The organism is Enterobacter cloacae complex sp. I1M (assembly GCF_014982425.1).
Lineage (GTDB): Bacteria > Pseudomonadota > Gammaproteobacteria > Enterobacterales > Enterobacteriaceae > Enterobacter > Enterobacter intestinihominis.
The window spans coordinates 49,847-99,367 of record NZ_JADCLG010000031.1; the positions used below are offsets into that span (position 1 = coordinate 49,847).

The 49,521-nt window shown below is 58.0% G+C and carries 40 protein-coding genes and 1 pseudogene; 24 read left to right on the top strand and 17 right to left on the bottom strand.

Annotation, left to right across the window (positions count from 1 at the left end; translation table 11 throughout):
• The 5 genes from INF86_RS18410 to nudI all read left to right on the top strand — a co-directional run.
• Positions 1 to 10,470: BapA/Bap/LapF family large adhesin (locus INF86_RS18410; RefSeq protein WP_227414819.1), on the top strand; the 10,470-nt coding region annotated here is incomplete at its 5' end.
• Between the two features lie 82 nt (positions 10,471 to 10,552).
• Positions 10,553 to 11,956 carry a TolC family outer membrane protein gene (locus INF86_RS18415; protein WP_022649108.1) on the top strand — a complete coding sequence of 468 codons (1,404 nt, stop codon included), beginning with the start codon at positions 10,553 to 10,555 and terminating at the stop codon, positions 11,954 to 11,956.
• Positions 11,953 to 14,145, top strand: a complete 2,193-nt coding sequence (locus INF86_RS18420) for a type I secretion system permease/ATPase (RefSeq protein WP_058646218.1) — start codon at positions 11,953 to 11,955, stop codon at positions 14,143 to 14,145. Before INF86_RS18415 ends, INF86_RS18420 begins: the two co-directional genes overlap by 4 nt.
• Complete coding sequence (locus tag INF86_RS18425; protein ID WP_022649110.1) at positions 14,126 to 15,325, top strand: HlyD family efflux transporter periplasmic adaptor subunit; 1,200 nt, start codon at positions 14,126 to 14,128, stop codon at positions 15,323 to 15,325. The genes INF86_RS18420 and INF86_RS18425 overlap by 20 nt, the downstream gene beginning before the upstream one ends.
• Before the next feature lie 133 nt (positions 15,326 to 15,458).
• The gene (gene nudI / locus INF86_RS18430; RefSeq protein WP_063148626.1) at positions 15,459 to 15,884 is read left to right on the top strand and encodes a nucleoside triphosphatase NudI; all 426 of its coding nucleotides are present in this window, start codon (positions 15,459 to 15,461) and stop codon (positions 15,882 to 15,884) included.
• Here nudI and INF86_RS18435 read toward each other — a convergent pair.
• The gene (locus INF86_RS18435; RefSeq protein WP_063148627.1) at positions 15,856 to 16,587 is read right to left on the bottom strand and encodes an AraC family transcriptional regulator; all 732 of its coding nucleotides are present in this window, start codon (positions 16,585 to 16,587) and stop codon (positions 15,856 to 15,858) included. The two genes, nudI and INF86_RS18435, sit on opposite strands and share 29 nt — an antisense overlap.
• Positions 16,588 to 16,682: 95 nt before the next feature.
• Here INF86_RS18435 and INF86_RS18440 point away from each other — a divergent pair, with 95 nt between their 5' ends.
• Positions 16,683 to 17,102: a nuclear transport factor 2 family protein gene (locus tag INF86_RS18440; RefSeq protein ID WP_023298434.1), complete on the top strand. Its 420-nt coding sequence runs from the start codon at positions 16,683 to 16,685 to the stop codon at positions 17,100 to 17,102.
• A gap of 54 nt (positions 17,103 to 17,156) precedes the next feature.
• Here the strand turns inward: INF86_RS18440 and INF86_RS18445 are convergent, their stop codons facing one another.
• The gene (locus INF86_RS18445) at positions 17,157 to 18,338 is read right to left on the bottom strand and encodes a PLP-dependent aminotransferase family protein (RefSeq protein ID WP_094948230.1); all 1,182 of its coding nucleotides are present in this window, start codon (positions 18,336 to 18,338) and stop codon (positions 17,157 to 17,159) included.
• A 20-nt stretch (positions 18,339 to 18,358) separates the two neighbouring features.
• Positions 18,359 to 19,246 carry a LysR substrate-binding domain-containing protein gene (locus tag INF86_RS18450; protein ID WP_022649115.1) on the bottom strand — a complete coding sequence of 296 codons (888 nt, stop codon included), beginning with the start codon at positions 19,244 to 19,246 and terminating at the stop codon, positions 18,359 to 18,361.
• Between the two features lie 97 nt (positions 19,247 to 19,343).
• Between INF86_RS18450 and INF86_RS18455 the strand changes: the two genes are divergently transcribed.
• Positions 19,344 to 19,946 (top strand): short chain dehydrogenase, encoded by a 603-nt coding sequence (locus INF86_RS18455; protein WP_193543787.1) that lies wholly within the window; start codon positions 19,344 to 19,346, stop codon positions 19,944 to 19,946.
• Here the strand turns inward: INF86_RS18455 and INF86_RS18460 are convergent.
• The 7 genes from INF86_RS18460 to INF86_RS18490 form a co-directional block, all read right to left on the bottom strand.
• Entirely contained in the window at positions 19,943 to 20,674 is a 732-nt protein-coding gene (locus INF86_RS18460) for a bifunctional 2-polyprenyl-6-hydroxyphenol methylase/3-demethylubiquinol 3-O-methyltransferase UbiG (protein WP_126315111.1), read from the bottom strand. The genes INF86_RS18455 and INF86_RS18460 overlap by 4 nt on opposite strands.
• A 125-nt stretch (positions 20,675 to 20,799) precedes the next feature.
• Complete coding sequence (locus tag INF86_RS18465) at positions 20,800 to 22,179, bottom strand: amidohydrolase family protein (RefSeq protein ID WP_193543788.1); 1,380 nt, start codon at positions 22,177 to 22,179, stop codon at positions 20,800 to 20,802.
• A gap of 1 nt (position 22,180) precedes the next feature.
• Positions 22,181 to 23,137: a carbamate kinase family protein gene (locus tag INF86_RS18470; RefSeq protein WP_023298439.1), complete on the bottom strand. Its 957-nt coding sequence runs from the start codon at positions 23,135 to 23,137 to the stop codon at positions 22,181 to 22,183.
• Complete coding sequence (locus INF86_RS18475; protein WP_126315113.1) at positions 23,134 to 24,714, bottom strand: xanthine permease; 1,581 nt, start codon at positions 24,712 to 24,714, stop codon at positions 23,134 to 23,136. Before INF86_RS18475 ends, INF86_RS18470 begins: the two co-directional genes overlap by 4 nt.
• 11 nt (positions 24,715 to 24,725) lie before the next feature.
• Positions 24,726 to 26,141: a DUF1116 domain-containing protein gene (locus INF86_RS18480; protein ID WP_193543789.1), complete on the bottom strand. Its 1,416-nt coding sequence runs from the start codon at positions 26,139 to 26,141 to the stop codon at positions 24,726 to 24,728.
• Complete coding sequence (gene fdrA, locus INF86_RS18485; protein ID WP_023306799.1) at positions 26,141 to 27,682, bottom strand: acyl-CoA synthetase FdrA; 1,542 nt, start codon at positions 27,680 to 27,682, stop codon at positions 26,141 to 26,143. Before fdrA ends, INF86_RS18480 begins: the two co-directional genes overlap by 1 nt.
• Before the next feature lie 108 nt (positions 27,683 to 27,790).
• The gene (locus INF86_RS18490; protein WP_032625916.1) at positions 27,791 to 28,396 is read right to left on the bottom strand and encodes an ankyrin repeat domain-containing protein; all 606 of its coding nucleotides are present in this window, start codon (positions 28,394 to 28,396) and stop codon (positions 27,791 to 27,793) included.
• Between the two features lie 320 nt (positions 28,397 to 28,716).
• Between INF86_RS18490 and INF86_RS18495 the strand changes: the two genes are divergently transcribed.
• On the top strand, positions 28,717 to 29,646 hold the full coding sequence (locus tag INF86_RS18495; protein ID WP_022649124.1) for a LysR substrate-binding domain-containing protein: 930 nt from the start codon (positions 28,717 to 28,719) through the stop codon (positions 29,644 to 29,646).
• Here the strand turns inward: INF86_RS18495 and INF86_RS18500 are convergent.
• Entirely contained in the window at positions 29,643 to 29,801 is a 159-nt protein-coding gene (locus INF86_RS18500) for a YqaE/Pmp3 family membrane protein (RefSeq protein WP_003862203.1), read from the bottom strand. The two genes, INF86_RS18495 and INF86_RS18500, sit on opposite strands and share 4 nt — an antisense overlap.
• Positions 29,802 to 29,980: 179 nt before the next feature.
• On the opposite strand from INF86_RS18500, the gene INF86_RS18505 reads away from it, so the two are divergent.
• A complete protein-coding gene (locus INF86_RS18505) occupies positions 29,981 to 30,499 on the top strand; it encodes a rhodanese family protein (RefSeq protein WP_022649125.1) in 519 nt (172 codons plus the stop codon).
• An 82-nt stretch (positions 30,500 to 30,581) separates the two neighbouring features.
• On the top strand, positions 30,582 to 30,761 hold the full coding sequence (locus INF86_RS18510; protein WP_006811690.1) for a hypothetical protein: 180 nt from the start codon (positions 30,582 to 30,584) through the stop codon (positions 30,759 to 30,761).
• A 37-nt stretch (positions 30,762 to 30,798) separates the two neighbouring features.
• Here the strand turns inward: INF86_RS18510 and stpA are convergent, their stop codons facing one another.
• Positions 30,799 to 31,203 (bottom strand): DNA-binding protein StpA, encoded by a 405-nt coding sequence (stpA, locus tag INF86_RS18515; protein WP_022649126.1) that lies wholly within the window; start codon positions 31,201 to 31,203, stop codon positions 30,799 to 30,801.
• Between the two features lie 497 nt (positions 31,204 to 31,700).
• Here stpA and alaE point away from each other — a divergent pair, with 497 nt between their 5' ends.
• Entirely contained in the window at positions 31,701 to 32,150 is a 450-nt protein-coding gene (gene alaE, locus INF86_RS18520) for an L-alanine exporter AlaE (protein WP_022649127.1), read from the top strand.
• Between the two features lie 32 nt (positions 32,151 to 32,182).
• Here the strand turns inward: alaE and INF86_RS18525 are convergent, their stop codons facing one another.
• Complete coding sequence (locus tag INF86_RS18525) at positions 32,183 to 32,527, bottom strand: DUF2002 family protein (protein ID WP_006811693.1); 345 nt, start codon at positions 32,525 to 32,527, stop codon at positions 32,183 to 32,185.
• A gap of 158 nt (positions 32,528 to 32,685) precedes the next feature.
• Here INF86_RS18525 and INF86_RS18530 point away from each other — a divergent pair, with 158 nt between their 5' ends.
• The 13 genes and pseudogenes from INF86_RS18530 to INF86_RS22540 form a co-directional block, all read left to right on the top strand.
• Positions 32,686 to 33,012 (top strand): DUF883 domain-containing protein, encoded by a 327-nt coding sequence (locus tag INF86_RS18530; RefSeq protein WP_017382769.1) that lies wholly within the window; start codon positions 32,686 to 32,688, stop codon positions 33,010 to 33,012.
• 243 nt (positions 33,013 to 33,255) lie between these two features.
• A complete protein-coding gene (gene nrdH, locus INF86_RS18535; protein ID WP_227414820.1) occupies positions 33,256 to 33,495 on the top strand; it encodes a glutaredoxin-like protein NrdH in 240 nt (79 codons plus the stop codon).
• The gene (gene nrdI, locus INF86_RS18540) at positions 33,492 to 33,902 is read left to right on the top strand and encodes a class Ib ribonucleoside-diphosphate reductase assembly flavoprotein NrdI (RefSeq protein ID WP_022649128.1); all 411 of its coding nucleotides are present in this window, start codon (positions 33,492 to 33,494) and stop codon (positions 33,900 to 33,902) included. The genes nrdH and nrdI overlap by 4 nt, the downstream gene beginning before the upstream one ends.
• The gene (nrdE, locus tag INF86_RS18545) at positions 33,875 to 36,019 is read left to right on the top strand and encodes a class 1b ribonucleoside-diphosphate reductase subunit alpha (protein WP_045308451.1); all 2,145 of its coding nucleotides are present in this window, start codon (positions 33,875 to 33,877) and stop codon (positions 36,017 to 36,019) included. The genes nrdI and nrdE overlap by 28 nt, the downstream gene beginning before the upstream one ends.
• Before the next feature lie 9 nt (positions 36,020 to 36,028).
• Positions 36,029 to 36,988: a class 1b ribonucleoside-diphosphate reductase subunit beta gene (gene nrdF / locus INF86_RS18550; protein ID WP_022649130.1), complete on the top strand. Its 960-nt coding sequence runs from the start codon at positions 36,029 to 36,031 to the stop codon at positions 36,986 to 36,988.
• A 333-nt stretch (positions 36,989 to 37,321) separates the two neighbouring features.
• A complete protein-coding gene (gene proV, locus INF86_RS18555; protein WP_022649131.1) occupies positions 37,322 to 38,524 on the top strand; it encodes a glycine betaine/L-proline ABC transporter ATP-binding protein ProV in 1,203 nt (400 codons plus the stop codon).
• The gene (gene proW, locus INF86_RS18560; protein ID WP_022649132.1) at positions 38,517 to 39,581 is read left to right on the top strand and encodes a glycine betaine/L-proline ABC transporter permease ProW; all 1,065 of its coding nucleotides are present in this window, start codon (positions 38,517 to 38,519) and stop codon (positions 39,579 to 39,581) included. The genes proV and proW overlap by 8 nt, the downstream gene beginning before the upstream one ends.
• Before the next feature lie 9 nt (positions 39,582 to 39,590).
• A complete protein-coding gene (gene proX / locus INF86_RS18565; RefSeq protein WP_017382774.1) occupies positions 39,591 to 40,586 on the top strand; it encodes a glycine betaine/L-proline ABC transporter substrate-binding protein ProX in 996 nt (331 codons plus the stop codon).
• A gap of 175 nt (positions 40,587 to 40,761) precedes the next feature.
• Complete coding sequence (locus INF86_RS18570; RefSeq protein WP_038416574.1) at positions 40,762 to 41,946, top strand: MFS transporter; 1,185 nt, start codon at positions 40,762 to 40,764, stop codon at positions 41,944 to 41,946.
• Between the two features lie 314 nt (positions 41,947 to 42,260).
• Positions 42,261 to 42,791 (top strand): multidrug efflux transporter EmrAB transcriptional repressor EmrR, encoded by a 531-nt coding sequence (gene emrR / locus INF86_RS18575; RefSeq protein WP_017694792.1) that lies wholly within the window; start codon positions 42,261 to 42,263, stop codon positions 42,789 to 42,791.
• A 128-nt stretch (positions 42,792 to 42,919) separates the two neighbouring features.
• Positions 42,920 to 44,092 carry a multidrug efflux MFS transporter periplasmic adaptor subunit EmrA gene (gene emrA, locus INF86_RS18580; RefSeq protein WP_022649133.1) on the top strand — a complete coding sequence of 391 codons (1,173 nt, stop codon included), beginning with the start codon at positions 42,920 to 42,922 and terminating at the stop codon, positions 44,090 to 44,092.
• A gap of 16 nt (positions 44,093 to 44,108) precedes the next feature.
• A complete protein-coding gene (gene emrB, locus INF86_RS18585) occupies positions 44,109 to 45,656 on the top strand; it encodes a multidrug efflux MFS transporter permease subunit EmrB (RefSeq protein ID WP_022649134.1) in 1,548 nt (515 codons plus the stop codon).
• 229 nt (positions 45,657 to 45,885) lie between these two features.
• Positions 45,886 to 46,029, top strand: a pseudogene (locus tag INF86_RS22540) (hypothetical protein); the annotation flags it as partial.
• A 61-nt stretch (positions 46,030 to 46,090) separates the two neighbouring features.
• Here INF86_RS22540 and luxS read toward each other — a convergent pair.
• From luxS to yqaB, 4 genes are all read right to left on the bottom strand, one after another.
• A complete protein-coding gene (luxS, locus tag INF86_RS18595; protein WP_003862180.1) occupies positions 46,091 to 46,606 on the bottom strand; it encodes an S-ribosylhomocysteine lyase in 516 nt (171 codons plus the stop codon).
• Between the two features lie 152 nt (positions 46,607 to 46,758).
• The gene (gshA, locus tag INF86_RS18600) at positions 46,759 to 48,303 is read right to left on the bottom strand and encodes a glutamate--cysteine ligase (RefSeq protein WP_038416576.1); all 1,545 of its coding nucleotides are present in this window, start codon (positions 48,301 to 48,303) and stop codon (positions 46,759 to 46,761) included.
• An 83-nt stretch (positions 48,304 to 48,386) separates the two neighbouring features.
• Positions 48,387 to 48,815, bottom strand: coding sequence for a YqaA family protein (locus INF86_RS18605; RefSeq protein ID WP_017692791.1), 429 nt, complete (start codon positions 48,813 to 48,815; stop codon positions 48,387 to 48,389).
• Complete coding sequence (yqaB, locus tag INF86_RS18610; RefSeq protein WP_023306805.1) at positions 48,812 to 49,378, bottom strand: fructose-1-phosphate/6-phosphogluconate phosphatase; 567 nt, start codon at positions 49,376 to 49,378, stop codon at positions 48,812 to 48,814. The genes INF86_RS18605 and yqaB overlap by 4 nt, the downstream gene beginning before the upstream one ends.
• Positions 49,379 to 49,521: the final 143 nt, after the last annotated feature.

Consider the following 49,521-nt stretch of genomic DNA (forward strand, 5'->3'; position numbering starts at 1 on the left):
CCGTCCGGCAATACCAGCCCGGGCGTTCAGGTCACGGCACCGGATTCAACCGCGCCGGCTGCCCCCGAGATTGTCACCGTCAATGATAACGTGGGCACCGAAGCGGGCCCGCTGAGCAACGGACAACGCACGGACGATGCACGCCCGACGTTCAGCGGCATCAGTGAAGCTGGCACCGTTATTACCTTCTATGACAACGGCAAGCCGATCGGCACCGCCACGGCCGATGCTACCGGGAAATGGAGCTTTACCCCGTCGACCAACCTGTCTGAAGGAAACCACGCCATTACCACCACCGCGACCGATGCGGCAGGCAATACCAGCCCGGCGTCCACGGCCGTGACCTTCGTGGTGGATACGGTCGCACCAGGCGCCCCGGCCATCACCGGCATGACCGACGACGTTGCGCCCAATACCGGCGTGCTCGGAAGCGGAAGCACCACTAACGATCCGCGCCCGCAGCTCACCGGCACGGCGGAAGCGGGCTCTACGGTCACCATCTATGATAACGGCATTGCCATTGGCACAGCGGTTGTAGGCAGCAACGGAAGCTGGAGCTTTACGCCGTCAGTTAACCTGAGCGAAGGCAGCCACCAGCTTACCGTACGCGCCACCGACATCGCCGGTAACACCGGTCCGGCCTCGCCGGCCTTTACCGTAACGGTGGATGTCACCACCCCGCCGGTGCCGACAGGATTTATCGTTAACGATGACACCGGAGGGCTGAAAGGCACGATTACCGCCGGGCAGTTTACCGACGAGTCGCAGCCCCGCCTGACGGGCCGAGGAGAACCAGGCAGCACGATTACGGTTTACGATAACGGCGTTGCGATTGGCAGCACAACGGTTCTGCCGAACGGTACCTGGAGCATCACGCCGACAACGCCGCTGGCAGAGGGTGCACATTCGATTACCCTGCGCGAAACCGATGCGGCAGGCAACCAGAGCGGCATGTCTCAGCCGATCAACTTTACCGTCGATCTTACGCCGCCAGACATGCCGGAGGCGACGCTCAATTCGACAGGCACGCAAATCACCGGTACTGCCGAGCCGGGCAGCAAAATTGTCATCACCAACAACGCCGGGGTGCAAATCGGGACCGCCACTGCCGACAGCAACGGCAACTACATCGCCAACCTGAACCCTGCACAAGTGAACGGCGAGATCATCTCCGTGGTCGCCTCCGATGCCGCAGGCAACCAGAGTTCCCCGGCGCTGGTTAACGCAGCGGACATCACCGCGCCTGCCGCACCGGGTAACCTGGTGGTGGCGGAAGACGGGGCAAGCGTCAGCGGAACCGCCGAGCCAAACAGCACGATTATTATTAAAGCGCCGGACGGTACGATCATCGGCCAGGCCACCGCCGGTCCGGACGGCACCTTTACCATCCCGATTTCGCCAGCCCAGACCAACGGCGAAGCCCTTGAAGTGACGGCCACCGACGGCAGCGGCAACACCAGTCCGTCCGGCTTTGCCGACGCGCCAGACAGCACGCCACCGCTGGCACCGGAAAACGTGGTTATCTCTGCCGACGGCACCACGGTAACCGGTACAGCCGAGCCGGGCAGCACCGTCACCATTCGTGAAAATGGCGTTAAGGTCGGGGAAGCGGTCGCCGACGATCAGGGTAATTTCAGCGTTGATCTGATCCCGCCGAAAGCCAACGGCGAAGCCCTGACCGCAGATGCCACCGATACCGCCGGAAACACCGGCCCGACCGCGCCGTTTGACGCGCCGGACATCACCGCGGCACAAACCCCGGTCATCACAGGCGTGGAGGATGATGCGCTCGACGTCACCGGTCCTGTCAGCCAGAACGGTCTCACCAACGACAAAACCCCGACCATCAACGGAACGGGCGAGCCCGGCACAACGATCACCCTCTACAGCGGCACCACTGAAATCGGCACCGCAGTGGTTGGGCCTGACGGCCAGTGGTCCATCACGCTGGAAACGGATCTTCCCGACGGCGGGCACGTGCTGACGGCGACGGCGGTTGACGCCAACAATAACCTCAGCGGGACATCGAACACCTGGAGCATCACGGTGGATACCGCCGCGCCGGGCGCTCCAGCCATTACGCAGGTCATTGATGACGTACCGGGCCGCACGGGGCCGCTCGACAACAACCAAATCACCAACGACACGCTCCCGACGCTGAACGGTACCGGCGAGCCGGGCTCCACCGTGACGATCCGCCTGGACGGACAGGATATTGGTACTGCCATTGTGAATAACGGTGGCGCATGGACCTTCACGCCCACTACCGCATTAGGGAACGGGCAGCATACGTTCACCGTCGTCGCGAGCGATGCGGCCGGCAACACCAGCGCATCATCACCCGGCTTTACCTTTACCGTCGATACCACTCCGCCACCGGCAGCTACCCTTGACACCGTCTCCGATAACATCGGCACTGTGCAGGTTCCGCTTAACAGCGGGGATACTACCGATGACACGCTGCCGCAGCTGCAGGGAACCGCACCGGAAGGCACCACCATCACTATCTATGACGGGACCACCCTGCTCGGCACGGCCGTGCTTGACGGCAGCGGAGGCTGGAGCTTTACGCCAACCACGCCGCTGACGGACGGCCCGCATTCGCTGACGGTCCACGCGACGGATGAGGCGGGTAATACCACCATCTCGCCACCGTTTGAGCTGGCGATCGACACGACCGCGCCTGCAACGCCGGATATTCCTGAGATCACCGTGAACCCGGACGGCGCCACACCGGGGACGGCTCTGAATCCTGGGGAGACCACCCGCGATACCACACCAACCCTGAGCGGCTCGGGCACGCCGGGAGATACCGTAAGCATTTACGATGGCGCAACCAAAATAGGTGAAGCCGAGATCGATGGCGACGGTAACTGGAGCTGGACACCGGAAGATCCGCTCCCTGACGGCACCTACGATCTCTCCCTGACGGTGACCAATCAGGACAGCGCCGGGAACGAAAGCGCACCGTCCACGCCGGTGACCATTACCATTGATACCGACGCGCCGGGCCAGCCGGGGATCCCGACGGTGACAGACAGCGTAAGCCAGATCACCGGGCCAGTGGACAACGGCGGAACCACCAACGATCCGCGCCCGGTACTGAGCGGCACCGGTACGCCGAATGACGTCATTACCATCTATGACCAGGTGGGTACAGGCGAGCCGCAGGCCGTGGGCAGCGTCACGGTGGACGGTAGCGGTAACTGGAGCTGGCGTCCTGATAGCAACATTGGCGAAGGGACGCACCAATACACGGCGACCGCCACCGATGAAGCCGGCAATGAATCTCTGCCATCAACCGGTATCACGATAACGGTCGACACCCTCGCCCCGGATACCCCGCTCATCGGTTCCATTGGCGGCGCTCAGAATGGAGGCTCAACCAACGATAACACACCTGTCATTGGCGGAGGCGGCACGACCGGCGAAACGGTGATTATCTACAACAACGGCGTGGAAGTGGATCGCGTTGAAATCGCCAATGGCGAGTGGTCATACACCCTGCCGACACAAACCGATGGCCCGCTGAATATCACCGTCGCCGCGGTGGACGACGCGGGTAACCTGAGCCCGGTCAGCCCGGTCTTTAGCGTGACGGTCGATACGCAGGCACCGACCGTGCCGCAAATTGACGCCGTCTCTGACAGCCAACTGACTAACAGCGTGCTTTACACCCGCGACGGTACCCCAACCCTCACCGGGATTGGCGAGCCGGGTTCGAGCGTAACCGTTTCTGTTGATGGCACGCCGTCTCCGGTGGTCGTGGTGGTTCAGCCGAACGGGACATGGTCCTGGACAGCCGACCCCGCGCTTGCGGAAGGGCCGCACACCTTCTCGGTTGCCGCAAGTGACGCGGCGGGGAATACCTCCGCCAGCTCCGGCGATCTCAGCGTGACGGTGGATACGCTGCTTCCTGCAACGCCAACCAATATCACCATTGCCGCAGAGGGCACGCCGCTGACCGGTACGGCAGATGACGGAACCACGGTGACGGTGCGTGACGCCGGCGGCAATATCATCGGGACCGGGGTCGCGACGGGAGGCACCTTCTCCATCGCCCTCTCCCCGGCCCAACTGGATCCCGCGACGCTGACGCTGTTCGCCACGGACGCCGCAGGTAATGCAAGCCCGACAACCACCTTTGATGTACCGGACTCCCCGCTTATTCTGCCAGCGGTGCCGGTGATTACGGCAATCAACGATGACGCCGATCCCGTCACTGGCGATGTGAAAGATAAAACCACCAATGACACCACGCCTACCCTTACCGGCACCGCCGATCCGGGTAGCGTCATCACCATTTATCTGGATGGGGCGCTGGTTCCGCTGACCGAAATTGTTGCGGATACAGACGGCAACTGGAGCTACACGCCGCTACTGCCGCTCGCGGAAGGGCCGCACACCTTCGCCGTCACCGCCACAAACACCACCACCGGCGCGACCAGCGGGCAGTCGCCGATCGCGACTGTCACCGTCGACCTCACCGATCCGACCGCACCAGCCATCGGTGCGGTGACCGATGACGTAGGCCCGGTCACCGGCCCAATCGCTGACGGGCAGAGCACCAACGACAACCGTCCTACCCTGACCGGAACAGGCACGGCCGGGGACACCATTACGGTGTACGATGACGGCGACCCGCTGGGCACCGTTGTTGTCGGTCCGACCGGCACCTGGAGCTACACGCCGCCTGCGCTGGACGACGGCAGCCACACCCTGACCGTGACCGCCACCGACCCGGCAGGCAATGAGAGCGCTCCGTCGGCCGGGATCACCATTGTTGTCGACACCGTTTCCACCACGCCGGTAATTACCAGCGTGACGGATAACGCAGGGAATGCGGCAACGCCTGTCCCAAGCGGCGATCCAACCAACGACACTACGCCAACCCTGACCGGTAGCGCCGAGCCGAACAGCGTCGTCGCCATTTTTGATGGCGCTACGCAAATTGGTACGGTGGCAGCAGACGGCACCGGTGCCTGGACATTTACTCCTGAAACCGCCCTCGGCGAAGGGACGCATGACTTTACTGTCAGAGCGACGGATCCGCAGGGCAACGTCAGCCAGCCGTCCAACGCCTGGAGCGTCGAAATCGATCTGACTGCGCCACAGGTGCCGACGATCGTTACGGTCAGCGACAATGCCCCGGGAGGCACAACCGGCCCGCTTACCGCCGGGCAGGTGACCAATGACACCACGCCAACCCTCAGCGGCTCCGGCCAGGCGGGTACCATCATTCACGTGCTGAATAACGGCGTGGAGATTGGCACCACCACGGTCGACGGCAGCGGCAACTGGACCTTTACGCCGGATCCGGTACTGACGGACGGGACGTATAACCTGCGCGTTAACGCCAGCGATGATGTCGGAAACGTCTCCGCCAACTCGCCAGTGTTCGCCTTTACGGTGGATACCGCCGGGCCTGCGGCCCCGGTGGTTACCACGGTAATAGACGATGTCAGCCCGGGGACGGGAACCCTCGCCAGCGACGGCTCCACGAACGACACCCGTCCAACCTTCAACGGTACGGGGGAAGTGGGCGCAACGGTACACGTTATTGTCGATGATGTGGAAATCGGCACGGCGGTCGTCAACGCCCAGGGTAACTGGACCTTCACGCCGACCACTGAACTGGGCGAAGGGCCGCACGTTATTACCTTCAACGCCACCGATGCCGCAGGCAATACCGGGGTCACCTCACCACCGTTCAACCTGACGGTGGATACCTCGGTGCCTGAGGCACCGGTCTTTACCCCGGCCACTGACGATGCTGGTACCGTGCTGGGCCCGGTCGCCTCGGGACAAAGCACAGACGACACCACGCCAACACTGAACGGCACCGCGGCGGCCAACGCGACCATCACCATTTATGAAAGTGGCCGTGAAGTGGGTACCGCCGTGGCGGACGCAAACGGCGTATGGAGCTTTACCACCGGTACGCTGGCAAACGGCAGCCACACCTGGACCGCCACGGTAACCGATGCCGCGGGCAACGTCAGCCCTGCCTCACCAGGCTTTACGCTGGTGGTAGATACGGCTGCGCCTGTCGCGCCGGTTATCACCCAGGCGATTGACGACGTTGGCACCATCACCGGGGCAATAGGTTCCGGCCAGACCACCAACGATCCTCTCCCGCGTCTGGTGGGGACCAGCGAGCCGCTGGCCACCGTGAATATTTATGAGGGCACCACGCTGGTGGGCACCGGTACTGCCGATGCCGATGGCAACTGGACCGTCGATATCACCGTGCCGCTGGACAGTGGGTCACACACCTTTACCGCAGAAGCAACGGATCAGGCGGGTAACACCAGCACGTCGTCCGCCGACTTCAGCCTGACCATTGACACCACGCCGCCAGCGCTGCCGGTGCTGACCAGCATCACCGACGATGTCGGTAACGCCGCTGCGCCTGTCGCCAACGGCGGGTTAACCAACGACGCGCGGCCAACGATCACCGGTACGGCAGAAGCCGGCGCGACGGTCACCATCTTTGATAATGGGGTACAGATTGGCACCGCAGTCGCCACCGGCGGCGCGTGGAGCTTTACGCCTTCCACCCCGCTGGCTGACGGGCCGCATAATCTGACCTTCTCCGCCACCGACGCGGTGGGCAACGCCAGCGCGCAGACCGGCGGTTACACCATTAATGTGGATGCCACCGCCCCTGTCGCACCGGCAATCACCTCGATTGAGGATGATGTGGGGACCGTCACCGGACCTGTTACTGGCACCAACCCAACCAACGATACCCGTCCGACCTTAAACGGTACGGCAGAAGCCAATACCACCGTACGTATTTACGACGGCACGACGCTGGTGGGGACCGTCACTGCCGATGCCAACGGCAACTGGACGCTGCCGCAAACCAGCACCACGCTGACGGAAGGCGCGCATAACTTCACCGCAACCGCCACCGATGCCGCGGGCAATACCAGCGTGGCTTCACCGATTATCACGATTAACGTTGACCTGACGCCGCCACCAGCCCCAACCGGGCTGGCGGTGATCACCAACGGGACGCAGGTCACCGGTACAGCAGAAGCGGGAAGCACCGTCACCATCACCAGCAGCACCGGAACCGTGCTTGGAACGGCCGTCGCGGACGGTAGCGGAAGCTTCAGCGCCACCATCACCCCTGCACAGACCGCCGGTGAATCCCTGATCGTCTTTGCTACCGATAAGGCCGGTAACGCGGGTATCACCACCTCCGTGATTGCCCCGATCACCACAATCCCGAACGCGCCTGTTATCGCCAATATTGACGATAACGTTGGCACGGTGACGGGCAACCTGACCAACGGGAATACCACCGATGACACCACGCCAACCCTGAGCGGCACGGCGCAGCCGAACACGACCATCACCCTCTATAACAACGGGGTGCTGATGGGCACGGTCACCGCGAATGCCAGCGGCAACTGGAGCTTCACCACGCCGGTGCTGAGTGAAGGCCCGCATGCCTTCACCGCCACGGCGAGCAACGGCTCGGGCACCAGCCCGATTTCCACGTCGACCACCGTCATTGTCGATCTCACTGCGCCAACGGCTCCAACCGGGACCTTCAACGCAGACGGCAGCGTACTGACCGGTAGCGCTGAAGCGGGCAGCACCGTCACCATCCGCCTGGCGGATAATTCAACGGTCACCGCCACGGCGGACAGCAACGGTTCCTGGAGCTACACCTTCCTCAATAAACAGACGGAAGGTCAGACGCTGCAAATCACCGCCACCGATGCGGCAGGCAACGTTTCGCTGCCCGGCTCAGCCCTTGCGCCGGTGGTGCCGCTCTCTGCCAGCACCAACGCTGAAGAACTGGCGCTGACGACCACCGCCACGGTGACCAACTCGCAGTACAGCGACTATGGTTTCCTGCTGGTAGGCGCCTTAGGTAACGTGCTGACGCTGCTCGGCAACGACACCGCGCAGGTAGGTTTCACCGTCGGCAGCGGCGGCAGTGCGGATATTGCCGTGAACGCCAACGCCACGGGTGCCGTTCTTTCCCTGCTCAATACCCTTGAACTGGTGGTACAGCGCTTTGACGCCGCCAACAACACCTGGACCACCGTGGTCGATACCGGACAGCCGCAGTTCGCTGACCTGTTGACCCTCGGCGCGACGGGGGTGTCGCTGAACCTGACCGGGCTGGCGAATGGTCAGTATCGCGTCCTGAGCTACAACACTAACCTGCTGGCAACCGGCTCTTACACCAGCCTCGATGTGGCGGTGAAAGAGACCAGCGCAGGCACCGTGTCCGGCGAGACCAGCGTTGTCGGGAACGTCATCACTGACGTGGATCCAACCGCAGGCAGCGACAACGCCCCGGCGGGCACCACCGTCACTACGGTCACCAACGCCCAGGGCACCACCACCAGCGTTACGGCTGACGGCACGGTGATTCAGGGGCAATACGGCACGCTGACCATCAACCTGGACGGCAGCTATACCTATAACCTGACCAACACCAGCGCCGCCGTCATTGGCCGCACGGAGAACTTTACCTACACCATCACCCATAACGGCACCAGCGCCTCGGCAAATCTGGTTCTGTCGCTGGGCGAAGGCACTACCAGCAGCGGGATCGTGGCCGTGGACGATACCGCCTCGCTGACCTTCGACACCACCGTGGAGGCGATCAACAACGGCACCTCGTCGCAGGGCGGCTTTACCCTGGTGGGGATCAACCTTGGCAATACCCTGGGGCTGAACCTGCTGGACGATCTGGCCAACCCGATCATCTATAACGTGGAAGAAGGCACCACCCGCACCATGACCGTTCAGGCGTCCGTGGGCGGCGTCGCGCTGGCCTCGGTGTTCGACCTCTACATCTATAAGTTCAACAATGCGACGCAGACCTTCGAGCAGATGCGCGTTGAACCCGGCTGGCTGCGCGCGCCGCTGCTGGGCGGCACTTCCCCGCAGCTGACGTTGAACCTGCCCGCTGGCGAGTACCTGTTCCTGCTCAATACGGCGGCGGGGATCACCGCGCTGACGGCCTACACGCTGAACGTCTTGCAGGATCATGTCTACAGCGTGGCAAGCGTGAGCGAGAGCACGACCGGGGATGTGCTGGCGGATGATATTGCGCCAGCAGGTACCGTGGTCTCCGACGTTAACGGCGTGGCGGTGAACAGCAGCGGCCTGACGGAGATCACCGGAGAGTACGGTACGCTGCGGATCAACGCAGCCGGGGAGTACACTTACACCCTGGACAGCGGAGTCGGCGCTGACAGCATCAGCACCCCAGATACCTTCGTCTACACCATCACCGCGCCGAACGGCTCGAAAGACACGGCATCGCTGAACATCAACCCGACCGCGCAGCCAATGGACGCGGTGAACGATGTCAGCACGGCGATGGACGTGAACTCGGTGCACCGCACCGCCGCATACTCGGATACCACCGTCGGGTCGGCGAGCTGGAACGCCGCGCTGCTTGCCTCAACCCAGGGCAGCGGAAGCGGGACCTTCGTGGTGGATCCTAATACTGCACTGCATAACGTGGTTCTGTCGTTTAACGTCGCCTCGCTGCTGACCCTTACCGGGTTAACGGTCGACTGGACGCTGACCAACGGCACCACCACCCTCAGATCCGGCTCATTTAACGGCGGGCTGCTGCTGGGCGGCAGGGCGACGATCAACCTGACGGGCCTCGATCTGGAAGCGGGAACCTATACGCTGAACTATACCGGCAGAATGGGACCGCTGGGGGTGGGAAATATCACCGTTACCCCAAGCGTCACCGGGACCAGCTACTCCCTGTCGCAGTTTGACGCCACGGGCACCCACACCGTTGACGGCAATATCTTCGACGGCACCGGCTCCGCGGGCGCGATGGACCAGCTGCACTCGGTGGATACCCGTCTCAGCATTACCGGCTACGACGGCGTAACCAGCACGCTGGATCCTTACACCGGCAGCACGCAGGTAAACATCACGGGTCACTACGGCACGCTGGCGATTGCCGCAGACGGCAGTTACACCTACACACTCAACCCGGGGATATCGTTCTCTACCATCACCAGCAAGGAGGTCTTTAACTACACCCTGACCGACGCCAACGGCACCCGGGATACCGCCTCGCTGACCATCAATATGGCACCGAAATTTGTCAGTTCGGAACATAACGATGTGATTAGCGGCACGGCCTACGGCGACACGCTGATTTATCAGGTGTTGAACACTACGGCGGGTAACGCCACCGCAGGTAACAGCACGGGTGACCACTGGACGAACTTCTCCCTGTCGCAGGGAGACAAGATCGACATTGGCGATCTGCTGGTGGGCTGGAACGGTAGCGCGTCGACGCTGGGGAACTATGTCTCTGTTTCACAAAGCGGTAACAATACTGTGATCTCCATCGACCGTGACGGCACGGGAGCCGCCTACACTAAATCTACGCTCGTTACGCTGGACAACGTTCAGACCACCTACGACGAGCTTGTAAACCAGCAACACATCATTACCTGATAGCACCTGCAAGAAATGACCCGGGCGCGCACAGCGCCCGGGCATAAACAAAAAAGCAGTACTTTTTTATTAGGGACAAGACATGGGAAAGAAGATGCCTTACTGGTGGCTCTCGTGCTGCCTGATATCTGTGCCCGCTATCGCGGCAAACCCTGCGGCGATGATTAATACCGGACAATTAAGCGAAACGCAGGAACTCCCCTCTTTAAATGGCCGCGTGGCGCCCGTAGCCAGCAAAGCCGCCCCCGGCACGCTACAGCTGGATGAAGCCGTAAACCGCGCCGTGACCTGGCATCCGGCCATCAGTGAAGCCGTCGGCAAACTTTATCAGCAGAGCGAAAATGTGGACGTCGCCAAATCGAAATATTATCCGCAAATTAACGCCGGCATGGATAACGGCTATAGCCACGACGGCGACGATAATGGCTTTACCCCCTCGCTGGTGCTTTCGCTTTCGCAAATGCTTTACGACTTCGGCAAAGTCGCAAGCCAGGTGCGCGCCGAAAACGCGGGCGTCGCCCAGCAGCAGGCCAACGTGCTGGTGAGCATCGACACTATCGCCCACGATACCGCCATCGCTATGGTGCAGGTGCAGACCTGGCAGCAGATGGTCGAGACCGCTAAAGAACAGCTGGACGCCCTGACCTCCATCGGCACACTGACGAAGCTGCGTAATGACGAAGGCGCCACGTCGCTCTCTGACGTGGTGCAGACCGATGCCCGTATCGAAGGCGCGCGAGCGCAGCTGATGCAGTATCAGGCCAGCCTCGACAGCTCACGCGCCACGCTGATGAGCATGCTGGGCTGGGACGGCCTGAACGCGGTCAGCAACGAATTTCCGCAAAGTCTGGCCCGCAGCTGCGATATTGCCGAGCCGGACGATCGCCTGGTACCCTCGGTTTTAGCGGCCTGGGCGCAGGCCAACGTCGCGCAGGCCAATCTCGACTATGCCAACGCGCAGATGACCCCTACCGTCTCGCTGGAGCCGGAAGTCCGCCACTATCTTAACGACCGCTACTCAGGCAACGAAACGCGGGACCGCACCCAGTACTCCGCGTGGGTAAAAGTGCAGATGCCGCTCTATCAGGGCGGCGGCCTCACCGCCCGGCGTAACGCCGCCGGACACGCGGTGGAATCGGCCCAGTCCACCATTCAGCGCACCCGTCTTGAGGTGCGGCAAAAACTGCTGGAAGCGCGCAGCCAGGTGATGAGCCTGATGAGCACGCTTCAGATCCAGGGCCGCCAGGAAGCGCTCAGCGCCCGTACCCGCGAGCTGTATCAGCAGCAGTATCTCGATCTTGGTTCCCGCCCGCTGCTCGACGTGCTCAACGCCGAGCAGGAGGTGTATCAGGCGCGCTTTACCCAGCAGCAAACCGCCGGACAGCTCCGCCAGCTTCAGCTGAACTGTCTCTACCAAACCGGGCGCATACGTCAGGCGTTCGATCTTGAAAACCGCACCATCCAGACCGTGGAGATCCAGCCATGAAGCAACGCGATATTCCGCAGGGTGAAAACATGACGGATGAGGCGCTGGAGCAGTGGGCGCAGGCGTTTGGCTATGTGGCGACGCGCTATCGCGTTGCCTGCTCGCCAGGCTCGCTGATCGCGGGCGCGCCGTGGCTGAAAGGCAAACCGATGGTGCCCGCGCTGACGCAGCTCGCCCGTGAAGCCGGGCTGACGTTCCAGCTGCTGACGGCCGATCAGCAGTCCATTAACAGCTGGCGTCTGCCGGTGGTGGTAGAGCTAAACGACGGTAAAATCGGCGTGATCGATAATTTCGACGGCGAGGATACGCTTGAAGTCAGCTTTTTCGACGACAGCACGCACACCAACCGCCTGTCGATGAGCGCGATGCTGCCTGCCATCCGCCACGTCATCGCCCTGCGTCCGCTGGCGGCGCTGAAGGACAGCCGCGTGGACGCCTATATCTCAAAATACCGCCCGGACTGGCTCTACCGGCTGGTGATGCGCGACCTTCGCCCTTACAGCTGGGTGATGCTGGCGGCGCTGTTTATCAACGTGCTCTCCCTCTCCGGCATTGTCTTTTCCATGCAGGTGTATGACCGGGTGATCCCCGCCCAGTCCTACCCGACGCTCTACGTACTGACCATTGGGGTACTGATCGCCACGCTGTTTGGTTTTGTGCTGCGCGTGGCGCGCGGGCACATTATGGATCTGCTGGGCAAACGCTCGGATATGCGCGTCTCGGATCGGGTCTTCGGCCACGCGCTGCGGCTACGCCACAGCGCCATTCCGCGCTCCACCGGCAGCTTTATCTCCCAGTTGCGCGAGCTGGAGCAGATCCGCGAGATGGTCACCTCCTCCACCATTTCCACCATCGTCGATCTGCCGTTCTTTATCCTGTTTGTGATTGTGCTGGCGATCATCGCCCCGCAGCTGGCGTGGATCGCCCCGGTGGCGGCGGTGATCATGGTCCTGCCTGGCCTGCTGCTGCAAAAGAAGCTGGCGGAGCTGGCGAAGCAGTCGGCGCATGAATCTACCCTGCGCAACGCGGTGCTGGTGGAGAGCGTGCAGGGGCTGGAGGACATCAAGCTGATGCAGGCGGAGAACCGCTTTTTGCAGCAGTGGAACAGCTATATCCAGATCACCGCCGAATCCGGCCTGCGCACCCGCGAACTGACGCAGAACCTGATCAGCTGGGGGATGACCATTCAGAGCCTGGTCTATGCCGGGGTGATCGTGGTGGGCGCGCCGATGGTGATCGACGGCACCTTAACCACCGGTTCGGTGGTGGCCGCCTCGATGCTCGCCTCACGGATGATCGCCCCGATGGCGACGCTGTGCGGCGTGCTGGCCCGCTGGCAGCAGGTGAAGGCGGCCAAAGAGGGGCTGGACAGCATTATGCAGCTGCCGACCGAGAACCAGCGCGAAGAGACGCCGATCCGCCAGGACGTGCTGCGCGGCCACTATCTTTTCGAGCAGGCGCAGTTCCGCTATCACCCGGAAGATCCCCGCATGGCGCTGCGCATTAACCGCCTGGAGATCAAAGCGGGCGAAAAAGTGGCGATCCTCGGGCGCAACGGCGCGGGCAAATCAACCCTGTTGCAGGCGATGGCGGGCGGGATGGATCTGGCGGGCGGTGAACTGCGGCTCGACAACCTCAGCCTGCCGCATCTGGACGTGGCTGACGTGCGGAGAAACGTCGGCTTTATGACCCAAAACGCCCGGCTGTTTTACGGCACCCTGCGCGAGAACATCACGCTCGGCATGCCGCGCGCCACCGATGAAGAGATCTTCGAGGTGCTGGAGATGTGCGGCGCGGCCAGCTTTGTGCAGAAGCTGCCAAAGGGGCTGGATTACCCGATTATGGAAAATGGCGTCGGGCTGTCCGGCGGGCAGCGGCAGTCTATTCTGCTGGCGCGGATGCTGCTGCGCGACCCGAATATCGTGCTGATGGATGAACCGACCGCCTCCCTTGATGAACATACCGAGCGGGAATTTATTCAACGACTCGGGGCGTGGCTCGGCAACCGCACGCTGGTTGTCGCGACCCACCGCGTGCCGGTACTGGAGCTGGTGGAGCGCGTGGTGGTACTCAAAGATGGCATGCTGGTGATGGACGCGCCAAAAGCGCAGGCGCTGAACAACAGCCGTATGCAGCAACAGCAGCAGGCAACCGGACGGGAGTGGAACAATGAAAATCAATCAGCGTGACGTTGCCGCAGTAGAAGATCTGGATAACGCGCTCGACTCCGAAAGCGGTTATACCGGTGCCCGGCGCATCGTTTTCTTCTCCCTGCTGATGTTTGTGGTGCTCGGCGTCTGGGCGTGGTTCGGGGTGCTGGATGAAGTCTCAACCGGCACCGGAAAAGTGATCCCCAGTTCACGCGAGCAGGTATTGCAGTCGCTGGATGGGGGGATCCTCACTGAGCTGAACGTACACGAAGGGGATCAGGTGCAGGCCGGACAGGTGCTGGCGCGGCTGGATCCTACCCGCTCGGAATCTAACGTCGGCGAAAGCGCGGCGCGTTACCGCGCGTCGCTGGCCTCCAGCGTGCGCCTGTACGCCGAGGTGAACGATCTCCCGCTGAAATTCCCGCCTTCCCTGGCGAAATGGACCGACCTGACCGCCGCAGAAACGCGGCTTTACAACTCTCGCCGCGCCCAGCTGGAGGATACGCAGCGTGAACTTCGCTCCGCGTTAGCGCTCGCCAATAAAGAACTGGCGATCACTCAACGGCTGGTGAAAACCGGTGCCGCCAGCCACGTGGAAGTGCTGCGCCTGCAACGGCAGAAAAGCGACCTGGAGCTGAAGCTCACCGACGTGCGTTCCCAGTATTACGTGCAGGCCCGTGAAGCGCTGTCGAAGGCCAACGCCGAGGTGGATATGGTGTCAGCGATCCTGAAAGGCCGCGAGGATTCCGTTACCCGCCTGACGGTGAAGTCGCCGGTGCGCGGGATCGTGAAAAACATCAAGGTGACCACCATCGGCGGCGTCATACCGCCCAACGGCGAGTTAATGGAGATTGTGCCGGTGGACGATCACCTGCTGATTGAAACCCGCCTCTCGCCCCGGGATATCGCCTTTATCCATCCTAATCAGGAGGCGCTGGTGAAAATCACCGCCTACGATTACGCGATTTACGGCGGGCTGCACGGGGTGGTGGAGACCATTTCGCCGGACACCATTCAGGACGAAGCGAAGCCGGAGGTGTTCTACTACCGTGTATTCATTCGCACCAGCCAAGATTATCTGGTGAACAAGGCGGGCAGGCACTTTTCGATTGTGCCGGGGATGATTGCGACGGTGGATATTAAGACCGGGGAGAAAACGGTGCTGGATTATCTGATTAAGCCGTTTAACCGGGCGAAGGAGGCGCTGAGGGAGCGGTAGTCAAACGCCGGGTGGCGGCTTCGCCTTACCCGGCCTACACCGCTGTTCCGAGTGATTAGGATCCAACACACCTAACATGATCTCCATCACCAATCTGCTATAGTAGCCCAAATTCATTTTTCAGGAAGAAATCATGCGCCAACGAACCATTGTCTGCCCCATCATCCAGAATGACGGAGCCTACCTGCTATGTAAAATGGCCGACGATCGCGGTGTATTCCCCGGTCAGTGGGCACTCTCCGGTGGTGGAATGGAACCAGGCGAAACCATGGAACAGGCGCTGCGCCGTGAAGTCCGTGAGGAGCTGGGCGACGCGCTGGACATTATCGACGTCAAGCCCTGGGCTTTTCGCGATGACATCAGGGTCAAAACTTACGCCGAGGGTACCACCGAGGAAATTTATATGATTTATCTGATCTTCGACTGCATCAGCGCCAATCGGGATGTTACGTTTAACGACGAGTTTCAGGAGATCGCCTGGGTTTATCCGGAATCGTTAAGAGAGCTGGATCTCAACGAGGCCACGCGCATTACCTTTGCGCAAAAGGGCCTTCTTTAATCGCCCACTGCCCCGGCGTTTTACCGGTCCACGTTCTGAAAACTTCAATAAATGCGCTGACGCTGCTGTATCCGCACGAGAGCGCAATCCACCCCACCGGCTTCCCCGCCGCCAGCCACTCCATCGCCTGCATGACGCGCGCCAGCTGGCGCCAGTTGACGAAGTTCATCCCCGTCTCCGCGCTAAACCGCCGGTTGAATGTACGTACGCTCATCCCGGCACGGCTGGCATGGCTTTCCACCGTCTGATTATCATCGACGGATTGCAGCAGTTTCCTGACCACATTTTTCAGCCGGGGATCGGTCGGTACGGGCAGATAAAAGCGGACCTGAGACGCCAGAGCCAACTCCTCCAGCAGCAAGATGAGCTTTCGGGGATCGTATTCACTCCCGGCAACGCTTAAACGGGAAAACAGTGCATCGGTAAAATCGTCAGACTCGAAAAGCGTGGCCTCTTCCGGAAGCCCTTCACAATCGGCAGGGTCAAGATAGACAGCGCAACCTTCAATCGCGCTTTCCGAAAAGGCAGCGTGCTGCTGACCAGGCGGGATCCAGCCGATATGTTTTGCGGGTACCACCGAACGCCCCAGCGGCGTCTCAATCACCAGCAGCCCCGCAGCAATGCGCCAGAGCTGGCCGGCATGATGGCTGTGCCACGGTGTGTGATAGCCGCCGGGATGAACAAGCCTCTCAGTTGTCAGCATGAATTTGACCGAAAATCGTTATTCTTCGACTTATTACAGAAACTACGCCTTATGCTGTCAAGGATAATAGCGGCTCAACATCACGAGGAGCTAACATGACCATCATTACATCCCTAATAAACCAGCCCGACAACACCGCGCAGCGCGAGCAAATGGCCTGTCTGTTAACCCGCTTATTCAATGGCAATGTAGATCCGGCAGAGGTGTTTACGCCCGACTACCAGCAGGTTACGGACGGTCACATGCTTGATTATCAGGGATTTATGAAACACCTGAACCATGTGCGTGCGCAGATCCGCGAGATTACGTTTACCGTGGAAGCGTTATGTTGCCATAACGAATGTGTGGCAGACCGGCACAGAGTGGCCGTGACATATCCGGATGGTCGCCAGGCAGAATTAGAGGTGTATATGTTTGCCACGCTGCGCGAGGGGAAAATTTGTCGGATCCATGAAGTCACACAGGCGCCAGACGGCGATGCATTTGACCGCACCCTCGCCCACGCCACGCAATAACCTTACCCTACACGGGAACAGCGCATAACGGCATCTGCCATTATGCGCATCCGCTTACAGGGAAATTTTCAGACGTCGAACCGCTTCTTTAAGCTGCTCATCCGTTGGGGTAACGAAAGACATGCGCAGCGTGGTGTGGTCCGGCTCGTTGCAGTAGAAGAACTCACCCGGCACAAACACGACGCCGTTGCTCAACGTTTTTTCCAGCCATTTCGTCGTATTGATGCCGTTATTCATTTTCGCCCACAGGAACATGCCGCCCTTTGGCTTGTGGAACGACATCACATCGCCCAGCTCCGCTTCCAGTTCACTGGCAAAGGTCTGGTATTTCTGGCGATAGGCTTCGCGGATCATTTTAATCTGATTCTCCAGACGACCGGTTTTCAGATATTCGTACGTCATCAGCTGCGACAGCGTGCTGGTGTGCAGATCGGTGGTTTGCTTGAGGTTCACCACCGCACGCTTCAGCCACTCCGGCACCAGCACCCAGCCCACGCGGGTGCCCGGCGCGAGGATTTTAGAGAAGGTGGAGGTGTACACCACGTTATCCTCATTGCCGATATCTTTGGCATGAGCAATCAGCGGGCGGAACGCTTCCTCGGTATAGTTGATTTCGCTGTACGGATCGTCTTCGATAATCACGAAGTCATAGCGCTTCGATAATTCCACCAGCTGTTTACGACGCGCCTCGGAGAGCGTCACGCCGCCCGGGTTACCAAAGGTTGGCACGATATAAACCGCTTTGATGGTTTTGGTTGCCACCAGCGCTTCAAGTTCATCTACTTTCATGCCGTCGCCGTCGGTGCCGACGGATTCAAAATTCGCCTGTGCCAGGCCAAAGACCTGCAACGCGGCGAGGTAGGTCGGACGCTCAACGACGACCGTATCGCCCGGGTTAATTAACGCACGTGCCAGCACGTCAAGCGACTGTTGAGAGCCGGATGTAATGACCACGTCATCGGCTTTACAGGCGATGCCGCGACCTTCACAGATGCGTTGGATCTCTTCGCGCAGCCCCGGGACGCCTTCCGTCAGGCCGTACTGGAACGCTTCGCCAAAATGCTGAGACAGCACGGCATCAGCGGCAATTTTTAAACCTTCATGATCGAACAGATCCGGGTTTGGAATACCGCCCCCCAGCGAAATCACGCCTGCCATTTTGCTATGTTTTAATAATTCACGGATGGCAGAGGATTGCAGGCCCTGCGCGCTGCTGGCGAGTTTGTTTGCAGACATTCTTTACTTACCTTCTTTTTTTATATTGTGCCCAATCTTAGCAGAATATGGGCAATAAATTCCGTTAGCTTAGGCAGCGGACGCAAATCCTGGCGCCACAATAAATGCACCGGCCTCGGCGCGGGCGTAAACGCTTCCAGAACCCGAACCAGCCTGCCGTTTGCCAGCTCTTCAGCCACCAGCACTTCCGGTTGCAGCAATAGTCCTGCCCCGGCTCGCGCCGCCATGCGTAAGCCGTAGCCGTCATTGCATCGTAAGACGGCATCACGCTTCCAGCGCACCTCGCCTTCCACACCGGGCAGCCGCCACTCGTTACGCGCCGTCCATACCGTGTGCGACAGACACAGGTGATCCACCAGATCGGCTGGCGTTTGCGGCGTACCGTGACGCGCCAGATATTCCGGCGCGGCGCAGATCGTCATGTTGTAGGGACACAGGTATTTCGCCACCAGATCCTCATTTCGGATCTCCCCGATGCGAATGGCCAGATCGACCCCTTCCTCCACCAGATCCACCATTCGGTTGGTGAGATCCAGTTCGATGCGCACTTGCGGGTAGCGCTGTAAAAACGTGGCCGTCAGAGGCGCGATAACGCAGCCGCCAAACGAGGTGGGTGCCGTCACGCGCAGGGTGCCGGCGGGCGTGGCTCGCAGACGTTCAACTGCGTTTTCAGCAATCGAGACCTGCTCCAGCACGCGCCTGGCCTCTTCGAAATAAACGCGTCCGGCGTCGGTCAGGCTCTGGCGTCGGGTGTTGCGTTCCAGTAGCCGCGTGCCGAGCTGCGATTCCAGCAACGCAATATACTTCCCGACCATCACCGCCGACATCTCCAGCCGGGCCGCCGCGCCGGTGAAGCTGCCGCTTTCCACCACCGCGATGAACGTCTCCATCCCGCGAAGCTTATCCATATTCCAAACCTCTGGTTAGTAATCTTCTAACGTTAGCCCAGTTTATCTGAGTTTTTATTTATTAAAGAATGAAGACTCACAACATAAGGAGTCTGCTATGAAAATCGTCATTATTGGTGCCAGCGGTACGGTCGGTCGTGCAGTCACAGAAGAGTTAAGCCAACGCCACGAGACGATCCGCGTGGGTCGCACGCAGGGCGAGCATCAGGTGGATATCACCTCGCAGGCGAGCGTACAGGCGCTGTTCGAAAAGATCGGCCCGGTGGATGCGATTGTCTCCGCCAGCGGTGGGGTACACTTCGGCCCGCTCGCAACCATGACCGACGACGAGTTCAACCGGGGCTTGCAGGATAAGCTACTGGGGCAGGTTCGTCTGGCGCTGACCGGCCAGCACTTCCTGAACGAAGGCGGCTCGATCACGCTGATAAGCGGGATTGTGGCGCACGAACCGATTGCTCAGGGCGTCAATGCCACCACCGTAAACGCGGCGCTGGAAGGGTTTGTGCGCGCCGCGGCCTGTGAACTGCCGCGCGGGATCCGCATTAACCTGATCAGCCCAACGGTGCTGACGGAATCCGTCGAAGCATATGATGGCTTCTTCCCGGGCTTTGAAAGCGTTCCCGCTGCGACCGTTGCGCAGGCCTACCGCCGCAGCGTGGAAGGGGTACAGAGCGGGCGGGTATATAAAGTCGGCTATTAAGCCTTACGGGCGGCGATCAGCACCAGCATCGGGCGTTCCGCCTCTTCGGCCAGCGCGGGCCAGGCGTCAACCTGCGCCTGCGTTGGTCCCCACTCATTGACTTCACTTATCGTCAATCCGGCCTTGATCAGCGCGTTAAGCGTGGTACCCAGCGTGCGGTGGTATTTGATTACCCCCTCTGCCAGCCAGTTGCTGACGCGCTTGCCTTCGTCCTGATAATGGTTCACGCCCCAGAACCGCTCACCGTTGTCGTCGGTGAGCCAGCCCTGACGGGTGGCGCAGGTATAAATCGGGTGCTCCATCGAGAAAACCAGGCTGCCGCCGGGTTTAAGCGCACGCTGCACCCTGGCGAATAACGCATCCAGTTTCGGCAGATAGTGCAGCGCCAGCGAGCTGTAGACCAGATCGAGACTGTTTTCGCGAAGCTGAAGAGATTCCAGATCGCTACGCTGATAGTGGATCTGCGTGTCATCCGTCAGTTCTGCCGCGCGGGCGAGCATCTTTTCAGAGATATCGACGCCCGTGACGTCACAAGCGCCCAGCTCGCGCGCCACGCGGCAGAACCAGCCGTAGCCGCACCCAAGATCGATAACCGATGTGCCGGTTAAATCCGGCAGCATCGCCTTAAGCGCAGGCCACTCCGGCGCGCCGTCCAGCCCCTGAACCGAGCGCGGAAGCTGGGCGTAGCCTTCGAAAAACGCCGGATTGTCGTAGATGTTTTGTGCCATGGCAGATCCCTCTTTAAGAATGTGCATAGCAGTATACTGCATTGTCGGGTGGCGGCTTCGCCTTACCCGACCTACAAAATCTCCGAACCGTAGGCCGGGTAAGCGCAGCGCCACCCGACACCACATTAGCCCACAGAGCCCCAGACCAGATTCCCCTTATGGAACGTCGCGGTACGCGGAGAGATACGCGCCACGGCCTCGGCGGAACAGGAGGCATCCACCAGCACGAAGCTGGCGTCGTCCTGCGCTTTAGGCCACACGCGCTCACCTTTGTCGTTCAGCGGCAGCACGTCGCCGGTGGCGATGCCCAGCGCCCGCGAAAGCGTCTGTTCGTTCGGGCGAATATAGAGCTGGGCGTAGAGGTTGGCTTTCTCCAGCATGTCCCCCAGACCGTACGGGGACCAGTGGTCAATCACGCTGTCGGTACCGGTCATGACAAACACGCCTTTATCACGCAGCTGCTTCAGCGGCATGTGCAGGGTGCCAATCGGCACGGTGGAGGCGATGGTCACCTCCTGCGCCGCCATGCGGGTGGCGATCTCATCCACCTGCTGTTCGTTAAGCGTCGCCAGCGCGAAGGCGTGGCTGATGGTCAGCTTCCCCTTCAGCTCCGGCGTTTTCTCCACGGTTTCTACCATGTAGTTCACCGCCGCCACGCCCGCCGGGCTGGTTTCGTGCAGATGGATATCCACCCCTTTGTCATAATCCAGCGCAATCTGGAACATGGTGTCGAGGGATTTCTCCATCGCGCCGTCGACGCTGGTTGGGTCCAGCCCGCCCACATAATGCGCCCCCGCCTGCATCGCCTCGCGCATCAGCTTTTCAGAGTTGGAGAGCAGCAGACCGTGCTGCGGGAAGGCAACGATTTCACAGTCAAAACCTGGGCTTCGGCGCGCCAGTACCGCCTGCAAATTTTCCAGGTTTTTCAGGCCGGAAACCGGCTCTATGTTGCAGTGGCTGCGGGCGATGGTGGACCCTTTGGACTGGATCAGGTCGATCAGCTTTTCGGCGCGTTCTTGCGTGTAAGGCTGTAATTCCGGCAGCAGCTTCTGCTCCAGGCGGATCATGTCCTGAATGGTGGTACCCGCCGGACGGTTCAGGGAGCGCCACGGGCCGCCATAGAAGGTTTTGTCCAGATGGATGTGCATGTCGCGCATCGCCGGGAGCATCAGCTTTTTGCCCGCATCGAAGTGCGGCAGGGCCGCGTCGGCGTGGCTGTTGTTATCGCGCAGGGCGACGATTTTCCCGTCTTTGATCTCAAGCGTTTTCAGCTCGGTGCGGGTGCTTGTCGCCACGCTGCCGTCGAAGTTAAACCCGGCTTCCAGCAGCACGTTGTCGAGATAGTAATGTTTTGCGGTGATGTTCATCGGTTTACCCGTCACGCAGGTTGCCTTAGCAGAATCGGCAGCATACGCGACGGAACCCGTGGCGCCAAACAGCGCGCAGGCGGTAACCATTTTACCGCTCTGGCTAATAAACTCGCGGCGGCTTTTATTCTCACTCATCTTATCTTCCTTCGTTAACAATGTGGGTACCCGTTTCACCGCGCAGCGCTGCGGGCAGGCAGTCCGGCGAGGTGATGATCACGCGCCTGCCGCCGTGGCGTAAAAATTCCAGCGAAGCGACGATTTTTGGCAACATGCTGCCCGCCGGGAAGTGGCCTTCATCCCTGTAGCGCGTCATCTGCGCCACGTTGACTGTATCCAGCGCCTGCTGGTTCGGCTTGCCGAAGTTCACGCACACTTTCTCCACGCCGGTGGTGATCACCAGCACGTCGGCGCCGATCTCGCGCGCCAGCAGCGCGGTGGAGAGATCTTTATCTATCACCGCGTCCACGCTCTGATAATCGCCCTGGTCACTGCGCACCACAGGAATGCCTCCGCCGCCTGCGCCGATCACCACAAATCCTTTCTGCGTCAGCGCCTTGATGGCATCCGCCTCGACAATGCGCCGCGGCTGCGGTGAAGCTACCACGCGGCGATAGCCCCGGCCTGAATCCTCGACAAAATGCCAGTCCGGATGCGCAAGTTGCAGATCGTCGCGCTGCGCCTCGCTGAAGAACGCGCCGATGGGTTTCGTCGGGTGCATAAAGCCAGGATCATTTTTATCCACCTCCACCTGCGTGACGACCGTGACCGCTTTTTGTTCCCCGCGCGCCGCCAGGCGGTTGTTGAGCGCCTGCTGGATCAGGTAGCCGATCCCACCCTGGGTATCTGCCACGCAGTTTGCCAGCGGGGTCAGCGGCAGCCCTTCCCGCTCGTGGGCGATCTCGGCGCGGCGCAGATCCAGCCCCACCTGAGGGCCGTTGCCGTGGGTGAGCACGATGTCATAGTCCGAGGCCAGCATTTCGAGCACCGACTCAGCCACCGCTTTGACCGCCTGCGCCTGATGCTCAATCGACTGGCTGGCGTTGTCTTTGATAATGCTGTTGCCGCCGATGGCAACGACCATAAGCTCTTTCATTTTGTTTCCTTTAGAAGGTGCGTTCTGACGCCCTCACCCTGGCCCTCTCCCACTGGGAGAGGGGGATTAACAGAGATATCCAGCACATGCTTCACCACAAACATCCCGCCCATCATCAGGTAGGCCGTAACGAACATCAGGGAACTGCCCTCGGCAAAGCCCACCACCGGGGCGTGGATCACGCCAAACAGCGCCAGCAGCGCGCCTCCTGCGGCGGCGACGGCCCCGCGCAGCGGTTTGTTGATGATGGCGAAGATGGCGATACAGCCCCAGAGCATGCTGGCGAGCGGCGCGCCGTTGCCGAGATGCATCAGGCCTTCGTAGTAGATCCCCTTGCTGTGCAGCACGTCGGTGCCAATTTTCGCCGCGCTGGTCCCCGCCGCGCTCATCACGCTGTTCATCATGGTCAGCGCCCAGTTGGCAATCCACGGGAACAGGCAGATGAAGATGACGGGCACCTCCACTTTCGGGGTTTCCCTCACCACCTGGTTGGCGGTGACGACGCCGATAAACACCAGAATCGGCACGATGGCGGTCATCGGGATGATGGCGAGCATAAAGGCCCCCAGCCCGAACAGCGGCACGATGAACATGGTCACGCCGGACGCCAGGGTGTAGCCGATGCTGGCGCCCATCGCTTTCCAGCCAGGATGGCCGACGTAGACCGTGACCGGGAACGGATTGCCCATCAGGCAGCCGAGCATGGAGGCCAGACCGTTCGCCAGCATTACCTTGCGGGTCGGGTATTCATCCCCCGCCGCATGGGCGCTTTCGATGTTCTCCAGGTCAAAGATGTAGTTCGCCAGCCCCAGCGGTACGGCGGACGCCAGATACGGCAGCGCATGCGGCAACCCCTGCATAAAGCTGTCCACATGCACTTCCGGCGGGTTAAAGCCGAAGGATGACATGGACGCTTTAATGGCATCCGGGCTTTGCAGGCCGGAGATCCACGCAAGCAGAGTACCGGCAATCAACAACAGCAGGCCGGTCGGGATGCGGGCGAAAATCGGCTTTTTACCGAACCAGTTAATGAAGATCAGCAGCAGGACGATAAACGACACGGTCGGCGCTTCGAACGCCTGCAACATCGGGTTCATCGCCAGCAGGAGCAGGCCAAGACCGGACAGGCACGACAGCAGCACGGTACGCGGGATCATCTTGCGGATGGTTTCCCCCAGGAAGGAACCGCCCGCGAGGATCATCGCTTCCACAAAGCACCACACCAGGCCAATCTGAATCGCGAAATCCGCATCGCCGGTTTGCTGGTAAACCGGCATTAAGACCAGGAAGGTCACGGTAAAAATCGACGGCGCGCTCGGGCCGGACGGCAGCGCAGTGACGTCCGTTCGTCCGGTGGCGCGCGCCATTTGCAGGCCAAACCACGTATAGCAAAGACTCGCCACCAGCACCGCCAGACCGAAGGCTGGCGCGATGCGTCCATAAACAATCTCCTTCGGGATGCCGACGACAAAAATGAGCAACCCCATCATGGTCAGCAAATTGGTCAGGTTGTTGGTCATCAACCCGAAATAAGCTGCCCAGTCACCTCTTTTCCACTCCAGTTTCATGTTTTTCATGGATGCATACCTTATAGAACGTAGCGATCGCGGAAGGTTAACAACGCCTTTTCAAAACAGCTAAACGGCGGGTGAACGATGCCCGCCCCAATCATGCCGATACCGGCGTCCTTATGGGCAATGGCGGTATTAATGACCGGCAGAATGCCGCTGCCCGCGACCTTCGTGATGTCGATGGCGGACGGGATGCCCATAAACGACAGCAGCGGAATGGTGACGTTCGGGTTTTCGCCGAGAGTGATTTCGCGCATCTGGCGGGAGAAATCGATGGCTTCCTCCACCGTGCCGCCCACCAGCGCCACGATTGCCGGGGCTGTCGCCATCGCAAAGCCGCCGATGCCGTAGGTTTCGGTGATGGCGCTGTCGCCGATATCCAGCCCGGAGTCTTCCGGCTTATAGCCCGCGAACATCGGGCCGATCACCTGCTGCGCCGGGCCGGTGAACCACTGCCCCGGCAGGCCGGAAACGCGCAGGCCGAACTCGTAGCCGTTGCGCGCCATGGTGGTGACGACGGTGCTGTACTCAATGCCGTGGGCGGCATCCAGCGCGGCCTTACACATTGCCATCCACGTCGGACCGGAGAAGTAGTCGCTGCTGGCGACAAACTCGAACACTTCACGCTGCTGCGCCACCGGATAGCCCGCATGGATCAGCCCCGGCGTCAGCGCCTGGATAAGCAGCGTGGTGCCCGCGTTGTTGCGGTTGTGGCACTCGTCGCCCATGTGCAGCGCCTGGGCCAGCATCAGGCGCAGGTCGATTTCGCCGATAATCTTCATCGCGTCGCGCAGCATTGGGCCGAGCACGTCGCGCATCCAGTTCAGGCGGTCGATCACGCTCTGATCGTTGGCCCCCATGCGCAGTATCTTCGCCATCTGCTCGCTGAGGTTGGTGAAGGCGCGGTTGCCGTAGGTTTTGTTCTCAACGATGTGCATAAACATCGACGCGGAGGTGACGCCCGCCATAGAGCCCACACAGTCGTGCTCGTGGCACGGCGAGAAGGTGATCTTCCCTGAAGCCGCCAGCCTTGCGGCGTCCTCCAGATCCGTCGCCAGCCCTTCAAACACCAGCGCGCCGGTGACCGCGCCCTTCATCGCCCCACACATGTTTTCCCAGGTAACAGGCGGACCGGCGTGCAGAATGGTGGTGCGGGTCATGCCCGGCACCACGTTAATCGCCTGGTCATAGCCCACCAGCACCGGATGGGACTGAATAATGCGCTCAAGGGCAATGTTGTTCGCGGCGGCAATTTTCTCCGCCAGCGGTTTTTCCGCCAGCCGATCCAGCGCGTCCACCACCTGCATATTGCCCTGCCCCGGCGGCGTCCAGTCGAGCTGGGTCACGGGAACGTGCTGTTTTTTGAGGTCGTCGCTGAACATCGCAATCCCGACGTTAATCACGTTCAGCGGTTGGTTGAATAAGGTCGTCATTATGCTCTCTCCCCTTTGCAGACAAATTCGCGTGCCAGTAATCCGGTATTGGTGCTGCTGCTGGCCCAGATGACGCCTGCGTCGGTCAGCAGCTGGCACTGCTGGGCCAGCGACTGCGGATCCTGATCGGTGCCGAGCACGTAGCCGAGAATTTCCAGCGGACGGTTGTCGGCTTTCGCGATTGCCTGTGCCTCTTTGATCGCCTCGATCATCACCCCCACCGGATCCTCGTGTGCGCCAAAGCCCAGCACGAAGTCCATCACGATGACGCCCACCTGCGGATCGCGCGCCTCCTGTAGCAGGCGGCTGATGCGGTTGGTCGGGTCGATCATCGGGTGTGGTTTGCCGTTGGTGAAATCGTCGTCACCGAAATCAAGGAAGGTGTGGGCCTGGCTGACGCTGATGTCCTTCAGACGCCTGGCCGGATCCGGCTGGATGTTGCTGTAAACATCGTCAAACTTCTCCAGCGCGGCAAACATCGCTTCGTCGCACAGGGTGCCGCCGCAGAACAGGCCGCGAATGTACTTCTGCCGCGGCGTCAGGCGGGCGCGCACCTCTTCGATCAGCGGCCAGTTGAGCGGATGTAAATCCAGGGAGTCTTTTTTAATGCCGGTAAGCAGCACCGCTTTCAGGGCCGCCTCTTTGGTGCCACGAGCAAACTGCAAGCCGTCTTCATCGGCTGGCGGTTCGTTGCGGCCCAGGAAGCACACAACCACAGGTTTGCGGCAGGCGCGTGCCCGGGCCAGCACCTTCTCTGCCACCGCGGGTGCAGGCGGTTTGGAGATGAGCGCTATCACCCGGGTCGCGTCGTCCGCCTCCAGCATGTCGATGGCGTCGAGCATCATCAGGCCGCCAATCTTCTCGCTGAGATCGCGCCCGCCGGTGCCGATCAGCTGCGACACGCCACCGCCGAACTCGTGAATGCGCACGCTCAGCTCCTGGCTACCGGTGCCGGAGGCGCCAACGATGCCAATCGGCCCGCGACGTACCGCGTTGGCAAAGCACAGCCCCGCGCCGTTGATAATGGCGGTGCCGCAGTCCGGCCCCATCATTAGCAATCCTTTGTCATGCGCCAGCTGCTTCAGCGCCAGCTCGTCGTCGAGCGACACATTATCGGAAAACAGCATCACGTTGAGATCGTTTTCCAGCGCCTGGCGCGCTTCGCGGGCGGCGAAGGTGCCGTTGACGGATATCACCGCAAGGTTGCTGTCCGGACGATGGGTTTTGGCGCTGGCAATCGTCGCGTAGCGTGCTTCATGGGAGCCAGCGCTCTCTTTACGCGTGAATAACGCTTCAATGGCGGCAAGGGTTTCCTCATTCGCCGCGTCGCCTTTAATAACGATCATCAGGTCGCCGTTTTTCGCGTCCGCTAATTCCGGCGTTAATAGCCCGAGGTTTTTTAATACCCCTTTGTTCATTTCCGTCGCCATCGCCACAAACGCCTGCTCGATGCCCGGCAATTTATTGGCTTTGGTGGAAACCGACATTAAGGAAACCGAATCGAAATACGTATTCTTTTTTATGACGATTTTGGTTGGCATTATTTTCACCTGTTTAAGATAAAAGGGGGCCGCCGTCGTGCTAAAGGCACGTCGGTAACAATGCGTTTTTTGATTCACGGCCAGCCAGGGGAAGGCTGACCGAATGCGCTATGCGCCTGCTGCCAGCAGCAGGTCTGCGATCGCGTTGAAGCCTTTTTCCCGCGCCAGTTCGAGCGGGGTTTTGCCGTATTTATCAGTCATGTGCGGATTCGCGCCGTGATCCAGCAGCAGCTTCACAATTTCCTGCTGCTTTGCGCCGCCGTCGTTTAACACGATGGCCTCAAGCAGCGGCGTCCAGCCGACAAAATTGGTGTGGTTGACGTTAATGTCGGTTTTTTCCAGCAGCTCGCGCACGATTTCAACGTGCCCTTTTTCACTGGCGGGGGTAATGCCCACGCCGCCAAAGCGCGTCAGACGGTCGAGATCCGGATCCGCCGGAAGGACAATGCGCAGCAGGGTTAAATCATTGGTCAGGCAGCCGATCAGGAAGGGGTTAAAACAGGTCTGGTCCTGTTTATCAATATCCGCCCCGGCGGAAATTAAAAATTCCACACAGGCGTAATGCTTTTTCAGGCTGGCAATAATAATGGCGGTTCTTTTCTGGCGGTTGGTCGCGTTAATATCCACGCCTTTTTCCAGGCAGGCTTTTAGCGCGTCGATATTACCCTCTTCTGCCGCCAGCAAAAATTCTGTAACCAGTGCAGTTGCAGACATATTCAGACTCCCTATGTTTCACTTCTGATGACCTGAGAATAGCAACAGCCTGGTCATAAAAGAATCCGCTTAAAAATGATTCATCGACACGCAATTCATTGTTGAGTTAAATTCAACAGTCCGGCAAAAACGTGCGTCTGTGCAACCTTTTTCTTATGGTTTACCGCTTTTACGCGCCTCGGGCTGCATTATCCTTATGAATGAAAAAGCCTTACACAGCGCGGCTCTACGTAAAAATCCAGAACTGTGACCGACATCAACTATGATGTAACGCCGGTGTTAAAATATGTTCAAAACTGATGGTAACCAGGAGCCATAATATGAATTCCATCTTTACCGAAGAGAATTTGCTGGCCTTCACCACCGCGGCACGCTTTGGCAGTTTTAGCAAAGCGGCTGCCGAGCTGGGCGTGACCACTTCCGCCATCAGTTACACCATCAAACGTATGGAGACCGGGCTGGACGTGGTGCTGTTTGTACGCAACACGCGCAGCATTGAGCTGACCGAATCCGGTTTTTATTTTTATCGTAAAGCGACCGACCTGCTGAATGACTTTCATGCCATCAAGCGCGGGATTGATACCATTTCGCAGGGCATTGAGACGCGGGTGCGCATCTGCATTAATCAGCTTTTGTATACGCCACGCCATACCGCGCGTTTGCTCCAGGTGCTGAAAAAACAGTTTCCTACCTGCCAGATCACGGTGACGACCGAGGTGTATAACGGCGTCTGGGATTCCATCATTAATAATCAGGCCAACATCGCCATTGGCGCGCCGGATACGTTGCTGGATGGCGGAGGCATCGATTACACCGAGATAGGCGCGATCCGCTGGGTATTTGCCATCGCGCCCACGCATCCGCTGGCGTTCGCCCCGGAGCCCATTTCCGAAAGTCAGCTGCGTCTGTATCCCAATATCATGGTCGAGGACACCGCGCATACCATCAACAAGAAGGTCGGCTGGCTGCTTCACGGTCAGGAGGCGATTCTGGTACCGGACTTTAACACCAAGTGTCAGTGTCAGATCCTGGGGGAGGGTATTGGATTTTTACCGGAGTATATGACGCGTGAGGCGATGGAGGACGGGCTGCTGGTAAAGCGGCGAATCAATAATCCGCGCCAGGACTCGCGCATGCTGCTCGCCACGCAGCATGCGGCGACCGGTCAGGTCACGCGCTGGATCAAACAGCAGTTTGGCCCCGAGGGCGCACTGACCCGGATCTACAGTGATCTATTGTGGCGTACCTAGCTTTTCGTCTGAACCCAAAACGCGTGGATAAGACCCGGGAAGTAACCCAGGATGGTCAGAAGGATGTTCAGGATAAACGCCCAGCCCAGTCCCTTGCCAAGCAGCACGCCCAGCGGCGGGAGAATAATCGTAAAAACAACGCGCCAAAAACCCATAAATAACTCCGTGCAAGCTAACCAATTGAAAATTATAAAAGACACTTCTCTAAGCGTAGCCAGTTTACGGGTAACTGCCATTCGTCTCTCGCGCTTTTACCTGCCTTTACCCTCTTTACACTGGCTGAAACCCTGCCTTAAATGCTCTACTGTTCTGAAATTGACCGTAAGGAAACACAATGTCTCTTCCTCTTATTTCGCCGCAGCAGGCAAACGCGCTTATTGCTGAAGGCGCCAAACTTATCGATATTCGCGACCCCGACGAGTATGCCCGCGAGCATATTCCAGCGGCGCACTCCATTCCGCTGGATTCGTTACCCGGCGGGCTTAACGCAGCGCCGGGAGAAACAGTGATTTTCCACTGTCAGTCTGGCGCAAGAACCGCAAACAATGATGCTCGTCTTGCCCGGGCAGCGTCCCCTGCGAACGCCTTTGTGGTTGAGGGAGGCATTCAGGGCTGGAAGCAGGCCGGGCTGCTGACCGTTGAAGATAAATCGCAGCCGCTTCCGCTGATGCGTCAGGTGCAGATCGCCGCCGGGCTGCTGATTCTCTGCGGCGTGGTGCTGGGTTACAGCGTCTCCAGCGGCTTTTTCCTGCTAAGCGGTTTTGTGGGCGCCGGGCTGCTGTTCGCCGGAGTGACAGGTTTTTGCGGTATGGCGCGACTGCTGAAAGTGATGCCGTGGAACCGACGTACCTGATAAGGGGTATCTGAAAGATTAGGCTGTACCCCGCCCCGGACGTGGGCTATGGTGAAGATCGTGACAATGATGAGGAGGTGCTATGTTTTCTGTCGGTGATTATGTCCAACCGCGTCAGGGCGGTCCGAAACTGAAAGTGCTCGAAGTAAATGGTGAAAACATTGTGGCCGTGCAGGCCAGCAATGAGCAGGGCGAGAAATATCACCTGAAAGCGGCGGACGTAGTTCTGTACTCCGAAGAAGGTGACTTTGGCGTCTGCTAAGTCAATAATCGGGCGGAATACACCGCCCGAATAATCATCAGATCAGGAAATCATCCAGCGATTTACCGTTTGCCAGTGCGTTCGCAATTGGCTTTGGCGTACGTCCCTGACCGGTCCACGTTTTCTCTTCACCGTTCGCGTCGATGAAACGATATTTCGCCGCACGCGCTTTACGTTTTTTAGCCGGCTGGCCCGCATGAGCCAGTTCTCCGCCTAACAGATCGCTCGGGGAAATACCGTCTGCCTTCATCAGTTCCAGCAGAGCATTAATTTTATCCTGCTGTTCAGCGCGCTGGCGCTCTAATTCAGCCTGCTCGCTGCGTTTTTCTTCTGTGACAATCCGAACTTTTTCCAGCACTTCTTCCAGAACATCCATGGATAATTCACGCGCCAGCGCCCGGAGGGTACGGATATTATTAAGATTCTGTAACGTTAAAGCCATAATAATGAGAAACCTTTCTTCGTGTGTATAACATAAATCAAGCAACAGAATAATTGATTTTTGTTCTGATATCTACCCACTCTGTCGTTTTGACATTATTGTAAATGTTTTAGAATATCCCGTTAATATAACCCCGAATTACCTGTCAGTTTTAATGCGTAATATTCCGTCCTGCACCTGGTCAAAAATCCCTGTTTAAAGCCGTTCAAAAAACCGCCCGGCATCCTCCGAATAACAAACGTTATACGCTTACTCAGATAAGCTAATAGTCTGATTTCGTTTAATAAAACGGTGGATGGGAAAGAAAATAACGACTCGCACAAAAAACAGCCAACTTTAGAGAATTTTATGGACAAAGCGCCCATAAATAAAAATTAATCACTACTTGTTAGTTAAAAGCCAGAGGGATACGCTATACACTCAAAACAAACCAACCTAAAGCACTAAACGCCGCAGGTAAAAACGCCACTTTTTTGTCCTGTTCGAGGAGTTCAGACATGTTCTCACCGCAGTCTCGCCTGCGCCATGCGGTAGCGGATACGTTCGCGATGGTCGTTTACTGTTCCGTCGTAAACATGCTGATTGAAATTTTCCTGTCCGGAATGACCTTTGAGCAGTCCCTCTCATCGCGCCTGGTGGCCATTCCGGTGAATATCATGATTGCCTGGCCGTACGGCATGTATCGCGATGCGGTGATGCGTTTCGCCCGGCGTATTAGCCCGGCAGGTTGGGTAAAAAACCTGGCGGACGTGCTGGCTTACGTGACGTTCCAGTCCCCGGTGTATGTGGTTATTTTGCTGACGGTGGGCGCAGACTGGCATCAAATCGCCGCCGCGGTAAGTTCAAATATCGTGGTATCTATGCTGATGGGTGCGGTGTACGGTTACTTCCTTGACTACTGCCGCCGCCTGTTTAAAGTCAGCCCTTATAGCCAGGCAAAAGCGTAAGTTAAGGCGACTGGCTCATGCCAGTCGCTGAGTTATTGTACGTCGCCAAACAGCCCTTTCAGGAAACGCTCCAGCGCCATACGCGAGCTGAAACCGTGCGGAATACCATAATGTTCATGCGTCTCGCCGCCTAAATAGAGCGGAAATTGCTGATAATGATCGCAGGTTTTAATATCCGAGGCGGGCTCAGCAAATGACAGGCTTCTGTCTTTGAGTGTCGGGTGAATAATGAGAGCAGTACGCCCCATTCTTGCTTCACGGTTGACGTAAACATAATTCTCACCACGGCGATATCCGTACGCTTTTGATGTTACCTCATCCATGGTGAACCCTTCTTTTTCAAGAACGCGCGCCACCTCATCGGGTCGTAAATACATATCTTTTCCTCATTATCATACCTGCCGGGCAACCTTACAGTATTCAGCATTAGCAGGGCTTTCAGAATATTCCATAAACTGCCCGATAAGCCGTGACTCGCTTCAGATATTACATTTCTGGACTAAACTAAACGGGAACACAAATTATGGAGGATCGTATGTTTAACAGACCGAACCGAAACGATATTAACGACGACACCCAGGATATTCGTAACGATGTCAGCCAATTAGCGGACACGCTGGAAGCCGTATTGAAATCCTGGGGCTCTGACGCGAAGGATGAAGCAGATGCCGCGAAACGTAAGGCTCAGTCTCTGCTGCGTGAAACGCGCGCAAGGATGAATGGCCGCTCACGTACCACTCAGGCGGCCTGCGATATGGCCAGCTGCGCCACCACCTTCGTACGTGAAAAACCGCTGTGTACGCTGGGAACGGTCGCGGCAGTCGGGATTTTTGTCGGCGCCCTGCTTAGCCTGCGTAAGTAAGCACGCGTTCTCAGCCCCGGTAGCCTCAGGCGCCGGGGCTTTTATTTGCCTGAAAGCCTGAAAAACCCGCGCAGTTCGCCCTGCCCCGCCAGGCTCATCATTGGGACCTTATCAATCTGAATTTCCCATATCTTGTGTGGTTGAAAGTTATCTCAACTACATCTAGTATTCCCTTTAGCAAGACAGATACAACATGACGCGTTTACTCGCGCCGTTCTCTCATTCTAAATGGAAATACGAATCATGAGCATTATTATTTACACTCGTAACGATTGTGTTCAGTGCCACGCCACGAAACGGGCGATGGAGAGTCGCGGCGTGGCATTTGAGATGGTCAATATAGATCAGGTGCCTGACGCGGCAGACACCCTGCGGGCGCAAGGTTTCCGTCAGCTTCCGGTTGTGGTTGCCGGCGACGCCAGCTGGTCTGGCTTTCGTCCGGACATGATCAACCGCCTTGCCGCTCAGGGCGTCAGTGCATGAGCAGGCTGGTCTACTTTTCCAGCAGCTCGGAAAACACGCTTCGGTTTATGGAGCGTCTCGGGCTGCCCGCGATTCGCATTCCGCTGAACGAGCGGGAGCGTATTCAGGTAGACGAACCCTACATTCTGGTAGTGCCCAGCTATGGCGGTGGCGGCACCGCGGGGGCTGTGCCTCGTCAGGTGATCCGCTTTCTGAACGATCCCCATAACCGGCAGCTGATTCGCGGCGTGATCGCGGCAGGCAATCGTAACTTCGGCGAGGCCTTTGCCCGCGCCGGGGATGTCATCTCTCAAAAATGCGGCGTGCCGTATCTCTATCGTTTTGAACTGATGGGGACACAGCAGGACGTAGAGAACGTGCGTAAAGGAGTGAACGAATTTTGGCAACGACAACCGCAGAGCGCGTGATTCAGGCGACGCCGGATTACCATGCATTAAACGCCATGCTAAACCTCTATGACCGGGAGGGGCGCATTCAGTTTGGCAAAGATCGTGAGGCGGTGGACGCCTTTTTTGCCGCTCATGTACGCCCGAACAGCGTCGTCTTTGGCAGCCAGCAGGAACGTCTCGACTGGCTGGTAAAAGAGGGTTATTACGAAGAGCGCGTCCTGACCCGCTACGACCGCGCCTTCGCGGTGGCATTGTTTGAACGGGCGCACGCCAGCGGTTTTCGCTTCCAGACGTTTCTCGGCGCGTGGAAGTATTACACCAGCTACACCCTGAAAACCTTCGACGGCAAACGCTATTTAGAAAGCTTTGAAGATCGGGTGGTGATGGTAGCCCTGACGCTGGCGCAGGGCGATGAAGCTCTGGCCGAAAGGCTGACGGAGGAGATCCTCTCAGGCCGCTTCCAGCCTGCCACGCCAACCTTCCTTAACTGCGGCAAAGCCCAGCGCGGCGAGCTGGTCTCCTGCTTCCTGCTGCGTATTGAAGACAATATGGAGTCGATTGGCCGTGCGGTGAATTCGGCGCTACAGCTGTCGAAACGCGGCGGCGGCGTGGCATTTCTACTTTCGAACCTGCGGGAAGCGGGCGCGCCGATCAAGCGCATCGAAAATCAGTCCTCCGGCGTCATCCCGGTGATGAAGATGCTGGAAGATGCTTTCTCATACGCCAACCAGCTTGGCGCACGTCAGGGCGCGGGGGCGGTTTATCTGCACGCGCATCATCCGGACATTCTGCGTTTTCTGGATACCAAACGTGAAAACGCCGACGAAAAGATCCGCATTAAAACCCTGTCGCTCGGCGTGGTGATCCCGGATATCACGTTTAAGCTGGCCAAAGAAAATGCCGACATGGCGCTTTTCTCACCGTATGACGTCGAGCGGATCTACGGCAAAGCCTTTGGCGATGTGGCCATCAGCGAACTTTATGACGAACTGGTGACGGACGAGCGCATTCGTAAGAAATACATTAACGCCCGCGACTTTTTCCAGACGCTGGCCGAAATTCAGTTTGAGTCCGGGTACCCGTACATCATGTACGAGGATACGGTGAACCGCGCCAACCCGATTGCCGGGCGCATCAACATGAGCAATCTGTGCTCGGAGATTTTGCAGGTCAACAGCGCGTCCAGCTACGACGAGAACCTCGACTACGCGGATATCGGCAAAGATATCTCCTGCAATCTCGGTTCGCTGAATATTGCCCACACCATGGATTCCCCCGATTTTGGCCGCACGGTAGAGACCGCCATTCGCGGGCTGACGGCGGTATCGGACATGAGCCACATCCGCAGCGTACCGTCCATTGAGGCGGGCAACGCCGCGTCGCATGCCATCGGCCTTGGGCAGATGAACCTGCACGGCTATCTGGCGCGGGAGGGTATCGCCTACGGCAGCCCGGAAGGGCTGGATTTCACCAACCTTTATTTCTATACCATCACCTGGCATGCGCTGCATACCTCGATGATGCTGGCGCGCGAACGCAACCAGCGGTTCGCAGGCTTTGAGCAGTCCCGCTACGCCAGCGGAGAGTATTTCAGCCAGTATCTGGAAGGCGACTGGCAGCCGAAAACCGAAAAAGTACGCGCGCTTTTCGACCGCGCCGGCATCACCCTGCCGACGCGTGAGATGTGGCAACAGCTGCGTGAGGATGTGATGCACTACGGCATCTATAACCAGAACCTTCAGGCGGTTCCGCCAACCGGCTCCATTTCCTATATAAATCATGCCACCTCGAGCATCCATCCGATCGTGTCGAAGATTGAAATCCGCAAGGAAGGCAAAACCGGCCGCGTCTACTACCCTGCCCCGTTTATGACTAACGAGAATCTGGCTCTGTACCAGGACGCCTATGAGATCGGCCCGGAAAAGATCATTGATACCTACGCCGAGGCGACCAGACATGTGGACCAGGGGCTGTCGCTGACGCTCTTCTTCCCGGACACCGCCACCACGCGGGACATCAATAAAGCGCAGATCTACGCCTGGAAGAGAGGCATCAAAACGCTGTACTACATTCGCCTGCGCCAGCTCGCGCTGGAAGGTACCGAAATTGAAGGCTGCGTGTCCTGCGCGCTGTAAGGAGAAAGGATGAAACTGTCACGCGTAAGTGCCGTTAACTGGAACAAAATTCAGGATGATAAAGACCTGGAGGTCTGGAACCGCCTGACCAGCAACTTCTGGCTGCCGGAAAAGGTGCCGCTCTCCAACGATATTCCGGCCTGGCAAACCCTGAGCCATGCCGAGCAGCAGCTGACAATCCGCGTCTTTACCGGCCTGACGCTGCTGGACACCATTCAGAATACCGTGGGTGCGCCCGCGCTGATGAGTGATGCGCTGACCCCGCACGAAGAGGCGGTAATGTCGAATATCAGCTTTATGGAGGCGGTCCATGCCCGCTCTTACAGCTCGATTTTCTCCACCCTGTGCCAGACCAGAGACGTGGACGCGGCCTACGCCTGGAGCGAAGAGAGCGCGTCATTGCAGCGCAAGGCAGATCTGGTGCTGGAATATTACCGGGCCGACGAGCCGCTGAAGAAGAAGATCGCCAGCGTGTTCCTGGAATCTTTTCTCTTCTATTCCGGCTTCTGGCTGCCCATGTACTGGTCGAGCCGGGGCAAGCTCACTAATACCGCCGATTTGATTCGCCTCATCATCCGCGATGAAGCGGTACACGGGTATTACATCGGCTATAAGTACCAGAAAGGACTGGAGAAAGTCACTCCGGAAAAACGCGAGGAACTCAAAGGTTTTGCCCTCGATTTACTGATGGATCTGTATGACAACGAGCTGAGCTATACCGAGGAGCTGTACGCCGGAACGGGCTGGGAAGAGGACGTAAAAGCCTTCCTCTGCTACAACGCCAACAAGGCGCTGATGAACCTGGGCTACGAAGCGTTATTCCCACCGGAAATGGCGGAAGTGAACCCGGCGATCCTCGCGGCGCTGTCGCCCAACGCCGATGAAAACCACGACTTCTTTTCCGGGTCCGGCTCGTCGTACGTGATGGGTAAAGCGGTGGAGACGCAAGACGAGGACTGGGATTTTTAATGAATGAATTAACGTTCATTAATTAACTCTACATTTCATTATTTTCAGCCGAATATTCCACTACGTACTACACTGTAATTTCTCCTTCATATTCGCCTGAATCACACCGATTCAGGCGAAACTCTCCCATGCAGTAGCAAAAAATTGAGAAAAATTCAAAGCGCCCTCAGCCCTTTATTCATGGGAAATTCAGCCGTTTCGCTTGCGGTAAAATTCCGACCTCAGGCAGGTCCAGGGTTGTCTCAGATTCTGAGTATGTTAGGGTAATGCCAGTTAACTATTTACCATGGTAATCATATCGACATAAACAAATAACAGGACACTCTCTATTGCATGGCAATTAAATTAGAAGTGAAAAATCTTTATAAAGTATTTGGCGAGCACCCACAGCGTGCTTTCAAATATATTGAGAAAGGCCTTTCGAAAGAGCAAATTCTGGAAAAAACCGGGCTATCGCTTGGCGTTAAAGACGCCAGTCTGGCCATTGAAGAAGGCGAGATTTTTGTCATCATGGGATTATCCGGTTCGGGTAAATCCACTATGGTTCGCCTTCTCAATCGCCTGATTGAACCCACCCGCGGACAGGTGCTGATTGACGGCGTTGATATCGCCAGAATATCAGACGCGGAACTCCGCGAGGTGCGCAGAAAGAAAATTGCGATGGTGTTTCAGTCATTTGCACTGATGCCGCACATGACGGTACTCGATAATACCGCCTTTGGCATGGAGTTAGCCGGCACGCCCGCTCAGGAACGTCAGGAAAAAGCCCTTGATGCACTGCGTCAGGTCGGGCTGGAAAATTATGCTCATGCGTATCCGGATGAGCTCTCCGGCGGTATGCGTCAGCGCGTAGGATTAGCGCGCGCATTAGCGATTAATCCGGATATTTTATTAATGGACGAAGCCTTCTCGGCGCTCGATCCCTTAATTCGCACCGAGATGCAGGATGAGCTGGTAAAATTACAGGCCAAACATCAGCGCACCATTGTTTTTATTTCTCACGATCTGGATGAAGCCATGCGTATTGGCGACCGTATCGCCATTATGCAAAATGGTGAAGTGGTGCAGGTCGGCACACCGGATGAAATTCTCAATAATCCGGCGAATGATTATGTGCGCACCTTCTTCCGCGGCGTGGATATTAGCCACGTATTCAGTGCGAAAGATATTGCCCGCCGAACACCAAACGGCATTATTCGAAAAACGCCAGGTTTTGGTCCGCGCTCCGCGCTGAAGCTGTTGCAGGACGAAGACCGTGAATACGGTTATCTGGTTGAACGCGGCAATAAATTTGTCGGCGTCGTCTCCATCGACTCCCTGAAAACCGCCCTGAGCGAAAACCAGGGAATCGATGCGGCGTTGATTGACGCTCCGCTTGCCGTGGACGCCGAAACGCCGCTCAGCGAGTTGCTCTCTCACGTGGGTCAGGCGCCGTGCGCCGTGCCGGTTGTCGGTGAAGAACAACAGTACGTTGGCATCATCTCAAAACGGATGCTGCTACAGGCTTTAGATCGCGAGGGGACAAACAATGGCTGATCAATCAAACCCATGGGGCACCACTGAAGCAGCGGACAGCGCGGCGCAATCTGCCGATGCGTGGGGGTCGACGCCTGCGCCTGCCGATGGCGGCGGCGCGGCTGACTGGCTCAACAGCGCACCGGCGCCTGCCCCAGAGCATTTCAATATTATGGATCCGTTCCACAAGACGCTGATCCCGCTGGATAGCTGGGTAACGGAGGGGATCGACTGGGTCGTTACCCACTTCCGTCCGGTGTTCCAGGGGATCCGTATCCCGGTGGATTACATCCTGAACGGCTTCCAGCAGCTGATGCTGGGCATGCCCGCGCCGGTGGCGATTATCCTGTTCTCGCTGATCGCATGGCAGTTCGGCAGCGCGGGTATGGGGATCGCCACGCTGATCTCCCTGATTGCCATCGGCGCGATTGGCGCGTGGTCTCAGGCGATGATCACCCTGGCGCTGGTGCTGACCGCCCTGCTGTTCTGCGTGGCGATCGGCCTGCCGATGGGGATCTGGCTGGCGCGCAGCCCACGGGCCGCAAAAATTATCCGCCCGCTGCTGGATGCGATGCAGACCACGCCAGCGTTCGTTTACCTGGTGCCTATCGTGATGCTGTTCGGCATCGGTAACGTACCGGGGGTGGTCGTGACCATTATCTTTGCCCTGCCGCCGATTATTCGCCTGACCATTCTGGGCATTAACCAGGTGCCTGCGGATCTGATAGAGGCATCACGCTCGTTTGGCGCCAGCCCACGTCAGATGCTGTTTAAGGTTCAGCTTCCGCTGGCGATGCCGACCATTATGGCAGGTGTTAACCAGACGCTGATGCTGGCGCTGTCGATGGTGGTGATCGCCTCAATGATTGCCGTTGGTGGGTTAGGTCAGATGGTACTGCGCGGCATTGGCCGTCTCGATATGGGGCTGGCGACCGTCGGCGGCGTCGGGATTGTGATCCTTGCCATCATTCTTGACCGCCTGACCCAGGCTGTCGGTCGTGATTCACGCAGTCGCGGCAACCGTCGCTGGTATACCACCGGCCCTGTCGGGTTACTCACCCGCCCATTCACAAAATAAGGAACAACGATGCGACATAACGTACTTTTTGCCACAGCGTTTGCGACCCTTGTCTCCACCAGCGCAGTTGCCGCTGACCTGCCGGGCAAAGGCATTACCGTGCAGCCGGTGCAGAGCACCATTTCGGAAGAGTCCTTCCAGACCCAGATTGTCAGCCGTGCGCTGGAAAAACTGGGCTATACGGTGAATACCGCCAGTGAAGTGGATTACAACGTGGGCTATACCTCTATTGCCTCCGGCGATGCCACCTTTACCGCCGTGAACTGGCAGCCGCTGCACGACGATATGTATGCCGCCGCAGGCGGTGACAAGAAATTCTACCGCGAAGGCACCTTTGTGACCGGCGCTGCGCAGGGATATTTGATCGACAAGAAAACCGCCGATAAGTATCACATCACCAATATTGAACAGTTGAAAGATCCGAAGATCGCCAAACTCTTTGATACCAACGGTGACGGCAAAGCCGACATGATGGGCTGCTCGCCGGGCTGGGGCTGTGAAGCGGTGATTAACCACCAGAACAAAGCCTTCGATCTGGCGAAGACCGTCGACGTGAGCCACGGCAATTACTCTGCGATGATGGCCGATACCATCGCCCGCTTTAAAGAAGGCAAGCCGGTGATCTACTACACCTGGACGCCGTACTGGGTGAGCGACGTGCTGAAGCCGGGCAAAGACGTGGTGTGGTTGCAGGTGCCCTTCTCCTCCCTGCCGGGCGAGCAGAAAGATATCGACACCAAACTGCCAAACGGCATGAACTATGGCTTCCCGGTGAATACCATGCATATCGTGGCGAACAAAGCCTGGGCCGAGAAAAACCCGGCGGCGGCGAAGCTATTCTCGGTGATGAAACTGCCGCTGGCAGACATTAACGCCCAGAACGCGATGATGCACGCGGGTAAATCATCCGAAGCAGATATCAAAGGCCACGTGGATGGCTGGATCAAAGCCCACCAGCAGCAGTTCGATGGCTGGGTGAAAGAGGCGCTTGAGGCGCAGAAGTAAAAATACTACCCCTCACCCTGCCCTCTCCCCTTTGGGGAGAGGGGTAGGGTGAGGGGATCAAACCGCACCCAACCTAAACCGCACAATCCACCACGTAACAATCCCCCAACATTCACAATCATTGGTTATTATGTTTCCGGAAAAATAATCACTTAACTTACGATTCCTGAAACAAATGACAAAAACAACTCAAGGGCTTAGCTCCGCACTCATCCTTTTAATGTCCGTGGCAACGGGACTGGCCGTCGCCAGCAACTATTACGCGCAACCTCTGCTTGATACTATCGCGCGTGCTTTCGATCTTTCAGCCAGCTCCGCCGGCTTTATCGTCACCGCTGCGCAGCTCGGCTATGCGGCCGGGCTGCTGTTCCTGGTGCCATTAGGCGATATGTTTGAGCGCCGGATGCTTATCGTCTCCATGACGCTGCTGGCCGCAGGCGGGATGTTGATCACCGCCAGCAGCCAGTCGTTAACGATGATGATTATCGGTACCGCGCTGACGGGGCTGTTCTCGGTGGTGGCACAAATTCTGGTTCCCCTCGCGGCGACGCTGGCTTCCCCGGAAAAACGCGGCAAAGTGGTTGGCACTATTATGAGCGGCCTGCTGCTGGGCATCCTGCTGGCGCGAACCGTTGCCGGGCTGCTGGCGAGCCTCGGCGGCTGGCGCACCGTTTACTGGGTGGCAAGCGTGCTGATGGTTATCATGGCGCTGGCCCTGTGGCGCGGCCTGCCAAAGGTGAAGCAGGAGAATCACCTGAACTATCCGCAGCTCCTCGCCTCCGTTTTCAGCCTCTTCACCCGGGATAAACTCCTGCGCACACGCGCCGTTCTGGGGTGTCTCACCTTCGCCAACTTCAGCATCTTATGGACGTCGATGGCGTTTCTGCTCGCCGCGCCGCCGTTTAACTACTCAGAAGGCGTGATTGGCCTGTTCGGGCTGGCAGGCGCGGCTGGCGCACTGGGCGCGCGCCCGGCGGGTGGCCTGGCCGACAAAGGTAAATCTCATATGACCACCTCCGCAGGGCTGGTTTTACTCCTGCTCTCATGGGCGGCTATCTGGTACGGACACGTCTCAGTGCTGGCGCTAATTGTCGGTATTCTGGTACTCGACCTCACCGTGCAGGGCGTACATATCACCAACCAGACCGTGATTTACCGCGTGAAACCAGACGCCCGTAACCGTCTGACGGCCGGGTACATGACCAGCTACTTTATCGGCGGCGCGGCGGGCTCGCTAATCTCAGCCTCCGCCTGGCAGCATGCGGGCTGGACGGGCGTGTGCGCAATCGGCGCCGTCGTGGCGGCGATAAATCTGCTGGTATGGTGGCGCGGCTATCACCGCCAGGAAGCAATTCACTAAGTTTTACATTGCTTTGGGCCCCCTGGGGTGTAAAGGGGGCCTGCATCTGTTAAGGTAACGGTAATCATTTATCCCAGAAATTTTACTGTGGGTGACATATTTACTACCGGCATGAATAGTTCAGACCCCAGTCCTCACATCCCCTCTTTCGCGGGTACACACCCCACACTTTCTGTGCTCACCGGGTCACGGATTTACCCGGCGCTTTCTGATGGTGACATACGTTTGGCGGATATAACCGCACAAATAATTCATTTACATTATTTGTCACTATCGTTACTATATCGGCTGTAATTAATGAGGTTATGCCCAAAATGGATAGTTCGTTTACGCCCATTGAACAAATGCTTAAGTTCCGCGCCAGTCGTCATGAGGACTTCCCGTATCAGGAGATCCTGCTGACGCGCCTGTGCATGCACATGCAGGGTAAGCTGCTGGAAAATCGTAACAAGATGCTGAAAGCGCAAGGGATTAACGAGACGTTGTTTATGGCGTTGATTACGCTTGAGTCTCAGGAAAACCACAGCATTCAGCCGTCTGAACTGAGCTGCGCGCTGGGTTCATCCCGTACCAATGCAACCCGTATTGCTGATGAGCTGGAGAAGCGCGGCTGGATAGAGCGCCGTGAGAGCGATAACGATCGCCGCTGCCTGCATCTGCAACTGACCGAGAAAGGTCACGAATTCCTGCGCGAAGTGCTGCCACCGCAGCATAACTGCCTGCACCAGCTTTGGTCTGCCCTCAGCACCGCCGAGCGCGACCAGCTTGAGCACATTACTCGCAAGCTGCTCACCCGTCTGGACCAGATGGATGAAGATGGCGTCATTCTTGAGGCGCTGCGCTAACGCGACGATCCGCTCAACATTCCAGATTGCAAAAGAAAAACTGACAGGCCAGCACGTGAAACTGCTGGCCTTTCTGACAACAGGTCGGCTCAGCCGATGTGAAAATAAAAAGATCGTGGAGAACAACAATGAGCGCAAATGCGGAGAACACCCCCCCGCAGCAACCGGTCAACAAGAAGGGCAAACGTAAGAGCGCCCTTATTCTGCTGACCTTGCTCTTTATTATTATTGCCGTGGCATATGGGATCTATTGGTTTTTAGTCTTGCGTCATGTTGAAGAGACAGACGATGCATACGTGGCAGGGAATCAGGTTCAAATCATGGCGCAGGTGTCAGGCAGCGTCACGAAAGTCTGGGCTGACAACACCGACTTTGTGAAAAAAGGGGATGTGCTGGTCACGCTCGACCCGACCGACGCCCAACAGGCGTTTGAAAAAGCACAGACGGCGCTGGCCTCCAGCGTTCGCCAGACCCGCCAGCTGATGATCAACAGCAAACAGCTTCAGGCCAATATCGACGTGCAGAAAACGGCCCTGGCCCAGGCGCAGAGCGACCTCAAGCGTCGTGTTCCTCTCGGCACCGCCAACCTGATTGGCCGTGAAGAGTTGCAGCACGCCCGCGATGCGGTGGCGAGCGCACAGGCGCAGCTGGACGTGGCGATCCAACAGTACAACGCCAACCAGGCGATGGTGCTGGGCACCTCTCTGGAAAACCAGCCGGCGGTGAAACAGGCGGCGACCGAAGTGCGTAACGCATGGCTTGCCCTGCAACGTACCAAAATCGTCAGCCCGATGACCGGTTACGTTTCCCGTCGTTCCGTGCAGCCGGGTGCGCAAATTAGCACCACCACGCCGCTGATGGCGGTCGTTCCGGCGAACAACCTGTGGGTGGACGCGAACTTCAAAGAGACCCAGCTGGCGCATATGCGTATCGGCCAGACCGCAACCGTGGTCAGCGATATCTACGGTGATGACGTGAAGTACACCGGTAAAGTGGTCGGTCTGGACATGGGGACCGGCAGCGCGTTCAGCCTGCTGCCTGCACAGAACGCCACCGGCAACTGGATCAAAGTGGTACAGCGCTTGCCTGTACGTATCGAGCTGGATCCTAAGCAGCTGGCAGACCATCCGCTGCGAATTGGCCTTTCCACGCTGGTGACGGTCGATACCGCCAACCGCGACGGTCAGATCCTCGCAAGCCAGGTGCGCAGCACGCCAGCTTATGAAAGTAACGCCCGTGAAATTAGCCTCGATCCGGTCAATAAGCTGATCGATGACATCGTGAAGGCAAACGCCGGTTAAGCCGAAGGTGAGCGTTATGCAACAGCAAAAGCCGCAAAAACCGCTTGAGGGGGCGCAGCTGGTCATTATGACCATTGCGCTGTCGCTGGCGACATTCATGCAGGTGCTGGACTCCACCATCGCAAACGTGGCGATCCCTACGATCGCCGGGAACCTTGGCTCATCGCTGAGCCAGGGGACCTGGGTCATTACCTCATTCGGGGTGGCGAACGCCATCTCTATTCCCATCACCGGCTGGCTGGCGAAGCGCGTCGGTGAAGTGAAGCTGTTCCTCTGGTCGACGATCCTGTTCGTGCTGGCCTCCTGGGCTTGCGGCATGTCCAGCAGCCTGACGATGCTGATTTTCTTCCGCGTCATCCAGGGGATTGTCGCCGGGCCGTTGATTCCGCTATCGCAGAGTTTGCTGCTGAACAACTATCCGCCCGCCAAGCGCTCCATCGCGCTCGCGCTGTGGTCGATGACGGTGATTGTCGCCCCAATTTGCGGGCCAATCCTCGGCGGCTATATCAGCGATAACTATCACTGGGGCTGGATCTTCTTCATCAACGTACCCATCGGTGCGCTGGTGGTGCTGATGACGCTACAGTCTCTGCGTGGTCGCGAAACGCGGACCGAACAGCGGCGGATCGACGGCATCGGGCTGGCACTGCTGGTTGTCGGCATCGGCAGCCTGCAAATCATGCTCGACCGCGGCAAAGAGCTGGACTGGTTCGCCTCTACGGAAATCATCGTGCTGACGGTGGTCGCCGTGGTTGCCATTAGCTTCCTGATTGTCTGGGAGCTGACGGACGAAAATCCGATAGTCGACCTCTCGCTGTTTAAATCGCGAAACTTCACCATCGGCTGCCTCTGTATCAGCCTCGCCTATATGCTCTACTTCGGCGCGATTGTTCTGCTGCCGCAGCTGTTGCAGGAGGTGTACGGCTATACCGCAACCTGGGCGGGGCTGGCCTCCGCGCCGGTGGGGTTAATTCCGGTTCTGCTGTCGCCAATTATTGGCCGTTTCGCCCATAAGCTCGACATGCGCAGGCTGGTGACGTTCAGCTTCATCATGTACGCCGTGTGCTTCTACTGGCGCGCGTATACGTTTGAACCGGGAATGGACTTTGGCGCCTCCGCGTGGCCGCAGTTTATTCAGGGCTTTGCTGTGGCGTGCTTCTTTATGCCACTGACCACCATTACGCTTTCGGGCTTGCCGCCTGAGCGGATGGCGGCGGCATCGAGCCTGTCGAACTTCACCCGTACGCTGGCGGGCTCCATCGGGACATCGATCACCACCACGCTGTGGACCAACCGGGAAGCGATGCACCACGCCCAGTTGACCGAAGCGGTGAACCCGTTCAACCCTAACGCTCAGCAGATGTATAGCCAGCTTGAGGGGATGGGGATGACGGAGCAGCAGGCGTCCGGCTGGCTTGCCCAGCAGATCACCAACCAGGGGCTGATTATCTCGGCAAACGAGATTTTCTGGATATCGGCGGGGATCTTCATCGTCCTGCTGGGGCTGGTGTGGTTTGCCAAACCACCGTTTGGTGCCGGTAGCGGGGGCGGTGGAGCGCACTAGCCCTGTGCACGGGTTGCCCGGTGGCGCTACGCTTACCGGGCCTACGAACGTAGGCCGGATAAGGCGTAGCCGCCATCCGGCAAAACACCGCACCGTGTCCAAAACGCGACAGCGATTGTCAGTTCCGATAAAGCAGCGCGCCTGAAATTGATTCACGAGAGTGAAAAGACAACAGGAGCGTACCATGCTGAACACACCCGCGCCACGCGCTGGCTCTCGACAGACTTACGTCGAAGTGAGCACGCCGAACGTCTATCTCGACCAGATCGAATATTTCTGCCACCACTTCAGCCGCCGCAGCGACGTCTGTATCAGCGTGCATCCGCAAAACGATCGCGATACCGGCGTCGCCAGCGCGGAGCTGGCCGTGGTTGTCGTCATCAGTATTGTAGGCCCGGTCAGCGAAGCGCCACCGGGCATCCACAGGCACAATACTAAATGTGCAGTTCCTGAAGTTTTTCTTTTGGCAGGGCCAGCTCGTCGTTGCTGTTTACACGAACATCACGTTCGATGATATGGCGGGCAATCTCCTGAGCTTCTTCCAGAGAGTGCATCTGGTAAGTGCCACACTGGTAAACGTTCAGCTCTGGGATCTGGTTCTGCTCTTTCACCTTCAGCACGTCTTCCATGGCCGCTTTCCACGCATCCGCGACGCGTTTCTCTTCAGGCTGACCAATCAGGCTCATGTAGAAACCGGTGCGGCAGCCCATCGGAGAGATATCGATGATCTCCACGCCGTTGCCGTTCAGGTGGTCGCGCATGAATCCGGCGAAAAGGTGTTCCAGCGTGTGAATGCCTTTCTCTGGCATCACTTCTTTATTTGGCACGCAGAAGCGCAGGTCGAAAACGGTGATCGTGTCGCCGTGCGGCGTGTTCATGGTCTTCGCCACGCGGACTGCTGGTGCTTCCATACGGGTATGGTCGACAGTAAAGCTATCTAATAACGGCATACGTCACCTCCGATAGTGATTTTTTTTAAAATAAACTGAACTCTTCTACAGAATGCGCGTCTGAGTATATGAAAGACGCGCATTTGTTATCATCATCCCTGAATTCAGAGATGTATATTTTGGCCACAGCGATGTGGCCTTTTTCTTTTGGTTCAGGCCTGCTTCGCCAGAAACGCCTCAAACGACTCCGTATCCGCCGCTTCGACCTCTTTCTGACGCACAACGGACGCATCGCGCTCTGCCACAAAATCCGCTTCGCTCAGGATCTCTAACGGCTCCTGCATCAGCATCTCACGGTACTCCGCTGAGAGTGAACGCCCTGTGCCACCAATTCCCTGTTCAATCATAGAACGCAGAATACGTGCTGAGAATGTCAGTTCCGGGTTATCAAAGCTTTCAATCAGTTCGTCGCAGACCTTCTGGTAAGCTTCGCCGCCGTACACGCTATCCAGCGTCTGGGCTACGCGCTTCAGGTCATGGAACAGATCCTTCCCTACCTTAGACAGTGGGAACTGGGCCGTTTCACAGCCAATACCTAACGTCAGACCCGGCTTGCGCCCTTCCAGAATCACGCGATTCCAGTTGGCACGAGTACACAGCAGTTCGTCGGAACTCATTTCCGGCGCATCCGCCAGTACGCACCAGACCATAAACAGGTCAAGGAAGCGAACCTGCTGCTCGTCAACGCCAATCGGTGAGAACGGGTTGATATCCAGCGAGCGCACTTCAATGTATTCGATACCGCCGCGCTGTAGCGCATCAGACGGCGTTTCACCGCTGCGCGTCACGCGCTTCGGACGAATCGGCGCATACAGTTCATTTTCAATCTGCAATACGTTGGTGTTAATTTGCAGGCGCTTGCCGTCTTTTTCGAGGCCGATTTTTTCGTACTCTTCCGACGGGGTTTTTATCGCCCGCTTCAGGCCTGCCACATATTCGTGCAGATCGTTAAACGTAATTCCGAGATTGCTTTGCGACTTATTGGTATAGCCAAGGTCGCTCAGGCGCAGCGAGGTCGCGTACGGCAGATAGTACATGCCACACTCAGTCTTCTCGAACGGCAGCGTGGTCGGTTTCCCTTGCAGGAACGATGAACAGATAGCCGGGGACGCGCCGAACAGATACGGAATAACCCAGCCAAAACGGTAGTAGTTGCGGATCAGGCGGAAGTAGCCCGCGGAGATCGCTTCTTTATCCGTTTCACCGCACTTCGCCTGCCAGAACGCCATCGGCAGAGAGAAATTGTAGTGCACGCCAGAGATCGTCTGCATCAGTGCGCCGTAGCGATTTTTCAGTCCTTCGCGATACAGCGTTTTCAGCCGTCCAATATTCGAGGTGCCGTACTGAGCCAGCTCGATATCCTGCCCCTGCTCGATATAGCACGGCATGCTGAGCGGCCACATACGCTCGTCGCCGAGGTTGCGGGCGGTGAAGCGATGCACGTCGCGCATGATCGTCAGCATATGATCAATATCACCGTCTACTGGCGTAATGAACTCCAGCAGCGCTTCGGCGAAATCGGTTGTGATCCATTTATGTGTCAGCGCCGAGCCTAACGCCTTCGGGTGTCCCGTAGTCGCTAAGCTACCATCCGCATTTACGCGCAGCGTTTCGCGCTCAAGCCCACGCTGAATCCCCTTCAGTGCCTGAGGGTGATTTTCCAGCCAGGCCAGCGCCTGTGATACGTCCGGGATCAATTTGACCTCCCGCCTGTCAAAAAATTGTCACTCAGCATAATTGTAATGGTTGACGATTGAAGGTCGCGAATTCATTCCACCAATTAGTGCCACCACGTCATACCCTGTAGTGTTACCCATGCCAGTAAAACATAGCGTAACGCCTTGCCAAGGCACAAAAAAAAGAGCACTGGTCCCCAGGAGATGCGCATCCATCCCGCCAGCAGACACAGTAAATCGCCTATTACAGGCATCCAGCTTAATAACAGCGTGGCAGCGCCATAGCGTTTTAGCCAGCCCACTGCCTTTTCCTGCCAGCGAGATTTTTCGCGTAGCGGAAAGAAACGTCCAAGAATAACGTTAGTCAGCCCTCCAAGGCTATTACCCATTGTTGCTATTAAGACCAGCAACCAGGGCTGACTCACGCCGGACAACAGCATCGCCACCAGCACCACTTCCGAATTCCCCGGTAAGAGGGTGGAGCTTAAAAAACTGCTGGCGAATAATGAAGCGAGTGACAGCGCGTCACTCACAGTAAGCGAACATCCACCGCCGCCATTCCGGCATCACGCGCGGCCTGAATGCCAAAATCAGCATCCTCAAACACCACGCATTTTGCAGGTGGTACACCCATTAATTCTGCACAGCGCAGGAAGGTATCCGGTGCGGGTTTGTGATGTTTAACATGATCGGCGGCAACGACGGCAGAAAAATAGTGGCGCAGGCCAAGGTGTTTGAGTAGCGCTTCAGCAATCGCGCTCTCGCTGCCCGTACCGACAGACATAGGACGAAGGCCGTGCCACTCCTTGACGACGTCAATGAGTGGTAAAGGCTGCACGGTGTCTAACAGTATGGCTTTTACCGCGTCGGTTTTTTCACGCGCGAGCTGGTGCGGGTCGAGATCGGCCTGATTCAGCTCAATCACGGCCTGTGCGATACGCCAGGTGGGCGATCCGTTGAGGGCAATCATCGCCTGTAAATCGAAGCGCATACCGTAACGGCCCAGGACTTCGGTCCAGGCCTGACGATGCGTGGGTTCGGTATCCAGGAGGGTGCCGTCCATGTCGAAGATCAAACCGTCATACTGTGCGTACATCGTGCTCTCGCTAAACGATTAACAAAGCATTACTTTATCGTAAAAGGGGATTTTTGTCGCTGATTGCGAAGTGATAACAATGAGAGTGATTAAGAACTAAACATCGAAGGGGATCACAAGAAGAGATGGTGCATCCGGGAGGA

What these genes read in the sequence shown, in the direction of transcription:
- INF86_RS18415 (WP_022649108.1), top strand. Translation starts at nt 10,553, where the DNA reads ATGGGAAAGAAGATGCCTTACTGGTGGCTCTCGTGCTGCCTGATATCT.
- INF86_RS18420 (WP_058646218.1), top strand. Translation starts at nt 11,953, where the DNA reads ATGAAGCAACGCGATATTCCGCAGGGTGAAAACATGACGGATGAGGCG.
- INF86_RS18425 (WP_022649110.1), top strand. Translation starts at nt 14,126, where the DNA reads ATGAAAATCAATCAGCGTGACGTTGCCGCAGTAGAAGATCTGGATAAC.
- nudI (WP_063148626.1), top strand. Translation starts at nt 15,459, where the DNA reads ATGCGCCAACGAACCATTGTCTGCCCCATCATCCAGAATGACGGAGCC.
- INF86_RS18435 (WP_063148627.1), bottom strand. Translation starts at nt 16,587, where the DNA reads ATGCTGACAACTGAGAGGCTTGTTCATCCCGGCGGCTATCACACACCG.
- INF86_RS18440 (WP_023298434.1), top strand. Translation starts at nt 16,683, where the DNA reads ATGACCATCATTACATCCCTAATAAACCAGCCCGACAACACCGCGCAG.
- INF86_RS18445 (WP_094948230.1), bottom strand. Translation starts at nt 18,338, where the DNA reads ATGTCTGCAAACAAACTCGCCAGCAGCGCGCAGGGCCTGCAATCCTCT.
- INF86_RS18450 (WP_022649115.1), bottom strand. Translation starts at nt 19,246, where the DNA reads ATGGATAAGCTTCGCGGGATGGAGACGTTCATCGCGGTGGTGGAAAGC.
- INF86_RS18455 (WP_193543787.1), top strand. Translation starts at nt 19,344, where the DNA reads ATGAAAATCGTCATTATTGGTGCCAGCGGTACGGTCGGTCGTGCAGTC.
- INF86_RS18460 (WP_126315111.1), bottom strand. Translation starts at nt 20,674, where the DNA reads ATGGCACAAAACATCTACGACAATCCGGCGTTTTTCGAAGGCTACGCC.
- INF86_RS18465 (WP_193543788.1), bottom strand. Translation starts at nt 22,179, where the DNA reads ATGAGTGAGAATAAAAGCCGCCGCGAGTTTATTAGCCAGAGCGGTAAA.
- INF86_RS18470 (WP_023298439.1), bottom strand. Translation starts at nt 23,137, where the DNA reads ATGAAAGAGCTTATGGTCGTTGCCATCGGCGGCAACAGCATTATCAAA.
- INF86_RS18475 (WP_126315113.1), bottom strand. Translation starts at nt 24,714, where the DNA reads ATGAAAAACATGAAACTGGAGTGGAAAAGAGGTGACTGGGCAGCTTAT.
- INF86_RS18480 (WP_193543789.1), bottom strand. Translation starts at nt 26,141, where the DNA reads ATGACGACCTTATTCAACCAACCGCTGAACGTGATTAACGTCGGGATT.
- fdrA (WP_023306799.1), bottom strand. Translation starts at nt 27,682, where the DNA reads ATGCCAACCAAAATCGTCATAAAAAAGAATACGTATTTCGATTCGGTT.
- INF86_RS18490 (WP_032625916.1), bottom strand. Translation starts at nt 28,396, where the DNA reads ATGTCTGCAACTGCACTGGTTACAGAATTTTTGCTGGCGGCAGAAGAG.
- INF86_RS18495 (WP_022649124.1), top strand. Translation starts at nt 28,717, where the DNA reads ATGAATTCCATCTTTACCGAAGAGAATTTGCTGGCCTTCACCACCGCG.
- INF86_RS18500 (WP_003862203.1), bottom strand. Translation starts at nt 29,801, where the DNA reads ATGGGTTTTTGGCGCGTTGTTTTTACGATTATTCTCCCGCCGCTGGGC.
- INF86_RS18505 (WP_022649125.1), top strand. Translation starts at nt 29,981, where the DNA reads ATGTCTCTTCCTCTTATTTCGCCGCAGCAGGCAAACGCGCTTATTGCT.
- INF86_RS18510 (WP_006811690.1), top strand. Translation starts at nt 30,582, where the DNA reads ATGTTTTCTGTCGGTGATTATGTCCAACCGCGTCAGGGCGGTCCGAAA.
- stpA (WP_022649126.1), bottom strand. Translation starts at nt 31,203, where the DNA reads ATGGCTTTAACGTTACAGAATCTTAATAATATCCGTACCCTCCGGGCG.
- alaE (WP_022649127.1), top strand. Translation starts at nt 31,701, where the DNA reads ATGTTCTCACCGCAGTCTCGCCTGCGCCATGCGGTAGCGGATACGTTC.
- INF86_RS18525 (WP_006811693.1), bottom strand. Translation starts at nt 32,527, where the DNA reads ATGTATTTACGACCCGATGAGGTGGCGCGCGTTCTTGAAAAAGAAGGG.
- INF86_RS18530 (WP_017382769.1), top strand. Translation starts at nt 32,686, where the DNA reads ATGTTTAACAGACCGAACCGAAACGATATTAACGACGACACCCAGGAT.
- nrdH (WP_227414820.1), top strand. Translation starts at nt 33,256, where the DNA reads ATGAGCATTATTATTTACACTCGTAACGATTGTGTTCAGTGCCACGCC.
- nrdI (WP_022649128.1), top strand. Translation starts at nt 33,492, where the DNA reads ATGAGCAGGCTGGTCTACTTTTCCAGCAGCTCGGAAAACACGCTTCGG.
- nrdF (WP_022649130.1), top strand. Translation starts at nt 36,029, where the DNA reads ATGAAACTGTCACGCGTAAGTGCCGTTAACTGGAACAAAATTCAGGAT.
- proV (WP_022649131.1), top strand. Translation starts at nt 37,322, where the DNA reads ATGGCAATTAAATTAGAAGTGAAAAATCTTTATAAAGTATTTGGCGAG.
- proW (WP_022649132.1), top strand. Translation starts at nt 38,517, where the DNA reads ATGGCTGATCAATCAAACCCATGGGGCACCACTGAAGCAGCGGACAGC.
- proX (WP_017382774.1), top strand. Translation starts at nt 39,591, where the DNA reads ATGCGACATAACGTACTTTTTGCCACAGCGTTTGCGACCCTTGTCTCC.
- INF86_RS18570 (WP_038416574.1), top strand. Translation starts at nt 40,762, where the DNA reads ATGACAAAAACAACTCAAGGGCTTAGCTCCGCACTCATCCTTTTAATG.
- emrR (WP_017694792.1), top strand. Translation starts at nt 42,261, where the DNA reads ATGGATAGTTCGTTTACGCCCATTGAACAAATGCTTAAGTTCCGCGCC.
- emrA (WP_022649133.1), top strand. Translation starts at nt 42,920, where the DNA reads ATGAGCGCAAATGCGGAGAACACCCCCCCGCAGCAACCGGTCAACAAG.
- emrB (WP_022649134.1), top strand. Translation starts at nt 44,109, where the DNA reads ATGCAACAGCAAAAGCCGCAAAAACCGCTTGAGGGGGCGCAGCTGGTC.
- luxS (WP_003862180.1), bottom strand. Translation starts at nt 46,606, where the DNA reads ATGCCGTTATTAGATAGCTTTACTGTCGACCATACCCGTATGGAAGCA.
- yqaB (WP_023306805.1), bottom strand. Translation starts at nt 49,378, where the DNA reads ATGTACGCACAGTATGACGGTTTGATCTTCGACATGGACGGCACCCTC.